The sequence below is a fragment of the Mycolicibacterium chlorophenolicum genome (genome assembly GCF_001044235.1).
GTDB classification, from domain to species: Bacteria; Actinomycetota; Actinomycetes; order Mycobacteriales; family Mycobacteriaceae; genus Mycobacterium; species Mycobacterium chlorophenolicum.
This window is the reverse complement of sequence record NZ_JYNL01000023.1, coordinates 391,633-438,634: the sequence shown is the minus strand read 5'-3', so window position 1 is coordinate 438,634 and position 47,002 is coordinate 391,633. Positions and strand designations below refer to the sequence as shown.

The following is a 47,002-nucleotide window of genomic DNA, read 5'->3' as shown; positions in this document are numbered from 1 at the left end:
TCTTCCTTTGTCGCGGAATAGCATTCCGGGTTGCTTCGAGCCCGGCGGATTCATACGGTCACTGCAACATCCGGTGGTGTGAGGGGTTGCTGAGTGACCAGTGGGCGGCGGTTCGGGTCTGAGGTTCGGCGCGAGTTCTATGACCGGGTGTGTGCGGGTGCGCCGGTCAAGCACGCGGCGGTGGGGTTGGGCGTGTCTTTTCAGGCCGGCTACCTGTGGTGGCGCAAAGCTGGCGCGATGCGACTGCTTAATGGCAACGGCGGATCCGGGCTGGCTGAACCGGGCGATCTCGCTCGGGCCGGTGGGCCGGGCCGGCGACTCAGTTTCACCGAACGTGTGGTGATCATGCGCGGCCTGGACGCCGGTTTGAGTTACGCCGCGATCGGCGCGCAGCTGGGTCGGGACCGCTCGGTGATCTGGCGGGAAGTGACCCGCAACCGCACCGCCGATGGGGACTATCACGCCCAGCTGGCCCATGCCCGCGCTGCTCGGGCGGCACGTCGGCCCAAGGCGTTCAAACTGTCCGACCCTGGCCTGTGTGCGGCGGTGGAGGCCTGGATGGACGACGGGTGGAGCCCTAAGCTCATCGCCGAGGTGTTGGCCCGCGATCACCCCGGTGACAAGCTGGCACGGGTGAGCCACGAGACCATCTACCGCAGCCTGTATGTGCAGACTCGTGGCCAGCTGCGCGCTGATCTGCACAAGTGCCTGTCGACGAAACGGGCGGCGCGTAAGCCGCGCGGACACACTGAACGACGCGGCCGCTTCGACGATGTGCTGCGCATCAGTCAACGGCCCGCCGAAGCCGCTGATCGCGCGGTGCCCGGGCATTGGGAAGGCGATCTGATCATCGGGGCCCGCGGCACCAGCGCGATCGGCACCCTGGTCGAACGCAGCACCCGGTTCACCGTCTTGTTGCACCTGCCCGTCGACCACAGCGCCGCAGCCGTCGCCGCGGCGATGCTCGCGGCGATGGCTGAGCTGCCCGATCACCTGCGCCGCTCGATCGCCTGGGACCGCGGCAGCGAAATGGCCCGCTGGCAAGACATCTCACTGCAGCTGCGAGCCCCGGTGTATTTCTGCGATCCCCACTCCCCGTGGCAGCGCGGCAGCAACGAGAACACCAACCGGCTGCTGCGCCACTGGTTCGAGAAGGGCACCGATCTGAGCGGCTACACCAAAGCCGACCTGCAAGCCGTGGCCGACAAACTCAACACCCGACCACGCCCCACCCTCGACCTCGACACCCCAGCCCAACGCATGGCTGCCCTCATTAACCAAGCGGCCTAACCGTTGTCATGACCACTTGACTTTGAGNTGATCTCGGCGTTGGTGGCGGTGTTGAGTTTGCCGACCTGCAAGCCGTGGCCGACAAACTCAACACCCGACCACGCCCCACCCTCGACCTCGACACCCCAGCCCAACGCATGGCTGCCCTCATTAACCAAGCGGCCTAACCGTTGTCATGACCACTTGACTTTGAGCGCCCGATCGCGACCAGGAATGCTATTCCGCGGCTAGAGGAGCTGGGGTATCCGGTCGGGGATGGTGAACGTCGCGCCGGTTCGCACCGGGGCGCCGGGCCGGGACACGTACGGCACGGTGCGGAAGTCGGCCCGCAATTCGTCGGGGGTGACGCGGGCGCGGACATAGCCGCGGCGGTTGCTGAAGTACCGGATGTGCGGGTTCTCGGGCAGGATGGCGTCGACGTCGGGGCGGGTGTCGGAGCCGTCGCCGCCCGACGTGATCGATGTCGTCACCAATTCCGTTGCGGCCCTGCGTGACGACGGATCACCCGCGCGCTCGCGCACCTCGGCGGCCCAGTGCGCGTGTACGTCGCCGGTGAGGACGACCGCGTTGCGCACCGGGGAGTTCAGCATGCCGGCGACGATGCGGTCGCGGTTGGCGACGTAGCCGTCCCACGCATCGGGATTGATACCACTGCCCGGGCCCGCCACCAGGTCGAGCTGCGAGAAGAACACCTGCTGCCCGAGGACGTCCCAGCGTGCCCGCGACTGCTGAAAACCGTTGAGCAGCCACCGTTCCTGCACCGGTCCGGTGAGCGAACGGAGGACGTCGAGCCGCTCCGGGCAGTCGCTGCGGTACACATCGCCGCAGGCCTGGTCGGTACGGTACTGGCGGGTGTCGAGCATGTGGAAGGTGGCCAGCGCACCCCAGTCGACGCGGCGGAAGAGCTGCATGTCGATGCCCCGCGGTCGCGCCGCCGACCGCAGCGGCATGTTCTCCCAGTACGCCTGCAGCGCCGCGGCCCGGCGCGCAGGGAAGTCGGATTGAGGCGCCTCGGGCGTGCGGTCGGCCCAGTTGTCGGACACCTCGTGGTCGTCGAAGACCACCAGCCACGGTGCGGCGGCGTGCGCGGCCTGCAGATCGGGATCGGTCTTGTACTGGGTGTAGCGCTGCCGGTAGTTCGCCAGCGTGACGGCCTCGGGGCCGACATGCCGGCGGACCGCACCGGGCCGGGTGGCGTACTCGTAGGAGTAATCCCCCAGGTGTACAACGAGATCCGGTGCCTCCTCGGCCAGTCGCCGGTACGCCGTGAACCAGCCGTGCTCGTAGTTCGAGCAGGACGCGACGCACATCGTCAGCGCGGCCATCGACTCCGGCGCGGGCGCGGTGCGGGTGCGTCCGGGCGGCGACAGGAAACCCGCGGCGCGGAAGCGGTAGAAGTACTCGGCGCCGGGCCGCAGGCCCGTCAGCTCGACGTGCACGCTGTGCGCGGACTCCGGGACCGCGTCGACGACGCCGCGCTGCTCGACGCGGGCGAAGCGTTCGTCGGTCGCGACCTCCCACTCGACTTCCACGGGGCGCGACGGCATGCCGCCGAGCCCGTCGTCGGCCAGGGGGTCGGGCGCGAGTCGCGTCCACAACACCACGCCGTCGGGAGCCGGCTCACCCGAAGCCACCCCGAGGGTGAACGGATCCACCCGGACCGGACCGCGGCGCAGGTCGGTGGTGAAGCCCACCAGGGGAAGGACGGAGACCCCGAGGGCGCCCTTGAGAACCGCACGGCGCGATACCGACACGGCGCAGTGTCAGATGGCGACCTTGCCTGCCGGTGACGCGGAAGCGTCCGGCGTCCCTCCGCCCGCCGAACTTGCATTCCGGCAGGGCCTCACTCGAACTCTCGCTGCCGGAATGCAACTTCGGCGGAAAGTCAGACGGGGGTGACCAGCGCGCCGGTGGTGAGGAAGCTGTCCAGGTTGCGCAACGTCAGCGCCTCCATGGCCGCCCGCGTCTGCACCGTCGCGCTGCCGACGTGCGGCAGCAGCACCACGGTGGGCAACGCGAACAACTCCTCGGGCACCTTGGGCTCGTCGGCGAACACGTCCAGGCCCGCCCCGGCGAGCCGGCCGTTCAGCAGCACCGACACCAGCGCGTCCTGATCGACCACGCTGCCGCGGGCGATGTTGACCAGGTACCCATGCGGGCCCAGCGCGTCGAGCACCTCGGCGCTCACCAGTCCGCGGGTACCGTCGCCGCCGGCCGCGGCGATCACCAGCACGTCGACCCCGGCGGCCAGCTCGACGGGCGACGCGGCATAGGAGTACGGCGAATCGGGCACCTGGCGGCGGTTGTGATAGCTGATCGTGCAGCCGAACGCGATGAGCCGGTGCGCGATCGCCTGACCGATGCGGCCCAAGCCGATGATGCCGACGCGGGTGTTGCTGACCTGACGGGTCAGCGGGTAATTGCCGTCGACGGGCCAGCGGCCAGCGCGGACATACCGGTCGGACGCCGAGAACTGCCGCAGGGTGTCGATCATCAGACCCACCGCGGTGTCGGCGACGCAGTCGGTGAGGACATCCGGGGTGTTGCTGACGCCGATGCCCCGGGCCGCGGCGGCGTCGACGTCAGTCGTGTCGTAGCCGACGCCGAAGTTGACGATGGCGCCGAGGTTCGGCAGCGCCGCCATCAGCGCGGCATCCACGCCGGTACGGCCCGACGTGACGGCCGCGGTGACCTCGGCGCCGTGCTCGGCCAGGAACGTCGCGCGCTCGGACGGGGACTCCGGCAGCGTCCTGGCTGCGTAGTCCTCGGCCAGCGTCTTGGCCAGCGAGGGCTTGAGGGGACCGACCTGCAGGACCGAACCGGGAGTGCTCATAGTGCTCCCCACGCTACGGCGACCTGGGAATACCCGTCCACGTCCGAATTGGCATGGACTTATAGCGAAACGGCATGGGCGGGTGATTGCGGCGCGCGTTCCGGTATCGACAGTCCCCGCCTGCGTACAAAAGTGCAGTTCACCCGGTATTTCGGGGCACCGCCGACGCCCCGCGACCACCGCAGATTCAGCCGGAAACGGCCGTTTCACCGGGGTTGACGCTCTCCAAAACGCGCTCTTACGGTGTGGTTGCCATCACAGATTTCATCTACATACGTGGACGTCACAAGCCCCCAGCCCGGGAGGATTCATGAAACCCGCAGCCCTCGTCGCGCTCGCCCTGACGGCAGTCACCGTCACGGCCACCGGCTGCTCGGTCGCCAACACCGGCGGGGGCCGGTACGACCCGAACACACTGCGCATCGTGCTCCAGCAGGAGCCGCCGACGCTCGAACCGTGCGAGAGCTCGCTGACGTCGACCGGCATCGTGGTCCGCTCCAACATCACCGAACCGCTGCTCGAGCGCGACGCCACGACGGGCGACCTCACCCCTCTGCTGGCCACGAAGTGGTCGCAGACGAGCCCCACGCAGTGGACGTTCCAACTGCGCGACGGCGTGACCTTCTCCGACGGAGCGCCCTTCACCGCCGAGGACGCCGCCTTCTCGATCGACCGCGCGGTGAACTCCGACCTGCAGTGCAACGTCGACGGCTACGTCTTCGGCGACGAGAAGCTCAGCCTGCAGACCCCCGACCCGACCACCGTGGTGATCGGCACGACGGAGCCCGATCCCATTCTTCCGCTGCGCATCTCGTTCGTCGAGATGGTCCCGCGCACCACCAGCACGACCGAGAAGGTGCGCGAGCCGATCGGCACCGGCCCCTACGCGATCGCCAAGTGGGACTACGGCCAGAAGCTGACGCTGCGGCGCAACCCGACCTACTGGGGCGCCCCGCCGGCGTTCGCCACAGCCGAATACCGCTGGCGCAGCGAGGGAAGTGTGCGCGCCGCGATGATCATCAACGACGAGGCCGACATCGCCACCGGCCTCGGCCCCGAGGACGGTGCCGGCGATCTGGGTGTGCCGTTCCAGAACAACGAGACCACGGCCCTGCGCATGCAGGCCACCCAACCGCCGCTCAACGACATGCGGGTACGCCAGGCCATCAACTACGCCGTCAACCGCACCGGCATCGTCAAGGCGCTCTTCCGCGGTCTCGGTCAGCCCGCCGCACAGTTGATCCCGTCCGGCGTGGTCGGCTACAACGATCAGCTGCAGCTGTGGCCCCACGACACCGACAAGGCCAAGCAACTGATCGCCGAGGCGAAGGCCGACGGCGTACCCGTGGACACCCAGATCCGGCTGATCGGCCGCACCGCGCAGTTCCCGAACATCAGCGAGACCATCGAGGTGCTGCAGGCCGAGTTCACCGAGATCGGGCTGAACGTCAAGATCGAGATGATGGACACCGCCAACCAGCTGGAATATCAGCTGCGGCCGTTCCCGCCCGACACCGGCCCCTATCTGCTGATGATCATGCACGGCAACCAGGCCGGTGACGCCGCGTTCACGATGGACCAGTACATGCTCTCCGACGGACCCCAAGCCGCCTACGGGACACCGGAATTCGACAAGAAGATCCGGGCGGCGGAAGCACTGACCGGGCAGGCCCGCCAGGACGCGTTCGCCAAGCTGTTCGCCGAGGAACCGCAGGACATCATGCAGATGGCCTACATCGCCCACATGAAAGGCATCCTCGGCAAGTCGGCGCGCGTCGACTACACCCCCGACCCGGCCACCGGCGACGAGATGCGGCTCGCCGCGATGACTCCCGCCGGCGCCGACCGCACCGACCAGTCCTGAGAAGCAGGAAGGCCCAGCCCATGTTCTCCTTCGTCCGGCGCCGGATGTACTCCAGCGCACTGCCGTTGATCATCGTGCTGCTCGGGGTGTTCCTGCTCGCCCGGCTCACCGGTGACCCCACGAACCTGTATCTGCCCGAGTCGGCCACCGCCGATCAGCGCGCCGAGTTCGCCGCGGCCAACGGCTTCAACGATCCGCTCATCACGCAGTTGATCGATTACTTCAAGGGTGTCGTCCACCTGGACTTCGGCACCTCGCTGCGCACCGGCGAGTCCGCGGCCGACATGGCGCTGCGGGCCTTCCCCGCCACCCTGCAACTCGCGATCACCACGATGCTGCTGGCGATCGTGGGCGCCGTGGTCATCGGCTGCTGGGCCGCCTACCGCCCCAACTCGCTGGCCGACCGGTTCTCCAGCCTGTTGTCGATGACCGCCGCATCGATCCCCGACTTCTGGTTCGCCATCACCGGTGTCTGGCTGTTCGCGGTGCTGCTCGGCTGGCTGCCCACCTCCGGCGTCGACGACGGGATGCTGAGCTGGATCCTGCCGATCGCGACGTTGATGATCCGCCCGCTCGGTGTGCTGACCCAGGTGGTGCGCGGCGCGATGGTCTCCGCACTGTCGGCGCCCTACGTGCGGCTGGCACGCAGCAAGGGCGCCAGCGACTTTCGCGTCGTCAGCCACCACGCCCTGCGCAACGCCGCCGCACCCGCGCTCACCGTCGCCGGCGACCTCGCGGTCGGCCTGATCAACGGCGCGGTGGTGGTCGAGGCGATCTTCGGCTGGCCGGGCATCGGCAAGCTGATGATCGACGCGATCCTGCAACGCGATTTCGCGGTCCTGCAGGCCGCGGTCCTGCTCACCGCGGTGAGCATCTTCCTGCTCAACATCTTCATCGACGCCTGCTACGCGTTGCTCGACGCGCGGGTGCGGGAACCGGCAAAGGTATAAGGGGACAACGTGACTCAGATCGATCTGATCCCGGTCAAGCCCACGACGGCGATCGTCGGCGAGGACGACACCGAGGCCTCCCGCCGGCGGGGCGGTGCCCTGTGGTTCCGGCTGCTGATCAACGACCGGGTGGCCTTCGCCGCGGCCTGCGTGCTCGGCCTGGTGTTCCTCACCGCGCTGCTCGGTCCGGTCCTGGTGGGCGACCTCGCCACCCGCATCGACCTGGACAACTCCAACCAGGCCCCGTTCACGCTCAGCCACGGCTGGGCCAACGTGCTGGGCACCGACCCGCTGGGCCGCAGCATGCTCGCCCGGCTGATCGTCGCCTGCCGCACCACGCTGTCGGTCGCAGTGCCCGCGGTGGTGATCTCCGCGATCGTCGGCTCGGCGGTCGGCATGTGGGCCGGCTACTACCGGGGCTGGCGCGAGACCCTCGCGATGCGCGTCGCCGACGTGATCATGAGCTTCCCGTCGCTGTTGCTCGCCGTCGTCGTGCTGTACGTGTTCTCCCCCAGCGCCGCCAACATCGTTGCGGTGCTGGCCATCACCCGCATCCCGGTATACCTGCGCACCGCCCGCGCGGAATCCGCCGAACTGCAGAGCCGGGTGTTCGTCGACGCCGCCCGCACCTTCGGCGCCGGCGCCGGCTCGATCATCGGCCGGCACGTGCTGCCGATCGTGTTGCCCACCCTGCTGACCGTCGCGACGCTGGACTTCTGCTACGTCATGCTCGCCGAGAGCTCCCTGAGCTTCCTCGGCATCGGTATCCAGCCGCCGGACGTCAGCTGGGGCCTGATGGTCTCCCAGGGCCGCACCTACCTGCACAGTGCCTGGTGGCTGTCGTTCTTCCCCGGCCTGGCGATCGTCATCACGACCGTCTCGGCGACGATCCTGGCGGCCTGGGCGCGCATCGCCACCGACCCGGGTCAGCGGTGGCGCCTCACCGTCCCGCAGAAGCGGCTCGCCGCATTCACCAAGACCGGAAAGCGCCTCTCATGAAAGGCCGAAGCATGACCGCACTCGCCGATCACGACCTTAATGTCGACGCCGCGCCCGTCCTCGAGGTCGACGGGCTGTCCGTCGAGGTGCGCACCATCTCGGGAACGCTGCGCGCGGTCAACGAGGTGTCCTTCGGCGCCCGGCGCGGCGAAACCCTCGCGCTGCTCGGCGAATCCGGCTGCGGTAAGTCGATGACCGCGACGGCCCTGGTGGGCCTTCTCGAGCCGGTCGCCGACATCGTCGGCGGCAGCGCACGACTCGGCAACGTCGATCTGCTCCGCGCCGACCGCAAGAAGCGGCGGGAGATGGCGGGCACCGAACTGGCGATCGTCTTCCAGGACGCGCTGACCGCGTTGAATCCGCTCTACACCGTGGGAACCCAACTGGCCGAGCCGTTCCGGATCCACCAGCGGCTCTCCGCGAAGGAAGCCAAGCGCAAAGCCGTGGACCTGATGGCCCGCGTCGGCATCCCGCAACCCGAGACGCGGCTGAACTCCTATCCCCACCAGTTCTCCGGCGGCATGCGCCAACGTCTGCTGATCGCGATGGCCGTCGCGCTCAACCCGAGCGTGCTGATCGCCGACGAGCCCACCACCGCTCTCGACGTCACCGTGCAGGCGCAGATCATGGCGCTGCTGCGGGATCTGCGCACCGAATACGACATGGCCGTCGTGCTGATCACCCACGACCTGGCGCTGGTCGCCGAGGAAGCCGACCGGGTCGCGGTGATGTACGCCGGCAACATCGTCGAAACAGGAACCGTCGCCGAGGTTTTCGCGAACCCGCGACATCCCTACACGAAGGGCCTGTTGAACTCGGTGCCGGTCAACGCGCGGCGCGGGGACACCCTGAAGTCGATCGGCGGCACCCCGCCCGACCTGCACGCGATTCCCGAAGGCTGCGTCTACCAGGCCCGCTGCCCGCTGGCGCAGGAGATCTGTACGACGACGCGGCCCGCCCTGACCGGCACCAGCCGCAAGGCAGCCTGCCACTTCCAGGAAGAGGTCACTGATGTCTGATCGCATGATGACGGATGACACGTTGCTCGAGGTCCGCGACGTCCGGAAGTCGTTCCGTGTGCCGCACGCGGGCAAGAACCTCCTGTGCGCGCTCGACGGCATCACCCTTGATCTGAAGCGCGGCGAAACCCTCGGCCTGGTCGGTGAATCCGGCTGCGGGAAGTCCACCCTCGCACGCACCCTGATGATGCTCGAACGCCCCGACGAGGGCACCGTGCGATTCGACGGCGTCGACCCGTTCAGCCTCAAGGGCGCCGAACTGCTCAAGTTCCGCCGCCGCGTGCAGATGGTGTTCCAGGACCCCTACGCGTCGCTGAACTCCCGCATGTCGGCGGCCGAGATCATCGCCGAGCCGTGGCGCAGCCACAAGGGTGTGGTGAAGAACCGCCAGGACCGCGACATGCGGGTGCGCGGCCTGCTCGATCTGGTCGGCCTCGGCGCCAAGGCCGCCGGCAAGTACCCACAGGAGTTCTCCGGCGGCCAGCGTCAACGCATCGGCATCGCCCGCGCGCTGGCGCTCAACCCCGACGTGATCATCTGCGATGAACCGGTTTCCGCGCTCGACCTGTCGGTCCAGGCGCAAGTGCTCAACCTGCTCAACGACCTGCAGGACCAACTCGGCATCAGCTACATCTTCATCTCCCACGACCTGTCGGTGGTGCGTCACGTCGCCGACCGCGTCGCGGTGATGTACCTGGGCCGCATCATCGAGAACGGCCCCACCGAAGCGGTGTACGAGCGGTCGAACCATCCCTACACGGCCGCGCTGATGTCGGCGGCCCCCACGCTCGACGGCGAGCAGCGCGGCAACCGGATCCTGCTCAAGGGGGAAGTGCCGTCACCGATCAATCCGCCGTCGGGGTGCCGGTTCCGTACCCGGTGCTGGAAGGCGACCGAGGTGTGTGCGACGACGGCGCCGCCCGTCGCCGCGGATCCCGAGACGCCCGGTCACGCCGCCGAATGCCACCATCCCCTGCTGCTCGAAGGGAGTGGGCGTGAGACCGTGCCGGCATGAGCCTCGCGGGATATTGCGTTCTGGCCGTGGCGGTTCTGCTGGCATCGGCGCTGCAGGCCTCGATCGGGTTCGGTATGGGAATGTTCGCCGCACCGATCGTCGCGCTGGTCGAGCCGTCGCTGATCCCCGGCACGCTGATCATGGTCGCGACGCTGGTGACGCTCATCGTGGTGATCCGGGAACGCGAGGCGATCGACCTTTCGGGCACCGGGTGGGCGCTCGTCGGGCGGGTGCCGGGCACGATCGCGGGCGCGCTGCTGCTGGCCGCGCTACCGCACCGCGCGCTGTCGCTGCTGCTGGCCGCGGTGGTGCTGTGCGGGGTGGTGCTGACCAGCAGTGGCTGGATCCCTGCTCCGCGGCGCCGCAACGTGGTGCTGGCCGGTGCGACGTCCGGACTGCTCGGGACGGCCACCTCGATCGGCGGTCCGCCGATGGCGCTGGTGTGGCAACGCAACTCGGGATCCCGGCTGCGCGGCACGATGAGCGGGTTCTTCCTCGTCGGGTCGGTGCTGTCGCTGATCGTGCTGTCGGTGACGGGCGCCGTCGACCATCAGACCTGGTGGGGTTTCGCCGTCCTGATTCCGGCGGCGCTGGCCGGTTACCTGCTCTCCACGGTGCTGAACCGGCACCTCAATCCGACCCGCCTGCGCTGGCTGGCGATCGGCGTCTCGGCCGCGGGCGCGGTGCTGCTCATCGGCCGCGAACTGCTGGCATTGTGAGGGAGCTGTTGTGACAGAGGACATTCCGGTCCGCAAGGTCAAGTCGGCGGTGCGCACCGTCGAACTGCTCGAGTACCTCGCCGCCCGGCACGACGATCCGGCCCGGTTGCGGGAGATCAGCGATGCGCTCGAGATGCCGCGCAGCAGTGCCCATGCGCTGCTGCGGACCCTCGTCAGCCAGGGGTGGGTGCGCTCGGACCCGAGCGGCACGCTGTACGGGATCGGTATCCGGGCCCTGCTGGTCGGGACCAGCTACCTCGACAGCGACCCGTACCTGCCGCTGATCGTCCCGTTCCTGGAAGACTTGCGCGCCGCCCTCGACGAGACGTTCCACCTCGGCCGGCTCGACGGCACCGACATCGTCTACCTGGCCACCCGGGAGTCGAAGCAGTACACCCGCACCGCGAGCCGGGTGGGCAGACGGCTGCCCGCCTACGCGACGTCCCTCGGAAAGTCGCTGCTGGCCGAGCGGTTCGGCGTCGACCGGGACCGGCACGTCCCGTCCGCGCTGACCCCGCTGACCGCCACCACGATCACCGACCGCGGCGCGCTCGACCGCGAGCTCGACGAGGTCCGGCTACGCGGGTACGCCTGCGACGACGAGGAGAACACCGTCGGATTGCGGTGCTTCGCGGTGCCGCTGCGCTACTGCCGGCCCGCGCAGGACGCGATCAGTGCGTCGGTGCCCGTCGACCGGCTCGATCCGCAGCGTGAACGCGAGATCGTCGACGCCCTGCGGGCCATGGGGGACAAGGTGTCCCGGGTGGTCCGTCCGCTCGCCAACGGCGACAAGTGGTTCGCGTCATGACGCCTGAGAGGAACACCATGAGAACGCCCGTCGTCACCGACGTCACCGTCATCCCGATCGCCGGCCACGACAGCATGCTGCTGAACCTGTCCGGAGCGCACGGGCCCTTCTTCACCCGCAACCTGCTCGTCGTGTCCGACTCCGCGGGCAACACCGGCGTCGGCGAAGTGCCCGGCGGCGAACCGATCCGGCGCACCCTCGAGGACGCCCGCGCGCTCGTCGTCGGCCGCAGCATCGGCGACTACCACGCCGTCCTCAACGACGTCCGCCGCACCTTCGCCGATCGCGACGCCGGCGGCCGCGGCGCGCAGACCTTCGATCTGCGCGTCACCGTCCACGCGGTCACCGCGATCGAGTCCGCCCTGCTGGACCTGCTCGGCCGGCATCTGGAGGTGCCGGTCGCGGCGCTGCTCGGCGACGGTCAGCAGCGCAGTCGGGTGCAGGCTCTGGGCTACCTGTTCTTCATCGGTGACCGCACCAAGACCGATCTCGCCTACCGCTCGGCGGCCGACGAAGCCGACGAGGCCGACGACTGGTTCACTGTCCGCCACGAGGAGGCCCTGACCCCCGACGCCATCGTCCGGCTGGCCGAGGCGGCGCGGGAGCGCTACGGGTTCACCGACTTCAAACTCAAGGGTGGGGTGCTGCCCGCGGCCGACGAGGCCAAGGCCGTCATCGCGCTGGCCGACCGCTTTCCCGACGCCCGAATCACGTTGGACCCCAATGGCGGATGGCTGCTCGACGACGCGGTCCGGATCTGCCGCGAGCTCACCGGCGTCCTGGCCTACGCCGAAGACCCCGTCGGTCCGGAGGGCGGGTTCTCGGGTCGCGAGGTGATGGCGGAGTTCAAACGCGCCACGGGGCTGCCGACGGCGACCAACATGATCGCCACCGACTGGCGCGAGATGGGCCACGCGATCCGGTCTGGGGCCGTCGACATCCCGCTGGCCGATCCGCATTTCTGGACGATGGCCGGCTCGGTGCGCGTCGCGCAGCTCTGCGAAGCGTGGGGTCTGACGTGGGGATCGCACTCCAACAACCACTTCGACGTCTCGCTGGCGATGTTCACCCATGTGGCCGCTGCCGCGCCCGGCGACATCACGGCCATCGACACGCACTGGATCTGGCAGGACGGCCAGGCCATCACCACCGACCCGTACCAGATCGTCGACGGCCATCTGACGGTGCCCGACGCACCGGGGCTGGGCGTGACGCTCGACGAGTCCGCCGTCGCCGCGGCGCACGCGCTGTACACCCGCGAAGGACTGGGCGGCCGTGACGACGCCGTCGCGATGCAGTACCTGATCCCCGGCTGGACGTTTGACAGCAAACGCCCGGCGCTGCAGAGGGATTGACGTGAAGATCATCGTCGCCGACCCCAACCTCCTCCCCCATCGCGACCGGTTCGAGGCGATGGCGCCGCCGGGATCGGACATCCGCTGGCTGATCACCGGCGTGCCCGAGGCCGAGCTGCGCGACGCCGAGGTGTACGTCGGCAGCCGGTTCACCGCCGACATGGCCCGCACCGCCGAGAAGCTGCGGCTGATCCACGTCGCGGGTGCGGGTACCGACAAGGTCGACTTCGCGGCACTACCGCCGGACATGTTGGTCGCCAACACGTTCCACCACGAGCGCTCGATCGCGGAGTACGTGGCGGGCGCTGCGGTGATGCTGCGCCGCGGCTTCCTCACCCAGGACCGCGCGCTGCGCGACGGGGTGTGGGCGACCGCGGTCTACGACCGGTCCCTCGCGCAGCCGCCGACGCTGGGGGACGCGCACATCGGGTTCGTCGGGTTCGGCCACATCGGGATGCGCAGCTGGAATCTGTTGCGGGCGTTCGGGTGTACTGCCGCCGCGGTCACCGGATCAGGCGCCGTGGCGCCCAATGCCGGGTTGACGTGGGCAGGGGACACCGGTCAGCTGGACCGCCTGATGCGCGAGAGCGACGTCGTCGTGGTGTCGGCGCCGCTGAACGCGCACACCGAGGGCATGATCGGCGCGGCCCAGCTCGACGCGCTGGGCTCCGACGGGGTGTTGATCAACGTCGGCCGCGGCCCCCTGGTGCAGGAGCGAGCGCTCTACGAGGCGCTGGCGGAAGGGGTGATCGCCGGCGCAGCCATCGACGTCTGGTATCGCTACCCGAACAGCGAAAACGGTTGCGCACCGAGCGAATTCCCTTTCGGTGAGCTGCCCAACGTCCTGATGACCCCGCACTCGTCGGGCATCACCGCTGACACCTTCGCCGGCCGCGTCGGTGACGTCACCGCGAACATCACCCGGCTGCAGCGCGGAGAGCCACTGCGCAACCTCGTCTTCCCCTGACGCGCCGAACGTGCATTCCGGCAGACATCTACTCGCACTTCCTCAGCCGGAATGCAATTTCGGCGGGATCAGGGGTTGTACTGCGGTTCGTGGAACCGGTTGATGATCGGGATGCGCTCGATGATGCGATCGCGGAGCCGCGGCTGCTGGGCGTCCACGGTGACCGGGGGCGGCACCGCCGCGGGCAGCGGCCCGCCCGGCTGAACCAGGACCGGCGCACCGGGTGCGGGCGGCAAGTAGTTCGGCGGCGCCGGCGGCGGCACGTAGTCAGGTGCCGGCGGCGGGACGTACTCGGGCGCGGGAGCGATCGGCTCGTCGTACACCGGCGGCGGCGCCTCGGGGGCGGGCATCTCCACGGCCTCGGGTGCGGGCACCTCGTTGACGACGGGTGCGGCCGGCGCCGGCGGCGGGGCGGCCGGAGAGGGCGGCAGGACCTGCGCGGGCGGCGGGGCGGCCTCGCGGACCGGCTCCTGCACCGAGCGGACCATCTGCGGCGACGGGGTGTCGGGCGTCAGGCTCAAGCCCACCGCCGCCGACGCCGACACCACGAGCGTCACGACGGCTGCCGCGAGCACCGAGGCCAGCACGGCCGTCGGGGAGAGCCGCGCGGCCCGGCCGGCCGGCTGGGCATCGAGCATGGCCACCGCGGACGCCGACGCCAGCGCCGCGCCCCGGGCCAGCGCCAGGTCGGCCTGCTCGGCGGAGATGACGGGCACCGCGGTGCGCTGTTGCAGCGTGGCCACCACGCCCGCGACGTCGCCGGAACCCAGCACGAACACCGCTTCGGGCGCGACAGCCTCGATGTCGCCGAACTCGCCGGCGTCGACGCGGTCGGCGGTCACGCCGTCGGGCGTGACCGTGGCCAGCACCGACGGTCCCGGCTCCGCGACACACACGGCCACCCGCTCGCAGCCGGCCATCTCGGCGATGCCCAGCGCCAGGGCCTCGGCGGCCTCGATGTCGGACACCGCGATGACGTTCTCGACGCCGCGGTCGGTCAGCGCCTGCCAGACGTCGCTGGCGGCGCTCTCAGCGTTTGCGGCCCAGGTCAGACCCACCGCGTGCACCCGGCGGGGCGCGGCTTGGGCCGTGAGGGAGTCGATCAGGGCGCCCGCATCGAGGTCGTGCAGGGCCCGCGAACCGCGGTCCAGAGTGGCGCCGTCACCGCTGGTTCCCTCGACGAGCACCCAGCGCGCCGATGACGACGTCATCGACAAGCCGAGTACAAGGTCCATGACGTAACGATCCGATCTCTTCGCGACTAACGGTCGACCCTACCGCGCCCTGTCGCACCCGCAAATCCCGATCAGGACGTCCCGTCGAGCAGCCGGCGCCGCCACGCCATCGCCGCGTGCGCGGTCATCTCGTGGAAGGCCAGCCAGGACAGATTCGCATCACCCATGCAGCGGTGCGGCTCCCCCAGCCACGACGGCCGCTCGGCCCCGCACCGCGGGCATTGCGCGCAGGTCATTATTCGAACATCCCATGCCGACCGGGGCGTCGCACAGCCGAGTAGTCGACGCCACACCGGCGTCCCCCGATCGGAGGACGTCACATTCCTCCCCGCCCTCCACCAGCCGACGGACAGACGGACGCCGCCCGCCCCGGCATTCTTGGTACATCGCCGGAACACACCGGCGGACAAGTCAAAGATCCACTCACACAGGAGAATTCATCATGAACGCACGCACCCGCTTCCTCGCCCTGCCCCTGCTGGCAGCCGGCATCCTCGGCGGCGCCCTCGGGGTGGCCGGCACGGCCGCCGCTCAGACCACCACCACCGGGAGCCACAGCGGGCACGTCGCGACCACGCCGCGCGACACCCGCTCGCACATGCCCACCCACTTCCGGGTCTTCGGCGAGCGGCACGCCACGCGCCTCGACCGCTGACAGAACCGTCTTGGCGTCGAGGTCGTGGAGGCCGAGACTGAAATCATGGTGTGGGAGCCCGACAGGAACGCCCTGCGAGGCCGGGTCGCGCTGGTCGCCGGCGCCACCCGCGGAGCGGGCCGCGGCATCGCCGCCGCACTCGGTGAGACGGGCGCGACGGTGGTCTGCACCGGTCGCAGCAGCCGCACCGGCGGCATGCAGTCCGACTATGACCGACCGGAGACAATCGAGGAGACCGCCGAACTGGTCGACGCCCTCGGCGGCGTAGGTATCGCCCTCTGCGTCGACCACCTCGACCCCGCACAGGTCGGCGCCTTGGCAGACCGCCTCCGCGCCGACCACGGGCACCTCGACATCCTGGTCAATGACATCTGGGGCGCCGAGATCCTCAAGGGAACTCCTGCACAGTGGAATACGCCGATCTGGGAGCACGACCTCGACGACGGACTGCGCATTCTGCGGCTCGGTGTCGAGACTCACCTGATCACATCGCATTCCCTGCTGCCGGTGGTGATCGACCGGCCCGGAGGCCTGGTCGTCGAGGTGACCGACGGGACGGCCGCGTACAACGCGGCGCACTACCGGATTTCGGCGTTCTATGGTCTGGCCAAGGTCGCGGTCAACCGGCTGGCGTTCGACCTGGGTCACGAGCTGGCGCCCTACGGCGGCACCGCCGTCTCCCTCACGCCAGGATGGCTGCGCTCGGAGATGATGCTGGACAACTGGGGCGTCACCGAGGACACGTGGCGCGACGCGCTGCAGCCCGGCCGGGCCGACGGACGCCCCACCGCACCCGAAGGCTTCGCCGAGTCGGAGTCGCCGCGCTATGTCGGCCGCGCCGTGGCCGCGCTGGCGGCGGACCCGGGCCGGACGCGGTGGAATCAGCGTTCGGTGACCTCCGGCCAACTCGCCCGCGAATACGGCTTCACCGACCTCGACGGCCGCCGCCCCGACTCTTGGGGATAGGTCTGGTCGCGCGGGCGTTACGTGACAGCATGCCCTCGGGCGAACTCGGTGGGTGAGCAGCCCACTGAACGGACGAAGGCGGTGGTGAAGGCCGGTGCCGAGCGGTAGCCGACGCGCTGCGCGACCTGAGCCGTCGACAGCGTTCCGGACCGCAGAAGGTCTTTGGCCAGGGTCAGGCGCCACTCGAGGAGGTAGTGCATCGGCGGAATGCCGACCGTTTCGGTGAAGCGCCGCGCGAACACGGCACGCGAGACCGACGCGGCGCGGGCCAGACTCTCGACGGTCCAGCCGTGCGGGAGGTCGGCGTGCAGTGCGTGCAGCGCGGGAGCCAGCACCGGGTCTGTCAGACCGGCGAGCAGTCCGCGCTGCCCGCCGCTCAGCGCCGGTGTCTGCGCCCGTAGGGCCTCGATCAGCAGCACCTCGACCAGACGCTGAACGACCGCCGCGCCGGCCGCAGTGTCACTGTGCGTCTCCTCCTCGGCGATCAGCGCCACGATGCGGCCGAGGCGCTCCGATCCGGGTTCGCCGTGACGCACCAGCACCACAGGCGGCAACAGCGAGACGAGCAGCGCCGCGTGGGCGGGGTCGAACCGGAAATAGCCGCCGAGCATGCGCATCGTGGGCGGCTCGGTGTCATTGCCGTGCCGGGTGAGGCGGGCGTAGTCCAGCGGGACGTCGGTCGGTTCGATACCGCGTGCGGCGCTCAGGACGAAGGCGGGCATCCGCGGCACCAGGAGGAAGTCGCCGGGGTGCAGGTCGGCCGAGTCGAGTCCCTCGGGGTCGAGCACACAGCTGCCCTCGAGCATCAAGCAGAACGCCGGATCGCCGTACTGCGGTTTACGCACGCTCCAGCGTCCGCCGCCGGCGATCGTCTTGGACAGCACGGTTTGTGGACGCAGCAACGGCATCAGCGCGTCCCACACCGACGCGGAGGCTTCCGCTGCTGGCACGTCGCAGACGTTATCCCAGTCGCCGCCCGGCTTCCCGCGCTGCGCGGAGTCAGCCCGCGAGAGCGACCGCGTCGGCCCCGGCAGCGAACCGGAGCCGGTCCGTGGTGTCCAGTGCCGCGCCGTAGACGACGTCGGCGACGTCCTGGGGCGTGGTCACCGGGCCGGGCTCGGCGAACGCCTCCAGGATGGGCTCGGCGAAAGCCCGATACTCCGCGGGGATCGTCCCGGCCATCCGACCGGTGCCGTTGCTGGTGAATTGTGTTCCCGGTCCATAGCCGGGTTCGACGAGTTTGGCCCGCACGCCGAAGTGTCCGAGTTCGTGCGCCAACGATCCGGTGAACCCCTCGATGGCCATCTTGCTGGCGGTGTAGGCGGCCGCCAACGGCATCGGGGTCAGCGTCACACTCGACGTGACGTTGACGATCACGCCGGACCGTCGGCAGCGCATCTGGGGGATGACGGCCTGCGTCATCGCCATGACTCCGAACGTGTTGGTGTCGAACAGGTCTCGCACCGTCGCCATCGGCGTCGCCTCGAAGGCTCCGATGGCGCCGATCCCGGCGTTGTTCACCAGAACGTCGATGGGACCGCAGCGCTCGATCGTGGCGGCGATGCTCGACGGGTCGGTGACATCGAGGGGCAACAGCTGAATTCGATCCGACTCGGGGAAGAGGCCGTCCCGGGGGACACGCATCGTCGCGATGACGTCCCAGCCGGCGTCGAGGAACCGGTGCGCCGTCGCGAGTCCGTAGCCCGACGAGCAGCCGGTGATGAGAACAGAGGTCATGCACCGAAAACTAAAGCGTGGCGACTTCACGCGGCAACGCGTTCGCGTCTCAGATCGTTTCGTGACCGTCTTGTGCCGATCGACTGTCGGCTCAGGAGGCGGCCTGATCGGCACCGGAGCCGGCGGCCGCCGCCCCGACAGCTGGGGATAGGGCAGGCCGCGCTGGCCCGTGTCCCCCGATCGGTGGACACCACAGTCATCCCCCGCATCCACCGGGCGGCGGACAGACCGCGGGGCGGCGCCGAGGCATGCTCAATACATCGCCAGAACGATCCGGCGCAGACAGCCAAAAAGACACGCACACAAGGAGATTCCCATGAACATCCGCACCCGATTCCTCGCCCTGCCCCTCCTGACCGCCGGCATCCTCGCCGGTGCTCTCGGCCTGGCGGGTACCGCCTCCGCCGACAGCACCCCGCCGTCGTCAGACAGCCACGCCGCCGCGACTGCACAGCATCCCAAGTCGGAGCCGCAGGCTCAGCGGCACCATCACCACCGGCGCCACGAGGGATAGTTCCCTCGGCTCAGGAGGCGGCCTGATCGGCACCGGAGCCGGCGGCCGCCGCACTGTGTTCGGTCGTGGGGGCGTTGTCGGCCTTCGCCGGGGCGTCGGTCTCGGTCTCGGTCTTCGTCGTGGTGCTGCTGCCGGTTGCGTCGGTGTCGGTGGTGTCACTCGCCGACTCGTCGTCGGCGACCGCACGCAGATGCTTACGGGGGTGCCAGGCCGTGCGTTTGGCCGCCGGTTCCTGCGGTTCCTCGCTCACCTGCGGCTCGGGATCGGGTGCCGAGCGCTGCTGCGCGGGGGCGACGGCAGGTTCGTCCACCGACTCCACCGCGGCCGTCGCCTGCCGGCGCGGGAACAGCGTGGCCCGCGTCGGAACGCTGTAATCGTCCCGGTTGTAGGCGGTTTCGATGAACTTCCGGAGCGGGGCGTCCAGAGCCGCGATCACCGGGTCGGGCAGGAAGGGGTCCAGCGGTATCAGCAACGGGATCGGGTAGGTCTTGACGACGTAGTAGGCGGTGTTGGATTTCGCGTCGAACTGGTAGTAGTCGCTGTCGCCGGAGTTCCTGGCCGCTTCGAGATCCGCCTCGGTCAACTGGAACTGCGTATTCCCGTGCACGAGAGCCATTCCCACGACGGCATTGGCGATCGCCACGGGATTCCACAGGTAGGTGGGGAAATCCGTCCAGCCGTCGTACTGGCGGGCGACGTCGATGGTGTAGTCGCCGTTGTCCGGGGTGGCCCCATTGAACGTGACGTCGAGGAACGGGATGTGCAGCCCCTCGAACCGTTCCAGGATGCCGCCGTTGGGCCGGTTCGGATTCGCCACCAGGACGTAGGTGTTGCCGGTGTGGTCGGCCTTGTACTGCGAGGCGACGGCGGCGCCCTGCGAGAAGCCGAAGATGATGTCACCCGGCGCGGGTTGGGCCGCCGCGAGGTTGGCCACGCCCTGAGCGACGGAGTCGTCGAACGTGAGGTCCTTGAAGCCGCCGTGAGAGAACGGCCGGAATCCTGCGTTGTAGTCGACCTTCTCGTAGGGAGCATCAGGCTTCGGCGCCGCCGTGCCGTTGACCACGACACCGATGAAGTCCTCGTACTCCTGCTGTGTCGGCTGGTAGCCGATGTTGGTGCCGCGCAGGTAGTGCAGCGTCGCGAGCAATTGCGGGCTGACCGACATGGTCGGCGCGGTGCCGAGGAGCGCGGCACCGGCGACGGCGACGCCCGCCATCCCGATCGCGGACACCGCGGCCTTGGCCCTCCGCACGCCGCGCTTCCCGGATTCCGGCTTGTGCGCCCGGTGCCGACCCTGTGTGCCTGCTCGACGATTCCCCATTGCGTCCCCCTCGTAGAGTCAGCAGCAGTGTACGTCGGGAAATTTGCTGACACACCCACTTCGTGGCATTCGCACCGAAGTCGATCATGATGCGGGCCGCTATTCACCGATTCCGGAGGCCGCCCGGCGCCCCGGCAGGGGTTGCTACCACTGTGCGCAGCTAGCCTGCCCGCAGATGACGGTGCTGCGGATGCTCGGCCTCCCACCGCCGTTCGACCCTCTTGACCCGCTGATGTTCGAGCGTGATCAGCAGGGCGCCGGCAGTGACCAGTGCGCCGGCGATCAGGCCGAGGATCAGGGACAGGTACTGGTTGCCGTAGGCGGTGGCGGCGACGGTCCCGGCGATGAGCACCGTGCCGACACCGATCAGCAGCAGCCCGGGCAGCCAGAGGGTGTCGATGAAGGACTCCCCGCTGTGCGGCAGAGTCGTGCGAGCGTGATCCACCGGATCACGATGAGCGCCTTTCATCGCATCTCCTTCCTCTCAAGAGATGCCTCGACAATACGCCTCTGTGAGCTGGATCACAGAAGTCGTCAGCAACCCGTCATGATCTGCGCGGTCCCTGCCCGACCGACCACGGGCGCCACGTCTTCGCCGCTGCACAGAGCGGCCCGGAACCCGTCGTTGGGGGTTTGCCGGGATTGCGGGGACTGTCCGGTTGACGCCGACGTGGCAAACTCCTCCAACCCATCGAGAGCGGTCTACACTGCATGATCGCGCCCACGCGACGGTGTCGCGAACACGACCGGGCACGGGGTTCTCGGCCGCACTCCTTCGCCACTGCGACGATCCACCGCACGGAAACTCAAGATCAAACGAAAAGCCTTGCCCGCGTGCACATCACACGCACGGAGCATTCACAGCTTTCCCGGCGAAAACGCGGTGGCGGGGTTCACCGGACACCTAGAGTCCTGAACATCGGGGCATCGGCTGACACCGCCGAGTGGAGGTGCGGGGTGCCCGCGCTCGAGGAGGCGTCATGGGATCGTCGGCATTGCACATCGGGCGGGTCGGCGGCCTGGCCGTCGCCCTGGGCATCGGCGCAGCCGTTCTGACCGGGCAGGCCATCGCCTCCGCCGAGACCGGCGACACCTCGCCATCGACGAATGCCGCTGCGGCCGGACCGGATTCGGCGTCACCGGCAGCCGGGCCGCGGATCCGACGCGGTGCCGCGGACGACAAGCCCACGGCGAGTGAGCGCGCCACGCGCAGGGCTGAGGTTCGCGCCCAGCGGGCAGAAGCACGCGCCGAACGCGCCGCCGACCGCAGCGACCGCGTCGAACAGCGCCGTCAGCGGACCATCCGTGTCACGTCGCCGGCACCCACCGAGCCGACCGCTTCAGCGGCTGCCGCCGATCCGATCAGGCCCCGCGACCGTGCCGCCGGTCTGCTCGACGTCGTCGCCACCGGGTTGGCCGGCGCGGGTGCGCGTCAGACGGCGCAGGTCACCGCCGCCGCGGTGCCCGACCGCACCGTCGTCGCGACGGGACTCAACCAGCCCACCGACTTCCAGTTCCTGCCGGACGGACGGATCCTCGTCGCCGAGAAGGGTGGCCGGATCCGCATCGTCGAGGACGGCGCCGTCCAGCGGCGACCGCTCTACCGGATCTTCACCCCGACCCAGGGTGAGCGCGGGCTCGGCGCGCTGGCCGTCGACCCCGACTTCGAGAACAACGGCTACATCTACGTGGCGTACACGACGATCGGCGCCCGCGACCGGCTGGCCCGGCTGACCGTCCGCGGCGACCGGGTGGTGTTCGGATCCCAGAAGGTCCTGCTGCAGTCGACCGACCCGTCGGCGTTCTACCACCACGGCGGCGCCCTCGGGTTCGGTCCCGACGGCGCCCTGTACTGGGGCGTCGGCGACAACAAGAACTCCGACAACGCCCAGGACCTGGGCACCATCCACGGCAAGATCATCCGGATCAACCCCGACGGCACGATCCCGTCCGACAACCCCGACCTCGGCGCCGGCGCGCTGCCGCAGGTCTACGCCTACGGCTTCCGCAACCCGTTCCGCCTGTCGTTCACCCCGGACGGGACGCTCCTGGTCGCCGACGTGGGTGAGAACTCCTTCGAGGAGGTCGACAACGTCATCGCGGGCGGCGACTACGGCTGGCCCGGCGCCGAAGGCGCGTGTGCGAACTGCGGCAGCATCAACCCGATCTACGCCTACAGCCACGACGGCGGCGGTGCATCGATCACCTCCGTGCTGTTCTACACCGGCGGCCAGCTCGGCCCCGAGTTCCAGAACACCCTGCTCATCGCAGACTTCGTCAAGGGCTGGATCAAGGCGCTCGACTGCACCGGCGACTTCTCGTCGTGCGGCAACGCCCGCGACTTCGACGCGCAGGCCGGCCAGACGGTGCTGCTCGCCCAGGGGCCCGACGGCGCCCTCTACCAATTGGATTACGGCTCAGGCCGGATCGTCCGGATCGGCGCGACGCCGGTGGTCTGAGGCGGTTTGATCAGTCGTCGCGTTTGTGCAGCGCGAGCTGATCGACCTCACGCTGGTTGCGGCCCGCAAGGTCGGCCAGAAGTGCCTCGTCGCTGAGATCCAGTGGCGCCGAATGCTTCCAGTCGTGATGCGCCACCTCGTTCAGCCGCTTGAGCAGGTGCTTGTCGTCGGCCTCGATGGCCAGCTCCCGGCGGTGGTCGAAGCTGCCCGGTGACAGGTTGATCGAGCCGACGACGGCGCGCTCGTGATCGGCGAGGATCATCTTGGCGTGCAGCTTGAGGTGCTTGAGCCGGTGGATCTTGATGCCGACGTCCTCGAGGATGCGCAGGCCGCTGACACCCTCGAGCAGCTTGTCGGCCTTGAGATGGTGCGCCGCGCGCGCCATCACGTGCACCTTCACCCCGCGGCGCGCCGCCCGGACCAGCCGCTCGATGATCACCGGATCCTGATAGCGCTCGTTCTGCACGAACAGCGTCTCCTCTGCCCGGTCGATGAACTCGGCGATGCGGGCCCGCCCGTTCGTGGGGCACCAGATCAGCCGCGCCGAATCGCCCGGATCGAAATCCTCCCGGGCCCAGTCGGCTTCGAAGCATTCGATGATCTCGAGCACCTCGTGCGACGTCGGCGTCACCACGGCGTAGTCGCGGGTCTCGGTGAAGTTCTCGTCGGTCCAGTTCAACGACTCGACGAACGCGTACTCGTCGTCGATCACCATCGACTTCTCGTGGGTCAGGTCGAACGACGGGCTGCTCTCAGTGACCTCGATGCCATACTCCTGCAACAGATCTCGTGCACCGTCGTTGTCGGTCTCGCCGTCGCGCCGCACCGGGTTGAGCATCACCTTGACCAGTACACCGCGTTGATGGGCCGCGATGATCGCATCCAGCAGCGGCTGGTGGCTGAACGCGAACATCTTGACGCGCAGCGACTTCGTCGCCCCGTGGATCGCGTCGAGCACGGGCTGTGCCGAATCGTCGGGCAGGATGATCAGCGATCGGCTCACGTCGTCTCGTCCTCGTACTGGATGCGGTGGAGCTCAGCGTATCTGCCGTCACGCTCGAGCAGCTCCTGGTGCGTGCCCTCTTCGACGACGCGGCCCTCCTCGAGCACGACGATCTTGTCGGCGTCGCGGATCGTCGACAACCTGTGAGCGATCGTGATCACCGTGCGGTCGCTCATCAGCCGCTCCAGAGCCGACATCACCAGGTGCTCGGACTGCGCGTCCAACGCGGCCGTCGGCTCGTCGAGGATCAGGATCGGGCTGTTGCGGATCAGCGCGCGGGCGATGCCGATGCGCTGCCGCTGACCTCCCGACAATGTCATCCCGCGTTCCCCGACCGCGCTGTCGTAGCCCTGCGGCATGTCGGAGATGAACTCGTGCGCGTTGGCCAGTTTCGCGGCCTCGACGATCTCCTCGTGCGTGGCGTCCGGCCTGCCGAAGGCGATGTTGTCGCGGACCGTCCCACGGAACAGCACCGTGTCCTGCAGCACGTAACCGATCTGCTGGCGCAGTTCGTGCAGCTTGTAGTCGCGCAGGTCGACCCCGTCGATCGACACCGAACCCATCGACGGGTCGTAGAACCGCGGAATCAAGCTCACCAGCGAGGACTTTCCACTGCCGGTGTGCCCGACGATGCCGACCAACTGACCCGGCGCGACGTCGAACGTGACATCGCGCAGCACCGGCTTCGCGCCGTCATAGCTGAACGCCACCTTCTCGAAGCGCACCGCACCCTTGATCCGCTCGGGCTCCACCGCATCGGGCTTCTCGACGATCCCGGTCTCGGCCTCGAGCAGCGCGGCGACACGCTCGACACCGACGGCGGCCATCGCGATCGTGTTCGTCAGCTTGGCCAGATCCTGCACGGGTTTGAAGAAGGAAGCGAGGTAGCTGATGAACACCGTGAGCGTGCCCGCGGTCATCGCGCCGGCCAGGATGAGCGCCGACCCGCGCCACAGCACCAGCGCGGTGCATGCGGCGACCACCACCGCGACGATCGGCGACACCACCGACTTCACCCGGCGCGCGTTGAGCGCGGCGTCGACGGCCTGCTGACCCGCGATGGCCAACTGGTTCTCCTGATGGGCCTCACGGTCGAACGCCTTGACCACGCGAATCGACTGCAGGCCCTCCTCGGCCACCGCGACGATGTCCGATTCCCGTCTGCGCACTTCGTGAGTCGCGGCCTTGACGGCCTTGCGGATGCGGGAGACGAACAGCAGCAGCAACGGGGCCACGGCCAGCGCGACCAGCGTGAAGTCCCACTGCAGGTACAGCATCAGGCCGAGCATGCCGACGATGGTCAGCAGGTCGGTCGCGATGCCCAGCGTCGAGGCCGACGCGAAGTCCTGGATGGTGTCGACGTCGTCGGTCAGCGTGGACAGGATCGGCCCGACGCGGTGGGTGTCGAAGTAGCTCAGCGAAAGCTGCTGCAGATGGTGGTAGGCGCGGGTGCGCAGATCGTTGCCGACCTTCTGGCCGACCGTCTCGGTCAGGTAGTTGGCGACGTAGGTGGCGATCGCGGCGATCACCGCGATGACGATCACCATGATCGCGGCCAGGCCGGCGATGTGCATCCGGCTCTCCCCGCCCAGGATGGGCTGCAGCAGCCCGTGCAGCCAGGGCGGCAGCGGGTGGTCGCCCACGACGCTGTCGAGCACCACCTTCAACGGCCACGGCGCCGCGAGACCCATGGCGATCTGCACGCAGAGCACCGCGAAAATCCCGGCAACCAGCCACCGGTACGGGCGGAGCAGTTCAAGGATCAGTCTCACGGCGTGGCTGCCTCGCTGTCGATGTCATCGATGGAGCGGAGAAACAGTACATCGTGAAGGTTGCCGGCGGGGGTCGACGAGGTAGGGTCGCACACACTCTGCCCGGGGGTGTCAGCAACGTGAACACGACCGTCCGTCGATACCTCGGCGCTGCCTCCCGGTCGATGGCGCGGGCGGGGGCGCCCCGCCCGTTCACCGCCCGACGCGCGGCGGCCGATTTCCAGCTGCCGCTACTGCGGTCGGTGGCCGCGGAGATCCGCTGGATGTTCACCCCGCCCCGCACCTGCCTGATGGGGGTGTGGACCAACACGGTCCTGGCCGCGCTGTGGCTGCTGGTGCAGCCGGTGACGCGGCACGGCGCGCACGACGACCTGATCGTCGTCGTGGACACCTACTTCGCGTCGTTCATCCTGGCCGACGTCACGACGACGAACCTGCTCGGCGCCGACCACCACCGGGTGAACACGGCGTGGTCGGCGGGCACACCGATATGGCGCATCCTGCTGGTGAAGAACGCGGCGCTGTTCGTCATCGTCGGCCTCCCCACGCTCGCCGCGGCGGCGGCGTTCACCGTCACGCTCGATCACCCGTCGCGGCTGCTCAGGACGGTGCCCAACGTGCTGGTGCCCGTGATCTCCTGGCTCGGCGTCGGCAATCTCGTCTCGGTGCTGCTGCCGGTCGCCGCGGTGCCGCTGCTGCGGCGGTGGCGGCGCCGCCACGACCGGGCGAGCCTCGCGGTCTGGGCGGCGGCACTCGCGCTGCCCTACGCGCTGTACTACGTGGCGGACCCGATCGGCAGTGTGGAGCACCAGCTGTTCTGGAACCGGTTACCGGCGGCGATCGGCCCGCTGCTGGGGCGTGACACGAAGACCTTCGTGCACCTGGCGGTGGCGGTCACGGTCTGGTTGGCCGGAACCGCGGCGGCGGTGCTGTGGGTGCGGCGGCGAGGGCTACGGATGCGGTGACGACTCCGGCGCGTCAGCGCACACCCTGCTCGGCATAGCGGCCGCCCTTCACCAGGTCGCTGAGGGGTTGTAGTTCAGCCAAGGCGGAGTCGTCGAGCTGGACGTCCAGCGAGGCCACGTTCTGATCGAGCCGTTCGGCGTGCCGGGTCCCGGGAATCGGCACCACCGAAACGCCCAGCCGGTCTGCCTGGGCATACACCCAGGCCAGCGCGACCTGCGCCGGCAGCACGCCGAGCCGCTCCGCGACGGCGCGGACGGTGTCGGCGATGACCTGATTCTGCTCACCGGCTTCACCGGTGAACCGCGGGTTGCGGGCACGGAAGTCCTTGGGGTCCAACGACGATGTCTGCACCGACCCGGCCAGGAATCCCCGTCCCAGCGGGGCATACGGGACGAGGCCGATGCCCAGTTCGGCCATCACGGGGGTGACCTCTTCGACATCCCTTGTCCAGAGCGAGTATTCGCTCTGCACGGCCGCGATCGGATGCACCGCGTGGGCGCGGCGCAGCAGCTCGGCGCTGACCTCGCTGAGACCCAGGTATCGGACTTTGCCGTCGTGCACCAGTTCGGTCATCGCACCGACGGTGTCCTCGATCTCGGCGTTCTGCGGGGGTCGGTGCAGGTAGTACAGGTCGATGTGGTCGACCCCCAATCGCAGCAGCGAGGCCTCGCAGGACCGCTTCACGTACGGCGGATCGCCGCGGTGGAGCCGGTTCTCGTCGCCGCCGCTGCGGTCGATGCCGAACTTCGTGGCGATCTGGACGTCGTCGCGCCTGCCGACGATCCCGCGACCCACCAGTACTTCGTTGTGGCCCGAGCCGTACTGGTCCGCCGTGTCGAGGAGAGTGACGCCGACATCGATGGCGTGGTGCAGCGTTTCGATGCTGGTGTCCCAGTCCGAGGCGCCGTAGTACTCGCTCATCCCCATGCAGCCCAGGCCCTGAGCCGACACGTCGAGACCGCCGAGAGTGGTTCGCTTCACGATCAATCCTTTCCGACAACTGCTCCCGATGTCGACGGTAATCAGACGCTGCGCGACGACAAGGGGTGCAGTACACCCAGGGACGTCATGCGGTCGCGGCCCATGAACACAGCACCGACAGGGCCTCGGCACTCGGCGATCCGGGTTCTGCGTGGTAGACGACCAACTCCTGACCGGGGCTGGAGCGCACGTCGAAGGTCTGCATCGTCAACGTCATGACCCCCACCACCGGGTGCCGGAAGGTCTTGTTCTGCAGGGATTTCCGCCGGGCGTCGTTGCGGGTCCACAGTGCGGCGAATGCCGGGCTGGCCTCGAGCAGTTCGTCCCGGACGGTGCGCAGCCGTACGTCGTTGGGCGCCAGGCCGAACCCGTGCCGGAAACTGGCCACCGCGTCCTCCGCGACCACCGACCAGTTGCAGTAGAAGGTCTGGGCGTCGGGCTCGGTGAAGATCACGTGCATCAGGTTCCTCGAATGCGTCCACTTCAGGAACATGGCATCGGCGATCTGATTGCTGGCCAGGACGTCGAAGGCACGGTTGTAGACGAACGCGGGATTGAACGGCCACATGTCGAGCAGGTCGAGCAGCGCCGGGTCGACGCGGGTGCTGACACTGCCGCGTTCCTGGGGGCTCAGCCCCGCCAGCCGGAACAGGTGCTCGCGCGCGTCGTCCGGCAGTTGCAGGACGACGGACAACGCATCGATGACCTGGGGCGAGGGGCGACGTTCGCGGCCCTGTTCGAGCCGCGTGTAGTAGTCGACGCTCATGCCGGCCAGGAGCGCCACTTCCTCCCGCCGCAGTCCGCTGACGCGCCGCAACCCGTCGCTCGGCAATCCCACGTCGCCGGGCGCCACCCTGGCGCGGCGCGCTCGCAGATAGTCGCCGAGGCCATCGCTGCCCATGCCCGCCAGCTTATGGTGCCCCGCCGGCGCGTTCCTGGTTGCAGCGCACCCACCGAAGGCCGGTACCGGACCGCCTGAGCCCGTAGGTTGGCAGATGACGAGTCCCCGGGCGAGAGGTGTGCACCATGTCCAACCACTTCACCGGACTGAGCCTCGGACCTCCCCTCGGCGATCAGCGTCTGGACCTCTGCGACCTGTACGCATTCCAGTCACCGACCGACGACGCGCGAACGGTGTTGATCCTCAACGCCAATCCCAACGCCGACGCACTGCATCCCGACGCGGTGTACCGGTTGGCGGTCGACACCGACGGAGACCTGCTCAACGACATCGCATTCAGCTTCGTCTTCTCCGAACCGAAGGACGGCCGCCAGACCGTCGACGTGTATCTCGCCCGCGGTGCGGAGTCACGGGATCCCGAGCCGGCCGGCGAGAAGATCTTCTCCGCGGTGGAGGTGTCGTTCACGGCCGACCCCAACATCGTGCGGGCAGGCGACATCACGTTCGCCGCCGGGGCGCGCAGCGACGCGTTCTTCTTCGACTTCGACGGCATCAAGGCGCTGTTCGACACCTCGGGCAAGCGCAATTTCACCGAGCCCCACCTGGGCGATCTGGGCGGGCAATCGCCGTGGACGGGCGAGGACTCCAACCTGACGGCCAACGTCTGCTCGATGGCGGTCGAGATCCCGACGAGCATGCTGGAGGCGGACGGGCCGATCCGGATCTGGGGACGATGCAGCCTCAGGGAGAACGGCACCCTGCAGCACGTCGACCGAGCAGGCCACCCGTCGGTTAGCAGCTTCTTCAACACCGACGACACCAAGCTCGAGTACAACGCCAGCGAGCCGGTGCACGACTGGGACCGCTGGCTGGACCAGTTCGTCCACCTGCTCGGCCACACCGGCGGCTACAGCCGGGAGGACGCGGTGGAGGTGATCAAGGCGGAGGGCACCCTGCCCGACATGCTGACCTTCGATCCGGCGCTGCCCGCGCGGTATCCCAACGGCCGGACCTTCACCGACGACGTCATCGACTACCGGCTGGCGTTCCTGACGAAGAACGAGTGCCCGCCTTCGGGCCTGTCCCCGCACAACGACACGTTGAGCGAATTCCCCTACCTCGGACCGCCACACTCGTGAGGCCGAATTTGTTGCAGAACGCACTCAGGCCCCCTCGAAAGGGGGCCTGACCAGCGTGGCAGGTACTGGATTCGAACCAGTGTAGGCGTAAGCCGACGGATTTACAGTCCGCTCCCATTGGCCGCTCGGGCAACCTGCCGGTGACGCGAAGAGCGCGCACAGCAGGATACAACGAGGACATACCCCGAGAACAAATCGCCAGGGTGGTGTGGCCTGCGCTCGCAGCTGTCGGCCAAGATGGGACCAAGAACTGACACCTACGAAGGAGGGACGGGTCCATGGCGGATTCATCGTTCGACGTCGTCAGCAAGGTCGACCGGCAAGAGGTCGACAACGCGCTCAACCAGGCCGCCAAGGAGCTGAGCACCCGCTTCGACTTCCGCGGCACCGACACCACGATCGCCTGGAAGGGCGACGAGGTGATCGAGCTGGTCAGCTCCACCGAGGAGCGGCTCAAGGCCGCGGTCGACGTGTTCAAGGAGAAGCTGGTCCGCCGCGACATCTCGATGAAGGCGTTCGACGCCGGTGACCCGCAGCCCAGCGGCAAGACCTTCCGGCTCACGGGCACTCTCAAGCAGGGCATCAGCAGCGAGGACGCCAAGAAGATCACCAAGCTGATCCGCGACGAAGGACCCAAGGGCGTCAAGGCCCAGATCCAGGGCGAGGAGATCCGCGTCAGCTCCAAGAAGCGCGACGACCTGCAGGCCGTCATCGCGCTGCTCAAGGGCGCCGACCTGGATGTGGCGCTGCAGTTCGTCAACTACCGCTGAACGCTCACCGCAGCTGGTCGGTGATGTCGACCGGGCCGTCGGACCCGTGGTCGCCCATGTTGCGGCACTCCCCGTAGATCTGCAGCGCGCCGTAGCCGGGGTCGGCGACACGCGGCCCGACCGCGGCCGTCACGCCGTCGCGGTTGAGCGAGTCGCCGTGCACGACCTGCCCGGCCGGCGCGCCGCTCGCCCAGCCCTGCGCGACCAGTGCGTCGCGGATCTGCGCGTACACCGCGCCCGGGTCGGCGGGCAGCTTGAACGCCACCTCGACACGGCCCTGGAACGGCGGCTCGCCCTGGTCGTTGCACGATCCGAACGAGAAGCCGCCCGTCACGTCGTCCAGTTTCACCGCGCGGACCACGGCCACCGCCGGGTCGACGACCTGCGCGCGGGTCTGCTCGTCGGACAGTGCGTTCTCCGGCTCGTCGTACGGATTGTCTTGGGCCGGGCCGGAATCGGACATGTGGCAGCCTCCCAGGGCGAGCACGATCAGCAGCGTGGACAGCAGTCGGGTCATCACTAGATGGGTCTTCCGTCGAATCGGTGGTCGGAGGTGACCGCGCCGTTGTCGCGCGGCGCCTCGGGATCGAGGATGGCCGGCCCCAGCGGAATATCGGTGTGCGGCAACGGGATGTCGCCGAACGGAGTCGGGATCCGATCAGGCGTACTGACGGTCGGCGCGGACCGCCCGTCCGCCAGCATGCCGAGTTCGCCGAGCGCATCGCCGTGCCCGGATGCGATCGCGGACATGCTGTACAGCGACTCGCTGCCCATCGTGTAGTAGTACGAGTGGTCGTCGAAATCGGGCAGGTTGGAGCCGGGCACCTCCGCATGGAACCGCACGGCGCCGAACGACTCCGCCGACGCGTCGTCGCCCAGCCCCACCGACAGGCCCAGCGGATCGGCCAGCGGACCGTTGAGCACGTCGGCGGCCATGTCGCTGGCGCCGATCCAGCCGACCGGATCGGTCGAGGCGTTGCCCACGTACACCTGGCCGCCCTGCAGGTTGAAGTCCGCCGCCGAGTGCGCCAGATCCGTTCCCGGACAACCGATCAGCACCGCATTGGTGGCCTTCATCCCGCTGCCGGCGAACGCGTCGGCAACCGTCGTCGACCCGTAGGAGTGGCCGAGCACCGTGATGTTCGGCTCACCGGCCCCGGTGTGCGTGACGTGCAGGCTGTTGACGTCGCCGGCCAGCAGTGCGCCGCCGGCGCGGGCCATCTCCGGGTTGGCGATCCGCGGATCGGTGAAGCTGTCGGGCGCGTCGTAGCCCATCCACATGATCACCGCGTTCTGCTTGCTCGGGTCGGCCTTGCCCATCTGGTCGAGCAGGTTGATACCGTCGTTGCGGCCGCTGTTGAGCCAGTCCGATTCCAGGCTGCTGCCGGTGCCCGGCACGATCACCCCGATGTTGTCGGCGGTGTCGGGGTTGCCCAGTGCGATGGCCGCGGTGCCCTGCCCGTTGTACGCCAGCGGGTCGTAGCCGAACAGGTAGGTCTTGCGCGGCCGTGCCGGGTTGTCGCCCTCGGACTGATGCTTGAGGCCTTGGCGGGCCTTGAGCCCGTTCTGGTAGGCGACGGCGTCGGCGCGGTTGAGCCCGTAGCGCTCCGGGTGGGCCGCCACCTCGTCGGCGCCGACCCCGTTGGCGCTCGCGGCGTGCTCCACCCGCGCGATGTCACGATCCATCACCGTGCGGTTGAGCTGGTCGCGCACCTCGACGGGCAGCCCGTCGAGGTTGCCCAGCCCGCGGGGCGCGGCGTCGGTCAGCCGCTTCCGGTCGGCGTCGCTGAGCGAGTCCCACCAGTGCTTGACCTGCTCGGGCGACGCCCCGGGCGGCGGCGGTGCCGGCAGCGGCGTGCCGGGCGGCGTGGCCGGCGGGACACCGCCGATCGCGGTGCGCACCGCACCCGCGGTGGCGGCGTCGATCTGATCGAACAGCTGGAGCAATCGCTGGATGACCGCGGTGAAGCCGGGTTCGAACTGCTTGAGCAGCGGCGGGAAGATCGGCGCGATCGCGCGACCGTCGTCGGTGACCGTCCACCCCGCGGCCCGCAGCGTCCCGACGATGCCCACCAACGCCCCACGGGTGGCCTCGAGCTGGGAGCCTCCGGTGGCCAGCGCCGCGCGCACCGACTCCAGCCGGGCCTTCAGCTGCAGCTGTTCGGTGAGATTCTGCTCGGCCTTGGCGATCGCCGCGTCGCCCGCCGTTCCCTGCCATGCGACGCGCATCCGGTCCAGTGCTCGGCGCTGCTCGGTGATCGCGCCGTCGAGATCGGCGATCGTGCCGCCGAGTCGACCCGCGGCCGCTGTCAGGCCCTGCGGATCGGATGCCTCGACCGTCGATACCGTGACCGACAAACGCGAACCCCCTCAGCAAAGTCGTTCTCATTATGCCCACTCCCACACACCTGTCGGCGCACCGATCGGCTCGAAATCGGCCCTCGAGCCGCAGCCGCCGCCCTAATGTGGTCACTCATGGCACCTGCACAGCGCGAACCCAAAGTCGTCGTCCTCGGGGGCGGATCCTGGGGCACCACCGTGGCGTCCATCTGCGCGCGGCGGGGACCGACGCTGCAGTGGGTGCGTTCGCAGGAGACCGCCGACGACATCAACAACCACCACCGCAACACCAAATACCTCGGCAACGAGGTGGAGCTGGCGGACACCCTGAAGGCGACCACCGATTTCGTCGAGGCCGCCGAGTGCGCCGACGTCATCGTGATGGGGGTGCCGTCGCACGGATTCCGCGGTGTCCTCACCGAACTCGCGTCGACGCTGCGGCCGTGGGTGCCGGTGGTGTCTCTTGTGAAGGGTCTCGAGCAGGGCACGAATTATCGGATGAGCCAGGTCGTCGACGAGGTGCTGCCCGGCCATCCGGCCGGAATCCTGGCCGGCCCCAACATCGCCCGTGAGGTCGCCGAGGGCTACGCCGCCGCCGCGGTACTGGCCATGCCCGACCAGCACCTCGCCGCGAACCTGGCGAACCTGTTCCGCACCAAGCGATTCCGCACCTACACCACCGACGACGTGGTGGGCGTCGAGATGGCGGGCGCGTTGAAGAACGTCTATGCGATCGCGGTCGGCATGGGCTACTCACTGGGCATCGGGGAGAACACCCGCGCGATGGTGATGGCCCGCGCCGTGCGCGAGATGTCGAAGATGGGCGAGGCACTGGGCGGGCACCGCGACACCTTCGCCGGGCTCGCCGGCATGGGCGACCTGATCGTGACGTGCACCAGCCAGCGCAGCCGCAACCGGCACGTCGGCGAACAGCTGGGCGCCGGCAAGCCGATCGACGAGATCATCTCCTCGATGAACCAGGTGGCCGAAGGGGTGAAGGCGTCCAGCGTGATCATGTCGTTCGCCGAGGAGCTCGGCATCTCGATGCCGATCGCGCGCGAGGTCGACGGCGTGGTCAACCATGGCTCGACCGTCGAGGACGCCTACCACGGGCTGATGGTGGAGAAGCCGGGCCACGAGGTCTTCGGGTCCGGCTTCTGAGTCAGTTGAAGTAGGGGTTGGTGCCGTCGGGGCGGGCCAGCAGCGGGTTGACCTCGTTGACGATCCACGACGCCGACGGGCTGACCACGAAACCGGACTGGTTGCGGTTGTCCACGCAGGCCGTCACGGTGCCGTCGCCGCCGCAACTCACGTCGCCGAAACTGAGCCGGGTGTTCGGCGGCAGCGCGTTGACGGGGCCGCCGTAGATCGGGGCGGGCGCCACCGAGAAGCCGGGCACCCCACCGGCCGAACCGCTGACCAGGTTGGCGCCCTCCGGGGCGCCGGGCAGCACACCGTTGCAGCCGTAGCCGCCGGAGCGCTGCAGCATGCAGGTCAGGCCGTTGGCGCTGAACGCGTAGGCGGCGCCGTCGAACACCGCGTAGTTCTTCGGGTTGGCGGGCGCCCACGCGTTCACGTTGGGGGCCGGCGGCGTCGGAGGCGGAGTGGGCGGCGCGGGCTGGGCACCCGCGAGACCGGACGCACTGAGGACACCGGCCGCGGCGACGCACGCAGCACCGAGGAAAGCTCTGCTCGACACGGTCACAGCCTAGATGTCGCCGGAAGGGCCGGCCGCGTTAGCGAGGACCTCAGTACGCGTAGCTGCCGGTCGGGCTGATGACGAAGCCGGACTGGTCGACGGTGTTCGTGCAGGAGGTGATGACGCCGTCAGTGCCGCAGCTGACGGTGCGGAAGCTCATCCGGGTGTTGGCCGGCAGCGGCAGCGGGTTGGCCGTCGTGCCGTACATCGGCCCGTTGGCGTGCCCGAACCCCGGCGGCCCGCCCGCCCAGCCGGTGACGACGTTCGCGCCGCCCGGCGCACCCGGCAGCGATCCGTTGCAGCCGTAGTTGCCGGTCTGGCGGTCCATCACGCACGTCACACCCCCGGGCGCGGCGAACGAGTACCAGGCGCCGTCCGGCGAGGCGAACGGCTGCGGGTTGACCGGCGGCAGCGCGTTGACGTTGAGCGGCGACGGATCAGCGGAGGCGACGGCGGGCGCGGCACACACGGCGGCGGCCGCGACGCCGATCAGGATTCTCGTCAGCACGTCGCACACCATAAGCGGGTGGACCCGGGGTGCGCATCGTCAGGGGAGAAAGTCTGACGGCCCCGTCAGTACTGGCCGGGCCCCCGACCGGCCATGGCCTCCAGGCGGGCGATGCGGTCGGCGATCGGCGGGTGGGTCGCGAACAGCTTGCCGATCTTCTCGCCCGAGCGGAACGGGTTGGCGATCATCAGGTGCGCCTGATCGGCCAGCTGCGGCTCGGGGGGCAGCGGCGCCCGCTCCACCCCTACGCTGATCTTGCGCAGCGCGCTGGCCAACGCCAACGGGTCACCGGTGAGCTCGGCGCCCGACTGGTCGGCCTGGTACTCCCGCGAGCGGGACACCGCCAGCCGGATGACCGTCGCCGCGATCGGGCCGAGCAGCGAAACCAGAAGGATCGCAAAGGGATTCGCGCCGCCCTCCCGGTTGCCGCCGAACATGCTCGCGAAGAACGCCAGGTTGGCCAGCGCGGTGATCACCGATGCCATCGCCCCGGCCACACAGCTGATCAGGATGTCGCGGTTGTAGACGTGGGAGAGCTCGTGACCGAGCACCGCGCGCAACTCGCGCTCGTTGAGCATGCCCAGGATGCCCGTCGTGCAGCACACCGCGGCGTTGCGCGGGTTGCGACCGGTGGCGAACGCGTTGGGGGCGGCGGTGTCGCTGATGTAGAGCCGCGGCATCGGCTGACGTGCCGTCGTGGCCAGCTCCCGCACGATCCGGTACATCACCGGCGCCTGCATCTCGGTGACCGGCTGCGCATGCATCGCGCGCAGCGCCAGCTTGTCGCTGTTGAAGTACACGTAGGCGTTCATGCCGAGGGCGAACAGCACCGCCAGGAACATGATGTTGCGCCCGAACATCGCGCCGACAGCAACGATCAGACCCGAGAACACCACCAGCAACAGGAACGTCTTGGCCCTGTTGGCGTGCGGATGCCACGTCATCGCGGGTTCCTCCTCACCACACCTGCAGAACTCATTCGCTCGTTCAACGCTCGGGGACGCCGCGCAGGTTCCGCAGTACTCAGCCGTGCCGGTTGATCGTGTAGTCGACCAGCGTGGCCAGCGCCTGACGGCCGGGACCGTCGGGCAGCGCGGCGAGCTCCTCCTCGGCCTGCCGGGCGTACCCGGCCACCGTCTCCTTGGCCCTCGTGATGCCCTGCGAGGAGCGCAGCAGGCGCAGCGCCTCGGCCACGTCGGCGTCGTCGTCGAGGGGACGGGCCAGCAGTTCCCGCAGCCGGTCGGCGTCGGGCCCCGTCTCGCGCAGCGCGTAGAGCACCGGCAGCGTGTGCACACCCTCCCGCAGATCGGTGCCGGGGACCTTGCCGGACTCGTCGGGGTCGCTGTCGATGTCGATGATGTCGTCGGAGATCTGGAACGCGGTGCCCACGATCCCGCCGAGCCGGCTCAGCCGCTCGATCTGATCGTCGTCGGCGCCGGAGAACGTCGCACCGAAGCGGCCCGACGCCGCGATCAGGCAGGCGGTCTTCTCGTAGACCACCTTCAGGTAGTGCTCGACCTCGTCGACGTGCTCGGCGACGCCGCGGGTCTCCCGCATCTGGCCCGTGACCAGCAGCGCGAAGGTGTCGGCGATGATCCGCACGGCGTCCGGGCCCAGCCTGCTGACCAGGCGCGACGCCGTCGCGAACAGGTAATCCCCCGCCAGGATCGCGATGTTGTTGCCCCACCGGGCGTTGGCGCTGACCGCCCCGCGACGCACCTGCGCCTCGTCCATCACGTCGTCGTGGTAGAGCGTCGCCAGGTGCACCAGCTCGATGACCGCGCCCGCGACGGTGACCTGCCAGGCGTCCGGTTCCGGGCCGAGCTGCGCCGACAACACCGTGAACAGCGGGCGGAACCGCTTGCCGCCGGCCTCGAACAGATGCGTGACGGCCTCGGCCATCAACTCGTCGGCGCGGCCGAGTTCCTCCGACATGAGCGTCTCGATCCGGGCCACTCCGTCACGGACGTCCTGGGCGAACTCGGCATCGCCGAAGTCCACTCCCGCCACCACGTTCGCCGGTGTCCTCACACAGCCAACATACTGGGAGCCATGGAGACGAGCGCTGACCTGGTCGTCGTCGGCGCCGGGCCGGCAGGTTCGTCGGCCGCGGCGTGGGCCGCGCGCGCCGGGCGCGAGGTACTGGTCATCGACTCGGCGTCGTTCCCCCGCGACAAGGCGTGCGGCGACGGCCTGACCCCGCGGGCGGTGGCCGAGATGCGGCGGCTGGGCCTCGGCGGGTGGCTGGACGGCCGGATCACCCACCACGGATTGCGGATGTCCGGCTTCGGCGCCGACGTGGAGATCCCGTGGCCGGGGCGGTCCTTTCCGCCGCTGTCGAGCGCGGTGCCACGCACCGAACTCGACGAGCGCATCCGGCTGGTGGCCGTCGACGACGGCGCGAAGATGAAGTTGGGCGTCAAAGCGGTTGACGTGCAGCGTGATTCGGCCGGCCGGGTGTCGGGTGTGGTGCTCGACTCCGGAGAGGTGGTGCGCTGCGCGGACCTGATCGTCGCCGACGGAGCACGTTCGACGCTGGGGCGGGCGCTGGGCCGGGAATGGCACAAGGACACCGTGTACGGCGTCGCGATCCGCGGCTACATCGCGACCCCGCGACACGACGAACCGTGGATCACGTCGCACCTGGAGCTGCGCTCACCGGCCGGCGAGGTGCTGCCCGGCTACGGCTGGATCTTCCCGCTGGGCACCGGTGAGGTGAACATCGGCGTCGGCGCGCTGGCGACGTCGAAGCGGCCCGCCGACGCGGCGCTGCGGCCGCTGATGAACCACTACACCGCGCTGCGTCGCGACGAGTGGGGCTTCGACGGTGATCCGCGGGCCGGGCGCTCTGCGCTGCTGCCGATGGGCGGCGCGGTGTCCGGCGTGGCCGGGCCGAACTGGATGCTGATCGGGGATGCGGCGGCGTGTGTGAACCCGCTCAACGGCGAGGGCATCGACTACGGGCTGGAGACCGGGCGGCTGGCCGCGGAGATGCTGGGCTCGGGCGACTACTCGCAGGCCTGGCCGGCAGTACTGCACGCGCACTACGCGCGTGGGTTCTCGATCGCGCGCCGGCTGGCGCTGCTGCTGACGTTCCCCCGGTTCCTGCCGGCGACGGGACCGGTGGCGATGCGGTCGACGGCGTTGATGACCGTGGCGGTGCGCGTGATGGGCAACTTGGTCACCGACGAGGACGAGGACGTGGTCGCCCGAGTGTGGCGCGGCGCCGGCCGGCTGTCGGGCCGCGTGGACGCCCGCCGCCCGTTCACGTGACGGCCGTGTACCGGGCGCCGATGCGCTCGCGCCGAGACGACATCGATCCTCACGCGGGGGTGAAGCGGGGCCTGCGGGAGGGTCTGTGCGGGTTCGGCCGGTTCGACGTCCCCGAGCGGCGGGTGTCACGCTTTGCCGATGCGGCCGACGGGTCGTTCGTGTGGACCCGCGACGGCGACGGGCTGTTCTGGCTGGGCCGGCTGACAGGGCCGTACGTCTACGACGCTGACGGTGAAGACGTCGACCTCGTGCACGTCCGACCGTGCCGCTGGCGCGACGTGCCACTTGTCGAGAACCGCTGTCCCGCAGCCGTCCTCGCGACGTTCGCCCGAGGCGGGCGAAACTTCCAGCAGATTCACGACGCAGCCGTCGGCGTGGAATCGGCGCGCCTGTGGGAGCAGGGCTAGCGGGAGCTCAACGAGTGGGCGAAGCCGCTGACGTCGCGGACGCTGGCGGCGAACACCTCCGGCATCGCGCCCGCCAACAACAGATCTCCCCCGTGGCAGGTGCCCGCGACCACCCGCCCGACCGTGGGCACACCCGCCCGCAGCAGCCTGCGGTAGTACTGCAGCCCCTCGTCGCGCAGCGGGTCGAGTTCGTTGACCGAGATGACATGTGGCGGCAGCCCGGCCAACTCGTCGTCGGTCGCCACGTACGCCCAGCACGCCGCGTCGTCGACATGGCGCCCGTCCGGATCGTAGAGCGAGCCGAGGATGGCCAATTGCTCACGGCTGATGAAGTATTCATCGTTCTCCTCCAGCGACGGCAGGTCGTCGCACCGCTCGAGCCACCGGTTGGAGATGAACGGGCACTGCGCGTAGAAGCCCGCGATCCGGTCGATCCACTCCTCGCGTTTCGCCTTGTGCGCCAACGTCAATGTCAGGTTCCCGCCGCCCGATTCCCCGGACACCACGATGTGGCTGACACCGAGTTCGCCACGCTGCTGGTCGACCCAGCGAGCGGCCGACGCGCAGTCGTTGAGACCCGCCGGGTACGGATGCGGGCCGAGTTTGCCGCCGGAGTTGCGGAATTCGACGCCGACGACGACGAGGCCCGTCGCGGCCAGATGCTCGCGCAACCGGACGTACGGCATATCGGCGGCGCTGGCGATCGCCATGCCGCCGCCGTGCAGATGCACGATCGCCGGCAGCGGACCGGCCGCGTCGGTGGGCCGGCTGACGAACAGCGTGACGTCGTTGCCGTCGGCGCCGGTGATCGTCGTCGTGATGGTCGTGACGCCGGCCGGCGGCGCGACGTTCTGGGCGAGGGCGTCGAAGATGGCGCCGATGCCCTGCTCGCTCATGGTCGCGTAGGCGAGGCGCTCCGCCAGCGGGGAGTCGACGCCCAGGCCCGAGGACGGCAGTCGCTCGGTCAGACCGAATGCCGCGAGGGCGGCGACCATCCGCGGATCGGAGCGGGGATCGGTGGCGAGGGTGGCATCGGGATCGGCGTGGCGTCCGTGCAGCATGGTCGTGACGCTAACGCCAATGGGTGTGCAAGCGGGCGGCTTTCGCGCCGCGCGAACGTGCGTGGAATCGCGGAAATGGGCGGCGTGTCGCCCGCAGACACGCACGCTCGCGGGAAAGATGTCAGGGTTTGGTGGCGGCGTGCAGCGCCACGATGCCGCCCGTCAGATTGCGCCAAGCGACGTCGGTCCAGCCGGCGGCCTCGATGCGACGGGCCAGCTCGGCCTGGTCGGGCCACGCCCTGATGGACTCCGCGAGATAGACGTAGGCGTCCGGGTTCGACGACACCGCGCGGGCCATCGCCGGCAGCGCCTTCATCAGGTACTCCTTGTACACCGTCGCGAACGGTCCGTTCGTCGGCGTGGAGAACTCACAGACCACCAGCCGGCCGCCCGGCCGCGTCACGCGCGCCATCTCCCGCAGCCCCGCGACGTGGTCGACCACGTTGCGCAGGCCGAAGCTGATCGTCACCGCGTCGAACACACCGTCGGCGAACGGCAGCTTGGTCGCGTCGCCGGCCACCTTCGGCACCGGCCGCGCCGCGCCGGCGGCCAGCATGCCGACCGAGAAGTCCGCCGCCACGCACCACGCCCCCGAGGTGGCCAGCTCGGCGGTCGACACCGCGGTGCCGGCCGCCAGATCGAGGACCTTGTCGCCCGGCGCGATCCCCAGCGCCTCCCGCGTGGCCCGCCGCCAGAACCGGTCCTGCCCCAGCGAGAGCACGGTGTTGGTCAGGTCGTAGCGCCGCGCCACGCCGTCGAACATCGACGCCACCTCATGGGGGTCCTTCTCCAGCGACGCGCGGTTCACAGGGCCGAACGTATCACCGGCCCCGCCTGGCAGGTTCCTGTGCAGATCCAGGGGCCGGGAATGCCCGCGGGATCGACGGCCTTGACCTAGGGCATGAGTGAAAAAGTCTGGTTCATCACCGGTGCGTCGCGCGGCTTCGGGCGCGAGTGGACGATCGCGGCGCTCGAGCGCGGCGACAAGGTCGCCGCCACCGCGCGAGACCTGTCCACCCTCGACGACCTCACGACCAAGTACGGCGACGCGCTGCTGCCGATCCGCCTCGACGTCACCGACCGCGACGCCGACTTCGCGGCCGTCCAGCAGGCCCACGACCACTTCGGCCGGCTCGACATCGTCGTCAACAACGCCGGCTACGGGCAGTTCGGCTTCATCGAGGAACTCTCCGAGCAGGAAGCCCGCGATCAGATCGAGACCAACGTGTTCGGGGCGCTGTGGGTCACCCAGGCCGCGCTGCCCCTCCTGCGCGCCCAGCGCAGCGGGCACATCATCCAGGTGTCGTCGATCGGCGGCATCACCGCGTTCCCCAACGTCGGCATCTACCACGCCTCGAAGTGGGCGCTGGAGGGCTTCTCGCAGGCCCTCGCCCAGGAAGTCGCCGACTTCGGCGTGCACGTCACGCTGGTCGAGCCGGGTGGTTTCTCCACCGACTGGGCGGGCCCGTCGGCCAAGCACGCCGCCGAACTGCCCGACTACGCCGAGATCCATGCGAAGGCGGCCGAACTGCGGGCGTCGCGCAGCGCGAAGCCGGGCGATCCGACCGCCTCGGCGCGGGCCATCCTGAAGGTCGTCGACGCCGAGGAGCCGCCGCTGCGGGTGTTCTTCGGCGAGCTGCCGCTGCAGCTGGCCAAGGCGGACTACGAGAAGCGGCTGGCCACCTGGGAGCAGTGGCAGCCGGTCGCGGTGGAAGCGCAGGGCTGAGTCAGATCGCGGCGAGCTCGGCCATGCCGCGCTCGCCGATGATCTCGACGTCCTTGAGGCGCAACGACACTCGCTGACCGAACTCCTCGACCGCATCGAGGCCGACCGACGCCCACTCGAACCAGGGACCGACCTCGTCGTCCGTTTCCAGGCGCACCATGGTGGTCGTCGCGCCGGTGACGGCCGGGTCGAATTCGACGACGCAGTGGCCGCCGTCGCGCAGCAGCGCGCGGCAGCGGTTGAACAACCGCAGCGGGTCCCCGCCGATGCCCACGTTGCCGTCGGCCAGCAGCACGGTCTGCCACCAGCCCTCGCGCGGCAACATGTCGAACACGTCGCCGCGCAGCGCCCGGGCTCCGCGCTGCTCGGCCAGGTGCACCGCGACGGCCGACTGGTCGATGCCGACCGCGGGGATGCCCTGGCGGGCCAGCCACGCCGCGAAGCGTCCCGGTCCGCACGCCAGGTCGACGGTCGGTCCGTCGGCACGGGCGGCCAGCGCGGCGTCGAACGGATCGTCGTCGCACTCGCCCAGCCACCGGTCGACGGGCAGCACCCGGGTCTGATAGTCGGCTCCGCGGATCCAACATCGCCGACCGTTGAGGGCGGCGTCGTACAGGGCACCGATCATGGGGATCCTCGCTCTCCGCTGCGCCGCCGACACATTGCTGCGCCGCCGTCAGATCCCAGCAGCAGAGCCGTTGGCTCTGTACCCGCCCAGGCCGCCGGCAAACCCTGCGCGGTCCTCAGCCGAACTCGAGCAGGGTGTACGCACCGCGGTGGTTCCGCATCGGCTTCCACCCCCAGAACGCCGGGAACACCCGCTCGAAGAAGAAGCCGCGCCCACGGGGCATCGGCAGGTCGTGCACGGCCGTGATCCCCGGCACGGTGTCGACCAACGCCGCCAACTGCGCCGCCGACAGACTGAACGGCATCGGCGGCACCCGGTAGCGGGAGGACGAGCGCATGCCTTTCGGCGCGAGCTTCTTCACCATCACGGGCGGCAGGTCGAAGATCATCTGGCCGCCGGGGAACCGCTGCGCGCACGCGGCGATCAGGCTCATCGCCTCATCGGGTTGCAGGTACATCAGCAGGCCCTCGGCGGTGATGCACACGCCCTGACTGGTGTCGACCGCGTCCATCCAGCTGACGTCGAGAGCCGACTGCGCGAGTGTGGTGATGCGCGCAGAAGTCGGCAGCAGACGCCGGCGCAGCGCGATGATCGATTCGAAATCGACTGTCAGCCACCGGAATCGGGGATCAGGCAGCGCGGCGTCGAGCCGCCAGAAGGTGGTCTGCAGCCCCTCGGCGAGGGCGACGACCGTGGCCGACGGATGCCGGGACAGGAACGCCGTGGTCGCGCGATCGAAAGCCAGTGAGCGCAGCGCCATCTCCTGGCCCTTGCGACGACCGAACTTGTCGAAGTCGAAATCGATCGCATCGACCAGGCGGATGGCCATCGGGTCGTCGAGGATGGCGTCCGGGAGCCGCGCCTGGTGCGCTCGTCCGTTGAGTGTCAGAAGAGCCGTTTCTGAGACGCCTGTCAGCGCACCGGCGTCGATCTTCTGCTCGGGATGCACACCCCGAAGTTACGCGGCGCGCGCTCCGCGCCTGCCGGCCACATCGTCGTAGTGGCCGAGCAGTTCGTCGCAGATCACCGGCCAGGTGCGGCCCACCACACTGCGCCGCGCCGCCACCGCGTAACGCCGCCGCTCGGCGACGAGGTGGTCGACCGACGCCGACAACCGCTCGGTGAACTCGGACACGGGCAACAGCAGCCCGGTGCGGTACGGGGCGACCAGGTCACGCGGGCCGCCGGCATCGGGCGCGATGACCGGAACACCGGAGGCCATCGCCTCCTGCACTGCCTGGCAGAACGTCTCGTGCTCACCGGGATGGACGAACACGTCCATGCTGGCGTACGCCGCCGCGAGCTCAGCGCCATACAGTGCGCCGGTGAAGACGGCACCCGGCAGCGCCGCCTCCAGCTTCGGCCGGTCGACCCCGTCCCCCACGACGACGACCTGCACGTCGTCCCGCGCGGCCAGCACCGCGAGCCGTTCCACGTGCTTCTCCGGGGCCAGCCGACCGACGAACCCGACGACGGGCTTACCGTGCGGCGACCACGATCGGTGCAGCCGCTCGTCGCGCGCCGAGGGGGCGAAGCCGGTGACGTCCACCCCGCGCGACCACTTGTGCACGCGCGGAATGCCATGGCTGACAAGGTCGTCCATCGCCGCCGTGGACGGCGCCAGGGTGCGGTCGGCCTTGCTGTGCAGGCGTCGCGTCCACGTCCACGCGGCGCGGGACATGACGCCGACGCCGTAGCTCTGGGCGAACCCGGCGATGTCGGTCTGGAACACCGCGACGGTCGGCACTCCGAGATGACGCGCCGCGTGCACCCCGCCCCAGCCCAGCAGGGCGGGTGAGGCCAGGTGCACGACGTCGGGGTCGAACCCGCGCAACACCCCCACCATCCGCGGCCGCGGGACACCCAGCGGCAGCGAGGTCACCTTGGGGAACATCATCGACGGCACCCGGTGCACCCGGATCCCGTCGTGCACCTTGTCGGCCGCGGGCTGGCCGCGCGGCGTGTCCGGGGCGATCACGAGCACCTCGTGCCCGGTGCGACGGAGATGCTCCATCACCCGAAGCACCGAGTTGGTGACGCCGTTGACATTCGGGAGGAACGATTCTGCGACGATGGCGACGCGCACACGACGACGGTGACATCGCCACCTGTCCCGGAGGTTGCCGACAGGGATATGTCGCACGAATTGCGGGTTCTGCGGCGTTATTCTTCGGAACATGCGCAGAACGCGGACGGTGCTCGCTGTCGCGGCGATCGGGCTGATGCTCGGCGTCGTCGGCTGCTCGAAGGACGTCACCGGCACCGCCCGCCCCGATCCCGCCACCGCGCCGCTCGCCCTGTCCGACGACGGATTCGGCATCGTCGCCGGCTACGCGGACGCCCCGGCGCACATCGAGATCTTCACCGAGCCGCAGTGCACCCACTGCCACGACCTGCAGCAGCATTTCGGGGACCAGATCGCCTACTACGTGACCGTGGGCGGTCTGCAGGTCACCTACCGCCCGCTGACATTCCTCGACCAGGACACCGAGAGCGGCTATTCGGCGACGGTGGCCAACGCGATGTTCGTCGCCGCCGAACCGACCGGAGACGCAACCACCACCGGCACGCAGTTCCAGCACTTCGTCGAAGAGCTGTGGGCGCAGCAGGATCCGGGAGGTCCGGCGTTCACCGGTGACGAGCTGCGCGACATCGCCAGGGGCGCTGGTCTACCAGAAGCAGTGGCCGACAACGTGTCCCGCGAGCAGGAGGCAGTCGACGTCGCCGCGATGGAGGAGGCCAACTTCAGCCTGCTCTACGACGCCGACCCCGTCAGCACCGGAACCCCGACGGTCGTCGACCTGAACACCGGCGAGAAGATCGACCTCTCCGACGACACCTGGCTCGATCAGCTCGTCGCGTCCTGAGGAACCGCCTCGGAATCGATGCGGCGCTGCACCAGCGCGGTGACACCCAGGGCGGCCCCGGCCACCAGCCACCCGATTACCGCGAGCGACCCCGCGGGGATGATCGCCAGCGACGCGTCACGGTCCTGCACCCGCACCAGATCCGGGTTGTTGGTGTCGTATTCGACGTAGATGCGCATGCCGTTCTCCAATTCGGAGGGGTACAGCACACCGAGTTCGGGCCGGTAGGTCACGCGGTCGGGCGTGACGAACTCGATCGTGGACCGTCGCGGGCCCGCGTCGAGCACGGTGGCCTCCGCCACGCCCATGTGCCGCTCGATCTGGCGGTCGTCACGCCAGGCGCCGACGATCAGCAGCACCGACTGCAGCGTCACCAGACACGCCACCACCACGATGCCGATCCGGACGCGCCGCAGGATCCGGCCGCGCCGCGTCTCCCCCGGCTCGCCGTAGAGATGCGGAATGATGAACTGCCACAGCGCCTTCAGTCGCGCGAGCAGTGCGGTCACAGCACCGCCTTGATCGACGCGTGCAGCGCCCGCAGCGACGACCGGTCGGCCTTGACCTCGAGCACACGCATCCCGTCATGCGGTTCCTCGAGAGCGGCGGGCAGCTCGGCCGCCTCGATCTGCCGGCTCTCCACGTGATAGGCGCGGCACAGCGCACCCACGTCGACGTCGTGGGGCGTGCCGAAGATGCGTGAGGACACGTCGGAGAACCGGGGATCGCCCTGTTCGAGCAGTTCGAAGATGCCGCCGCCGTTGTCGTTGGACACCACGATGGTCAGATCGGCCGGCATCGGCTCCGTCGGACCGACCAGCAGGCCCGAGCTGTCGTGCACGAACGTCAGATCCCCGATCAGCGCGATCGTGCGGCCCCGGTGCGCCAGCGCCGCGCCGATCGCCGTCGACACCGTGCCGTCGATGCCGGCCACGCCGCGGTTGGAGCGCACCTTGACCTCGGCGGTGTTGAAGCCCACCAGCGCGATGTCGCGCACCGGGTTCGAGGCGCCGAGCACCAGCTGGTCACCGGGACGCACCGCGTCGGCCACGGCCGCGGCGACGTGCAGTCCGGTGGTCAGCGGGTGGGCGGCCAGCTGGCCGCGCACCGCCTCGCAGGCGTGCCGGTGGGCGTCGGCGCACCGATCGAGCCAGTCCGGCGCCGGCGCCCCCGAGGTGACCGCCCGCGTGCCCGTCGCCTGCGAATTGCCCGACACGTCCGGCCAGCGCGGTCCCGTCGTCAGCGCGTACACCGGGATCGACGGATCGGCCAGCAGCGCCGACACCGGGCGGTGCAACGTCGGACGACCCAGCATGATCACCTGCTTGGGCCGAATCAGGTTGAGCGCCAACGGATGCAGCGGAGTGCGCGCGTACGGCGCCGTCGGCTCGGCGACCGTGGGCAGATGCTCGAGGTTCGGGTGGACGCCCGCGCCGTGCCCGGCGATGACCACGGTGTCGGGGGTCAGGTCGATGTCGAGCGGCTGATCGAACGTGACCGGCGGGGTGATCGTCCACGGCCGGCCGTCGGGGCGACCCTCCGGCGCGTACGCGGCACCGGGTTCGTCGATCGGGGGCACCAGCGGCTCGCGCAGCGGAATGTCGAACTGCACCGGCCCGGCGTTGGCCGAGCGGGCCCCCGTCGCGGCGACCACCACCCGGCACGTCGCCGACCGCCACTGCGCGTTGAGGGAGGCCATCTTCTCGGGGGCGTCCTCCGCGAGACCGAGGCTGATGTTGGCGCGCATCTGGGTGCCGAAGTAGCCGAGCTGCTCGAAGGTTTGGTTGGCCCCCGTCCCGAGCAGCTCGTAGGGCCGGTTCGCCGACAGCACGATCAACGGCACGCGGGCGTAGTTGGCTTCCACCACCGCGGGCCCCAGGTTGGCCACCGCGGTGCCCGACGTCATCGCCACGCACACCGGCGCACCTTCGGCGACAGCCAGTCCGATGGCCAGGAAGCCTGCCGTGCGTTCGTCGATGCGCACGTGCAGGCGCAGCCGGCCGGCGCGGTCGGCGTCGTGCAGCGCGAAGGCGAGGGGGGCGTTGCGCGATCCGGGGCACAGCACGACGTCGCGGACGCCGCCGCGCACCAGTTCGTCGACGACCACCCGGGCCTGCGCCGTCGAGGGGTTCACCACTACAGCGTATCGGCGAAGAAATTGAGGATCGCGGTGTTGACCACCTGCGGCTTCTCGATGAAGCCGAGGTGACCGGTGCCCGGGATCTCGAGGAACGTCGCGTTGGGCATCGCGTTGG

The 47,002-nt window shown here is 69.4% G+C and carries 47 protein-coding genes and 1 tRNA gene (1 of these 48 cut by a window edge); 22 read left to right on the top strand and 26 right to left on the bottom strand.

Annotation, left to right across the window (positions count from 1 at the left end):
• The first annotated feature begins 93 nt into the window (after positions 1–93).
• Entirely contained in the window at positions 94–1,290 is a 1,197-nt protein-coding gene (locus tag MCHLDSM_RS14345; RefSeq protein WP_048470655.1) for an IS30 family transposase, read from the top strand.
• A gap of 227 nt (positions 1,291–1,517) precedes the next feature.
• Here MCHLDSM_RS14345 and MCHLDSM_RS14340 read toward each other — a convergent pair whose 3' ends face one another.
• Both MCHLDSM_RS14340 and MCHLDSM_RS14335 read right to left on the bottom strand, forming a co-directional pair.
• Complete coding sequence (locus MCHLDSM_RS14340; protein WP_048470654.1) at positions 1,518–3,044, bottom strand: alkaline phosphatase D family protein; 1,527 nt, start codon at positions 3,042–3,044, stop codon at positions 1,518–1,520.
• A 131-nt stretch (positions 3,045–3,175) separates the two neighbouring features.
• Positions 3,176–4,123 carry a 2-hydroxyacid dehydrogenase gene (locus MCHLDSM_RS14335; RefSeq protein WP_048470653.1) on the bottom strand — a complete coding sequence of 316 codons (948 nt, stop codon included), beginning with the start codon at positions 4,121–4,123 and terminating at the stop codon, positions 3,176–3,178.
• Positions 4,124–4,433: 310 nt separating this feature from the next.
• Between MCHLDSM_RS14335 and MCHLDSM_RS14330 the strand changes: the two genes are divergently transcribed.
• The 9 genes from MCHLDSM_RS14330 to MCHLDSM_RS14290 are packed head-to-tail and all read left to right on the top strand — an operon-like array spanning position 4,434 to position 13,819.
• Positions 4,434–5,987, top strand: coding sequence for an ABC transporter substrate-binding protein (locus MCHLDSM_RS14330; protein ID WP_048470652.1), 1,554 nt, complete (start codon positions 4,434–4,436; stop codon positions 5,985–5,987).
• A gap of 20 nt (positions 5,988–6,007) precedes the next feature.
• Complete coding sequence (locus MCHLDSM_RS14325; protein WP_048420621.1) at positions 6,008–6,937, top strand: ABC transporter permease; 930 nt, start codon at positions 6,008–6,010, stop codon at positions 6,935–6,937.
• A 51-nt stretch (positions 6,938–6,988) separates the two neighbouring features.
• A complete protein-coding gene (locus MCHLDSM_RS14320) occupies positions 6,989–7,936 on the top strand; it encodes an ABC transporter permease (protein WP_234713978.1) in 948 nt (315 codons plus the stop codon).
• Between the two features lie 11 nt (positions 7,937–7,947).
• On the top strand, positions 7,948–8,955 hold the full coding sequence (locus tag MCHLDSM_RS14315) for an ABC transporter ATP-binding protein (protein WP_048470650.1): 1,008 nt from the start codon (positions 7,948–7,950) through the stop codon (positions 8,953–8,955).
• Positions 8,948–9,970: an ABC transporter ATP-binding protein gene (locus tag MCHLDSM_RS14310; RefSeq protein WP_048470649.1), complete on the top strand. Its 1,023-nt coding sequence runs from the start codon at positions 8,948–8,950 to the stop codon at positions 9,968–9,970. Before MCHLDSM_RS14315 ends, MCHLDSM_RS14310 begins: the two co-directional genes overlap by 8 nt.
• Positions 9,967–10,689: a sulfite exporter TauE/SafE family protein gene (locus tag MCHLDSM_RS14305; RefSeq protein ID WP_048470648.1), complete on the top strand. Its 723-nt coding sequence runs from the start codon at positions 9,967–9,969 to the stop codon at positions 10,687–10,689. The genes MCHLDSM_RS14310 and MCHLDSM_RS14305 overlap by 4 nt, the downstream gene beginning before the upstream one ends.
• Before the next feature lie 10 nt (positions 10,690–10,699).
• On the top strand, positions 10,700–11,497 hold the full coding sequence (locus MCHLDSM_RS14300; RefSeq protein ID WP_048470647.1) for an IclR family transcriptional regulator: 798 nt from the start codon (positions 10,700–10,702) through the stop codon (positions 11,495–11,497).
• A 17-nt stretch (positions 11,498–11,514) separates the two neighbouring features.
• Entirely contained in the window at positions 11,515–12,852 is a 1,338-nt protein-coding gene (gudD, locus tag MCHLDSM_RS14295; protein WP_109788819.1) for a glucarate dehydratase, read from the top strand.
• Position 12,853: 1 nt separating this feature from the next.
• Entirely contained in the window at positions 12,854–13,819 is a 966-nt protein-coding gene (locus tag MCHLDSM_RS14290; protein ID WP_048470645.1) for a 2-hydroxyacid dehydrogenase, read from the top strand.
• 68 nt (positions 13,820–13,887) lie between these two features.
• Here the strand turns inward: MCHLDSM_RS14290 and MCHLDSM_RS14285 are convergent, their stop codons facing one another.
• Entirely contained in the window at positions 13,888–15,054 is a 1,167-nt protein-coding gene (locus MCHLDSM_RS14285) for a DUF7159 family protein (RefSeq protein WP_048470644.1), read from the bottom strand.
• A gap of 442 nt (positions 15,055–15,496) precedes the next feature.
• Here MCHLDSM_RS14285 and MCHLDSM_RS14280 point away from each other — a divergent pair, with 442 nt between their 5' ends.
• Together MCHLDSM_RS14280 and MCHLDSM_RS14275 are read left to right on the top strand one after the other, a co-directional pair.
• On the top strand, positions 15,497–15,709 hold the full coding sequence (locus tag MCHLDSM_RS14280; RefSeq protein WP_048470643.1) for a hypothetical protein: 213 nt from the start codon (positions 15,497–15,499) through the stop codon (positions 15,707–15,709).
• Positions 15,710–15,754: 45 nt separating this feature from the next.
• Positions 15,755–16,675 (top strand): SDR family oxidoreductase, encoded by a 921-nt coding sequence (locus MCHLDSM_RS14275; protein WP_048470723.1) that lies wholly within the window; start codon positions 15,755–15,757, stop codon positions 16,673–16,675.
• A gap of 17 nt (positions 16,676–16,692) precedes the next feature.
• On the opposite strand, the gene MCHLDSM_RS14270 is transcribed toward MCHLDSM_RS14275, so the two are convergent.
• Positions 16,693–17,583: an AraC family transcriptional regulator gene (locus MCHLDSM_RS14270; protein WP_048470722.1), complete on the bottom strand. Its 891-nt coding sequence runs from the start codon at positions 17,581–17,583 to the stop codon at positions 16,693–16,695.
• Positions 17,584–17,674: 91 nt separating this feature from the next.
• Entirely contained in the window at positions 17,675–18,412 is a 738-nt protein-coding gene (locus MCHLDSM_RS14265) for an SDR family oxidoreductase (protein ID WP_048470642.1), read from the bottom strand.
• Between the two features lie 316 nt (positions 18,413–18,728).
• Here MCHLDSM_RS14265 and MCHLDSM_RS14260 point away from each other — a divergent pair, with 316 nt between their 5' ends.
• On the top strand, positions 18,729–18,926 hold the full coding sequence (locus MCHLDSM_RS14260; RefSeq protein WP_048470641.1) for a hypothetical protein: 198 nt from the start codon (positions 18,729–18,731) through the stop codon (positions 18,924–18,926).
• A gap of 10 nt (positions 18,927–18,936) precedes the next feature.
• Here MCHLDSM_RS14260 and MCHLDSM_RS14255 read toward each other — a convergent pair whose 3' ends face one another.
• On the bottom strand, positions 18,937–20,178 hold the full coding sequence (locus MCHLDSM_RS14255; RefSeq protein ID WP_053082982.1) for a PE-PPE domain-containing protein: 1,242 nt from the start codon (positions 20,176–20,178) through the stop codon (positions 18,937–18,939).
• Positions 20,179–20,407: 229 nt separating this feature from the next.
• Entirely contained in the window at positions 20,408–20,692 is a 285-nt protein-coding gene (usfY, locus tag MCHLDSM_RS14250) for a protein UsfY (protein ID WP_318280550.1), read from the bottom strand.
• A gap of 535 nt (positions 20,693–21,227) precedes the next feature.
• Here usfY and MCHLDSM_RS14245 point away from each other — a divergent pair.
• Complete coding sequence (locus MCHLDSM_RS14245; protein ID WP_048470639.1) at positions 21,228–22,706, top strand: PQQ-dependent sugar dehydrogenase; 1,479 nt, start codon at positions 21,228–21,230, stop codon at positions 22,704–22,706.
• Between the two features lie 10 nt (positions 22,707–22,716).
• Here MCHLDSM_RS14245 and MCHLDSM_RS14240 read toward each other — a convergent pair whose 3' ends face one another.
• Entirely contained in the window at positions 22,717–23,709 is a 993-nt protein-coding gene (locus MCHLDSM_RS14240) for a phospholipase D-like domain-containing protein (RefSeq protein WP_048470638.1), read from the bottom strand.
• Entirely contained in the window at positions 23,706–25,481 is a 1,776-nt protein-coding gene (locus MCHLDSM_RS14235; protein ID WP_048470637.1) for an ABC transporter ATP-binding protein, read from the bottom strand. The genes MCHLDSM_RS14240 and MCHLDSM_RS14235 overlap by 4 nt, the downstream gene beginning before the upstream one ends.
• A 164-nt stretch (positions 25,482–25,645) precedes the next feature.
• Between MCHLDSM_RS14235 and MCHLDSM_RS14230 the strand changes: the two genes are divergently transcribed.
• On the top strand, positions 25,646–26,446 hold the full coding sequence (locus MCHLDSM_RS14230) for a hypothetical protein (protein ID WP_048470636.1): 801 nt from the start codon (positions 25,646–25,648) through the stop codon (positions 26,444–26,446).
• 13 nt (positions 26,447–26,459) lie between these two features.
• On the opposite strand, the gene MCHLDSM_RS14225 is transcribed toward MCHLDSM_RS14230, so the two are convergent.
• Both MCHLDSM_RS14225 and MCHLDSM_RS14220 read right to left on the bottom strand, forming a co-directional pair.
• A complete protein-coding gene (locus MCHLDSM_RS14225; protein ID WP_109788832.1) occupies positions 26,460–27,374 on the bottom strand; it encodes an aldo/keto reductase in 915 nt (304 codons plus the stop codon).
• A gap of 139 nt (positions 27,375–27,513) precedes the next feature.
• Positions 27,514–28,329 (bottom strand): helix-turn-helix transcriptional regulator, encoded by an 816-nt coding sequence (locus MCHLDSM_RS14220; protein WP_048470635.1) that lies wholly within the window; start codon positions 28,327–28,329, stop codon positions 27,514–27,516.
• Positions 28,330–28,454: 125 nt separating this feature from the next.
• On the opposite strand from MCHLDSM_RS14220, the gene MCHLDSM_RS14215 reads away from it, so the two are divergent.
• Complete coding sequence (locus MCHLDSM_RS14215; protein WP_048470634.1) at positions 28,455–29,468, top strand: DUF4331 family protein; 1,014 nt, start codon at positions 28,455–28,457, stop codon at positions 29,466–29,468.
• 56 nt (positions 29,469–29,524) lie between these two features.
• On the opposite strand, the gene MCHLDSM_RS14210 is transcribed toward MCHLDSM_RS14215, so the two are convergent.
• Positions 29,525–29,607: transfer RNA gene (locus tag MCHLDSM_RS14210), tRNA-Tyr, on the bottom strand.
• Positions 29,608–29,746: 139 nt separating this feature from the next.
• Between MCHLDSM_RS14210 and MCHLDSM_RS14205 the strand changes: the two genes are divergently transcribed.
• A complete protein-coding gene (locus MCHLDSM_RS14205; protein ID WP_048470633.1) occupies positions 29,747–30,238 on the top strand; it encodes a YajQ family cyclic di-GMP-binding protein in 492 nt (163 codons plus the stop codon).
• Between the two features lie 4 nt (positions 30,239–30,242).
• Here MCHLDSM_RS14205 and MCHLDSM_RS14200 read toward each other — a convergent pair whose 3' ends face one another.
• Complete coding sequence (locus MCHLDSM_RS14200) at positions 30,243–30,755, bottom strand: lipoprotein LppJ family protein (protein WP_048470632.1); 513 nt, start codon at positions 30,753–30,755, stop codon at positions 30,243–30,245.
• A 2-nt stretch (positions 30,756–30,757) separates the two neighbouring features.
• Positions 30,758–32,596, bottom strand: coding sequence for an alpha/beta hydrolase (locus tag MCHLDSM_RS14195; RefSeq protein ID WP_048470631.1), 1,839 nt, complete (start codon positions 32,594–32,596; stop codon positions 30,758–30,760).
• A 117-nt stretch (positions 32,597–32,713) separates the two neighbouring features.
• Between MCHLDSM_RS14195 and MCHLDSM_RS14190 the strand changes: the two genes are divergently transcribed.
• On the top strand, positions 32,714–33,739 hold the full coding sequence (locus MCHLDSM_RS14190) for an NAD(P)H-dependent glycerol-3-phosphate dehydrogenase (protein ID WP_048420696.1): 1,026 nt from the start codon (positions 32,714–32,716) through the stop codon (positions 33,737–33,739).
• Between the two features lies 1 nt (position 33,740).
• Here the strand turns inward: MCHLDSM_RS14190 and MCHLDSM_RS14185 are convergent, their stop codons facing one another.
• The 4 genes from MCHLDSM_RS14185 to grcC1 all read right to left on the bottom strand — a co-directional run bounded on the left by MCHLDSM_RS14185 (position 33,741) and on the right by grcC1 (position 36,816).
• Entirely contained in the window at positions 33,741–34,283 is a 543-nt protein-coding gene (locus MCHLDSM_RS14185) for a hypothetical protein (protein WP_048470630.1), read from the bottom strand.
• A 43-nt stretch (positions 34,284–34,326) separates the two neighbouring features.
• Positions 34,327–34,785, bottom strand: coding sequence for a hypothetical protein (locus tag MCHLDSM_RS14180; RefSeq protein WP_234713971.1), 459 nt, complete (start codon positions 34,783–34,785; stop codon positions 34,327–34,329).
• 65 nt (positions 34,786–34,850) lie between these two features.
• A complete protein-coding gene (gene htpX, locus MCHLDSM_RS14175; protein ID WP_048470628.1) occupies positions 34,851–35,729 on the bottom strand; it encodes a zinc metalloprotease HtpX in 879 nt (292 codons plus the stop codon).
• Between the two features lie 79 nt (positions 35,730–35,808).
• Positions 35,809–36,816 (bottom strand): nonaprenyl/(2E,6E)-farnesyl/geranylgeranyl diphosphat synthase, encoded by a 1,008-nt coding sequence (grcC1, locus tag MCHLDSM_RS14170; protein WP_172506316.1) that lies wholly within the window; start codon positions 36,814–36,816, stop codon positions 35,809–35,811.
• 21 nt (positions 36,817–36,837) lie between these two features.
• Between grcC1 and menJ the strand changes: the two genes are divergently transcribed.
• Both menJ and MCHLDSM_RS14160 read left to right on the top strand, forming a co-directional pair.
• Entirely contained in the window at positions 36,838–38,058 is a 1,221-nt protein-coding gene (gene menJ, locus MCHLDSM_RS14165; protein ID WP_048470627.1) for a menaquinone reductase MenJ, read from the top strand.
• Positions 38,055–38,465, top strand: a complete 411-nt coding sequence (locus MCHLDSM_RS14160; RefSeq protein WP_048470626.1) for a hypothetical protein — start codon at positions 38,055–38,057, stop codon at positions 38,463–38,465. The genes menJ and MCHLDSM_RS14160 overlap by 4 nt, the downstream gene beginning before the upstream one ends.
• Here the strand turns inward: MCHLDSM_RS14160 and MCHLDSM_RS14155 are convergent.
• Both MCHLDSM_RS14155 and MCHLDSM_RS14150 read right to left on the bottom strand, forming a co-directional pair.
• Positions 38,462–39,526, bottom strand: a complete 1,065-nt coding sequence (locus MCHLDSM_RS14155) for an alpha/beta hydrolase fold domain-containing protein (protein ID WP_048470625.1) — start codon at positions 39,524–39,526, stop codon at positions 38,462–38,464. The genes MCHLDSM_RS14160 and MCHLDSM_RS14155 overlap by 4 nt on opposite strands.
• A 121-nt stretch (positions 39,527–39,647) precedes the next feature.
• Positions 39,648–40,334, bottom strand: a complete 687-nt coding sequence (locus tag MCHLDSM_RS14150) for a demethylmenaquinone methyltransferase (RefSeq protein WP_048420647.1) — start codon at positions 40,332–40,334, stop codon at positions 39,648–39,650.
• Between the two features lie 93 nt (positions 40,335–40,427).
• On the opposite strand from MCHLDSM_RS14150, the gene MCHLDSM_RS14145 reads away from it, so the two are divergent.
• A complete protein-coding gene (locus MCHLDSM_RS14145; protein WP_048470624.1) occupies positions 40,428–41,252 on the top strand; it encodes an SDR family oxidoreductase in 825 nt (274 codons plus the stop codon).
• Between the two features lies 1 nt (position 41,253).
• Here MCHLDSM_RS14145 and MCHLDSM_RS14140 read toward each other — a convergent pair whose 3' ends face one another.
• The 3 genes from MCHLDSM_RS14140 to MCHLDSM_RS14130 form a co-directional block, all read right to left on the bottom strand.
• Complete coding sequence (locus MCHLDSM_RS14140; protein WP_048470623.1) at positions 41,254–41,880, bottom strand: class I SAM-dependent methyltransferase; 627 nt, start codon at positions 41,878–41,880, stop codon at positions 41,254–41,256.
• A gap of 115 nt (positions 41,881–41,995) precedes the next feature.
• Complete coding sequence (locus MCHLDSM_RS14135; protein WP_048470622.1) at positions 41,996–42,829, bottom strand: class I SAM-dependent methyltransferase; 834 nt, start codon at positions 42,827–42,829, stop codon at positions 41,996–41,998.
• 9 nt (positions 42,830–42,838) lie between these two features.
• On the bottom strand, positions 42,839–43,966 hold the full coding sequence (locus MCHLDSM_RS14130; protein ID WP_048470621.1) for a glycosyltransferase family 4 protein: 1,128 nt from the start codon (positions 43,964–43,966) through the stop codon (positions 42,839–42,841).
• 91 nt (positions 43,967–44,057) lie between these two features.
• Here MCHLDSM_RS14130 and MCHLDSM_RS14125 point away from each other — a divergent pair, with 91 nt between their 5' ends.
• Complete coding sequence (locus MCHLDSM_RS14125; protein WP_048470620.1) at positions 44,058–44,747, top strand: DsbA family protein; 690 nt, start codon at positions 44,058–44,060, stop codon at positions 44,745–44,747.
• Here the strand turns inward: MCHLDSM_RS14125 and MCHLDSM_RS14120 are convergent.
• The 3 genes in view from MCHLDSM_RS14120 to MCHLDSM_RS14110 are tightly spaced (at most 2 nt apart) and all read right to left on the bottom strand, a layout consistent with a single transcriptional unit that may run on beyond the window.
• A complete protein-coding gene (locus MCHLDSM_RS14120; RefSeq protein ID WP_048470619.1) occupies positions 44,729–45,256 on the bottom strand; it encodes a DUF3592 domain-containing protein in 528 nt (175 codons plus the stop codon). The genes MCHLDSM_RS14125 and MCHLDSM_RS14120 overlap by 19 nt on opposite strands.
• Positions 45,253–46,881 (bottom strand): 2-succinyl-5-enolpyruvyl-6-hydroxy-3-cyclohexene-1-carboxylic-acid synthase, encoded by a 1,629-nt coding sequence (menD, locus tag MCHLDSM_RS14115; RefSeq protein WP_174545672.1) that lies wholly within the window; start codon positions 46,879–46,881, stop codon positions 45,253–45,255. Before menD ends, MCHLDSM_RS14120 begins: the two co-directional genes overlap by 4 nt.
• Before the next feature lie 2 nt (positions 46,882–46,883).
• On the bottom strand, positions 46,884–47,002 hold the end of the coding sequence (locus MCHLDSM_RS14110) for an alpha/beta fold hydrolase (protein WP_048420654.1). The gene runs 664 nt beyond the window's last position; the window shows 119 of its 783 coding nt (coding positions 665–783); the start codon falls outside the window, past its right edge — the gene reads right to left on this strand; the stop codon is at positions 46,884–46,886.

Excerpts from the sequence above, each read along its gene's own strand:
- MCHLDSM_RS14265 (WP_048470642.1), bottom strand. The coding sequence starts at position 18,412 with ATGACCTCTGTTCTCATCACCGGCTGCTCGTCGGGCTACGGACTCGCG.
- MCHLDSM_RS14205 (WP_048470633.1), top strand. The coding sequence starts at position 29,747 with ATGGCGGATTCATCGTTCGACGTCGTCAGCAAGGTCGACCGGCAAGAG.
- htpX (WP_048470628.1), bottom strand. The coding sequence starts at position 35,729 with ATGACGTGGCATCCGCACGCCAACAGGGCCAAGACGTTCCTGTTGCTG.
- MCHLDSM_RS14315 (WP_048470650.1), top strand. The coding sequence starts at position 7,948 with ATGACCGCACTCGCCGATCACGACCTTAATGTCGACGCCGCGCCCGTC.
- MCHLDSM_RS14190 (WP_048420696.1), top strand. The coding sequence starts at position 32,714 with ATGGCACCTGCACAGCGCGAACCCAAAGTCGTCGTCCTCGGGGGCGGA.
- MCHLDSM_RS14305 (WP_048470648.1), top strand. The coding sequence starts at position 9,967 with ATGAGCCTCGCGGGATATTGCGTTCTGGCCGTGGCGGTTCTGCTGGCA.
- MCHLDSM_RS14225 (WP_109788832.1), bottom strand. The coding sequence starts at position 27,374 with ATGGGGATGAGCGAGTACTACGGCGCCTCGGACTGGGACACCAGCATC.
- MCHLDSM_RS14155 (WP_048470625.1), bottom strand. The coding sequence starts at position 39,526 with ATGCTGCACGGACGCCACGCCGATCCCGATGCCACCCTCGCCACCGAT.
- MCHLDSM_RS14285 (WP_048470644.1), bottom strand. The coding sequence starts at position 15,054 with ATGGACCTTGTACTCGGCTTGTCGATGACGTCGTCATCGGCGCGCTGG.
- MCHLDSM_RS14245 (WP_048470639.1), top strand. The coding sequence starts at position 21,228 with ATGGGATCGTCGGCATTGCACATCGGGCGGGTCGGCGGCCTGGCCGTC.
- MCHLDSM_RS14200 (WP_048470632.1), bottom strand. The coding sequence starts at position 30,755 with ATGACCCGACTGCTGTCCACGCTGCTGATCGTGCTCGCCCTGGGAGGC.
- MCHLDSM_RS14310 (WP_048470649.1), top strand. The coding sequence starts at position 8,948 with ATGTCTGATCGCATGATGACGGATGACACGTTGCTCGAGGTCCGCGAC.
- MCHLDSM_RS14140 (WP_048470623.1), bottom strand. The coding sequence starts at position 41,880 with ATGATCGGTGCCCTGTACGACGCCGCCCTCAACGGTCGGCGATGTTGG.
- MCHLDSM_RS14270 (WP_048470722.1), bottom strand. The coding sequence starts at position 17,583 with ATGCCGTTGCTGCGTCCACAAACCGTGCTGTCCAAGACGATCGCCGGC.
- MCHLDSM_RS14220 (WP_048470635.1), bottom strand. The coding sequence starts at position 28,329 with ATGGGCAGCGATGGCCTCGGCGACTATCTGCGAGCGCGCCGCGCCAGG.
- MCHLDSM_RS14230 (WP_048470636.1), top strand. The coding sequence starts at position 25,646 with ATGGCGCGGGCGGGGGCGCCCCGCCCGTTCACCGCCCGACGCGCGGCG.
- MCHLDSM_RS14325 (WP_048420621.1), top strand. The coding sequence starts at position 6,008 with ATGTTCTCCTTCGTCCGGCGCCGGATGTACTCCAGCGCACTGCCGTTG.
- MCHLDSM_RS14335 (WP_048470653.1), bottom strand. The coding sequence starts at position 4,123 with ATGAGCACTCCCGGTTCGGTCCTGCAGGTCGGTCCCCTCAAGCCCTCG.
- menJ (WP_048470627.1), top strand. The coding sequence starts at position 36,838 with ATGGAGACGAGCGCTGACCTGGTCGTCGTCGGCGCCGGGCCGGCAGGT.
- MCHLDSM_RS14280 (WP_048470643.1), top strand. The coding sequence starts at position 15,497 with ATGAACGCACGCACCCGCTTCCTCGCCCTGCCCCTGCTGGCAGCCGGC.
- MCHLDSM_RS14145 (WP_048470624.1), top strand. The coding sequence starts at position 40,428 with ATGAGTGAAAAAGTCTGGTTCATCACCGGTGCGTCGCGCGGCTTCGGG.
- MCHLDSM_RS14260 (WP_048470641.1), top strand. The coding sequence starts at position 18,729 with ATGAACATCCGCACCCGATTCCTCGCCCTGCCCCTCCTGACCGCCGGC.
- MCHLDSM_RS14215 (WP_048470634.1), top strand. The coding sequence starts at position 28,455 with ATGTCCAACCACTTCACCGGACTGAGCCTCGGACCTCCCCTCGGCGAT.
- MCHLDSM_RS14275 (WP_048470723.1), top strand. The coding sequence starts at position 15,755 with ATGGTGTGGGAGCCCGACAGGAACGCCCTGCGAGGCCGGGTCGCGCTG.
- MCHLDSM_RS14330 (WP_048470652.1), top strand. The coding sequence starts at position 4,434 with ATGAAACCCGCAGCCCTCGTCGCGCTCGCCCTGACGGCAGTCACCGTC.
- gudD (WP_109788819.1), top strand. The coding sequence starts at position 11,515 with ATGAGAACGCCCGTCGTCACCGACGTCACCGTCATCCCGATCGCCGGC.
- MCHLDSM_RS14125 (WP_048470620.1), top strand. The coding sequence starts at position 44,058 with ATGCGCAGAACGCGGACGGTGCTCGCTGTCGCGGCGATCGGGCTGATG.